This window comes from Leclercia sp. Marseille-Q4284, from assembly GCF_916618945.1.
Classification (GTDB): domain Bacteria; phylum Pseudomonadota; class Gammaproteobacteria; order Enterobacterales; family Enterobacteriaceae; genus Enterobacter; species Enterobacter tamurae.
On record NZ_CAKAKG010000001.1, the window covers coordinates 1208093 to 1264133 of the forward strand.

The following is a 56041-nucleotide window of genomic DNA, read 5'->3' on the forward strand; positions in this document are numbered from 1 at the left end:
GCTCGAGCTGGATGATTTTGGTCGCTACCTCGGCATGCTGGAAGCGAACCCGAACAGCGCGGAGTGGCAGGCTTTTATCAACTCGCTGACCACTAACCTGACCGCCTTTTTCCGGGAAGCACACCACTTCCCGGTGCTGGCGGACCATGCGCGTCGTCGCAGCGGCGGCGAGTATCGCGTCTGGAGTGCGGCGGCCTCGACCGGCGAGGAGCCTTATTCGCTCGCCATCACCCTGGCCGATACCCTGGGAACCGCGCCGGGCCGCTGGAAGGTCTTTGCCAGCGACATCGATACCGAAGTGCTGCAAAAAGCGCAGAGCGGTATCTATCGTCAGGACGAGCTGAAAACCCTGTCGCCGCAGCAGCTTCAGCGCTACTTCATGCGCGGCACCGGTCCGCACGACGGGCTGGTGCGGGTGCGTAGCGAACTGGCGAATGCGGTGGAGTTCTCCATGCTCAATTTGCTGGAGAAGCAGTACAACGTGGCGGGCCCTTTTGACGCCATTTTCTGCCGTAATGTGATGATCTATTTCGACAAAACGACGCAGCAGGAGATCCTGCGCCGCTTTGTACCGTTGCTCAAGCCGGACGGTTTACTGTTTGCCGGGCACTCGGAGAATTTCAGCAATCTCGTGCGCGAATTCAGCCTGCGTGGGCAGACGGTATATGCGCTGAGTAAGGATAAAGCATGAGTAAAATCAGGGTCTTGTCAGTTGATGATTCGGCGTTAATGCGCCAGATCATGACCGAAATTATCAACAGCCACAGCGACATGGAGATGGTGGCGACGGCCCCCGATCCGCTGGTAGCCCGGGATTTAATCAAAAAATATAACCCCGACGTGCTGACCCTCGATGTCGAAATGCCGCGCATGGATGGCATCGACTTCCTCGAGAAGTTAATGCGTCTGCGTCCGATGCCGGTGGTGATGGTCTCTTCCCTGACCGGCAAAGGCTCCGAGATCACCCTGCGGGCGCTGGAGCTGGGGGCGGTGGATTTTGTCACCAAACCGCAGCTCGGCATTCGTGAGGGGATGCTGGCGTACAGCGAGATGATCGCGGAAAAAATTCGTACCGCCGCCAGGGCGCGGGTGGCCATGCACAAGCCGATGGCCGCACCCGTCACCCTGAAAGCGGGCCCGCTGTTGAGCTCGGAAAAACTGCTGGTGATCGGCGCGTCGACCGGGGGAACAGAGGCAATTCGCCATGTACTCCAGCCATTGCCGCTCTCAAGCCCCGGTATTCTGATTACCCAGCACATGCCGCCTGGCTTTACCCGCTCCTTCGCCGAGCGTCTGAACAAGCTGTGTCAGATCAGCGTGAAAGAGGCGGAAGATGGCGAGCGCGTTCTGCCGGGGCATGCCTATATCGCCCCGGGAGACAAGCATATGGAGCTGGCGCGCAGCGGGGCGAACTATCAAATCAAGATTCATGACGGGCCGCCGGTTAACCGGCACCGTCCGTCGGTGGATGTGCTGTTTCATTCGGTGGCGAAACATGCGGGGCGCAACGCCGTTGGGGTGATCCTGACGGGGATGGGCAACGACGGCGCCGCCGGAATGCTTGCGATGCACCAGGCTGGCGCCTGGACCATCGCGCAGAATGAAGCAAGTTGTGTAGTGTTCGGCATGCCGCGCGAGGCCATCAATATGGGTGGCGTCAGCGAAGTGGTCGATCTCAGTCAGGTTAGTCAGCAGATGCTGGCAAAAATCAGTGCCGGACAGGCAATACGTATTTAACGAGGAGTGTAGTTTTATGGCGGACAAAGAGCTCAAGTTTTTGGTTGTGGATGACTTTTCCACCATGCGTCGCATCGTGCGCAACCTGCTGAAAGAGCTGGGTTTTAATAATGTTGAAGAAGCGGAAGACGGTGTCGATGCATTGAACAAACTGAATGCCGGCGGCTTTGGTTTTGTCATTTCCGACTGGAACATGCCAAACATGGATGGTCTGGAACTGCTGAAAACCATTCGTGCGAATGCTGCGATGGCCTCTATGCCTGTGCTGATGGTGACGGCCGAAGCAAAGAAAGAGAACATTATTGCTGCGGCACAGGCTGGCGCAAGCGGGTATGTGGTGAAGCCATTCACCGCTGCAACTTTGGAAGAAAAACTCGGTAAGATCTTCGAGAAACTCGGCATGTGAGGTACGGGAGATGATGCAGCCTTTGATTAAACCCACGGATGAGCATTCACCCGGCGATATAATTGCCCGGATCGGCAGTCTGACGCGCATGCTGCGCGACAGCCTGCGTGAGCTGGGACTGGATCAGGCGATTGCGGAAGCGGCGGAAGCCATTCCCGATGCCCGCGACCGTCTTGACTATGTTGTGCAAATGACTGCCCAGGCGGCAGAGCGTGCGCTGAACAGTGTTGAAGCGTCGCAGCCACATCAGGATGAGATGGAAAAGGGCGCGAAAGCGCTGACCAAACGCTGGGACGAGTGGTTCGAGAACCCTATCGAACTGTCCGATGCCCGCGAACTGGTTACCGATACCCGCCAGTACCTCGGCGACGTACCGGGCCATACCAGCTTCACCAACGCGCAGCTGCTGGATATCATGATGGCGCAGGATTTCCAGGACCTTACCGGTCAGGTGATCAAGCGCATGATGGACGTGATCCAGGAGATCGAGCGTCAGCTGTTGATGGTGCTGCTGGAGAACATGCCGGAACCTTCCGCGCGTCCGCAGCGCGAAAACGAAAGCCTGCTGAATGGCCCGCAACTCGACACCACCAAAGCCGGTGTCGTGGCAAGCCAGGATCAGGTCGACGACCTGCTGGACAGCTTAGGCTTCTGATAGCCTGGCGGCGCTTCGCTTGCACAGGCCTACGGTGTTCCAGGCCGGGTAAGCGCAGCGCCACCCGGCAGAAATGCCACCTGCAAAGGTGGCATTTTTCTTTATGCATCTGTTTCATCCCTTTTACGATAATCCTTCCAGAATCAGCAATCTGTCACGACTTCCGTTATTTCACATTCAGCCATTCTGATAGTCTCAGCAGGGTCTGCTGCTGGCCGTAGACAGCATGCGACGGGAGGGTAGCGACATGTACGCGTGATAAAAATCACCGTTGACACATGTCAACACTCGTAATAGGATCCTGGCAACGGAGGCGAATGAAGAAACATCCGAACAAGCATATTCAGGAGGCAATTGAATATGCCCTGAGGAAAGGTTGGGTTTGGGTTCCTCCCGGTCATTCAGCGCACTGTTTCTGCAGGTTACGCTGTGGTAATCCAGAAGGTGAACATCGGGATCACCAAATGAGCGTATGGTCGACGCCGAAAAACGCTGAAAACCATGCCATGCAAATTATTCGCAACGTAAAACACTGCCTTTGATTTTGCCCGGTAAAGGGTGGCTGCTGCTGCTCTTTACCGAATACGAGAAAATCTCTGACGAAAAACAAAGAGGTATTATGGCGCTTTATAACTTCACTTTGACCCTCTCAGGCGTAACTTACGAGACTGAAGGGCTGGAGGATGCGCTGTACGAAAGCGGCTGCGAAGATGCGCTGATCTGCGCTTATGGCAACTCCGTCTATATCGAGTTTGACCGTGAAGCTGGCTCCCTGGATGAAGCCATCTCCTCAGCGGTAAACAATATCGAATCAGCCGCCATCGGCGCTATCGTAGAGTCTGTCGACTCCGCCCTGGTCGGTTTGAGCGACATAGCCGAAATGACCCACATGTCGCGCCAGGCGATCGCCATGTTGAAAGACGGCACCCGCGGTAGCGGCGATTTTCCTTGCCCCATCCAGCGCATCAAAGGCCAGTCTCCGTTGTGGGACTGGGGCGACGTGGCTCATTGGCTATCAACGAATGGCCGCTTAAACCAGGACAGCGAGCTGGTGGTTAACGCGCGTCTCCTTAGTAAGTGGAACCTGGTTCTCAGAAACAGCGCCTCAAAAGACTTTGAAGAAATTGAGGCTCTCGCCGCATCACTGGTGGCACGCCGCCGCAAACAGGCGGCATGTGCCTGAATAACCGCCTCCGATAACCCTGACTGCGCCGAAAGGCCTAAATCAGCCCTTTTATCGCCGCTAATTAGCCCATTGTTCATCCGCGGCTTTGGCATCATAGCGTCCAGACCTCTACCTGCGAGATGCTTGCCGTGGCAGAAGACAGCGACGACAAAACAGAAGCCCCCACACCCCACCGACTTGATAAAGCGCGTGAGGAAGGGCAGATACCCCGATCCAGAGAACTCACCTCCCTGCTGATTTTATTGGTGGGCGTGTGCATTATCTGGATCGGCGGGGAGTCCCTTGCCCGCAGACTGGCGGGCATGCTCTCGGCCGGGTTGCGCTTTGATCACAGCATGGTTAACGACCCGAACCTGATCCTCAGCCAGATTATCCTGCTGATCAAAAGTGCGATGGTCGCACTGCTGCCGCTGATCGTCGGGGTGGTGCTGGTGGCGCTGATATCTCCGGTGATGCTGGGCGGGCTGGTGTTTAGCGGTAAATCGCTGCAGTTTAAATTCTCCAAACTCAACCCGCTGCCCGGGATCGCCCGGATGTTCTCGGCGCAGACCGCCGCCGAACTGTTGAAAGCGCTGATGAAAGCCACGCTGATGGGCAGCATGGCCGGATTTTTTATCTGGCACAACTGGCCGGAGATGATGCGCCTGATTAGCGAATCGCCCCTTACCGCGATGAGCAACGCGCTCAACCTGGTGGGGCTCTGCTCGCTGCTGGTGGTGCTGGCGATTATCCCGATGGTGGGGTTTGACGTCTTCTTCCAGATCTACAGCCACATTAAAAAGCTGCGCATGTCCCGCCAGGACATTCGTGATGAATACAAACAGATGGAAGGCGACCCGCACGTCAAAGGGCGTATTCGCCAGATGCAGCGTGCTGCCGCCCGTCGCCGGATGATGGAAGATGTGCCGAAGGCGGATGTCATCGTCACCAACCCGACCCACTACTCCGTTGCGCTGCAGTATGACGAAAACAAAATGAGCGCGCCGAAGGTGGTGGCGAAAGGGGCAGGGCTGATTGCCCTGCGGATCCGTGAAATTGGTAATGAAAACCGTATTCCGATGCTGGAGGCCCCGCCGCTGGCGCGTGCACTCTACCGCCATGCGGAAATTGGACAACAGATCCCAGGCCAGCTGTATGCCGCTGTGGCGGAAGTGCTGGCATGGGTGTGGCAGTTGAAACGCTGGCGTCTGGCTGGTGGACAACGGCCTGTCAAACCTGAGAATCTCCCGGTGCCTGCAGCGCTGGATTTTATGAACGAGAAGGACACTGATGGCTAATCTGGTGGCAATGTTGCGCTTGCCGAGCAACCTGAAATCGACCCAATGGCAGATTATGGCCGGGCCGATCCTCATCCTGCTAATTTTGTCGATGATGGTATTGCCGCTTCCGGCATTCATCCTCGACCTGCTTTTTACCTTCAACATCGCGCTCTCGATCATGGTGCTGCTGGTGGCGATGTTCACCCAGCGTACCCTCGAGTTTGCCGCGTTCCCGACCATTCTGCTGTTCACCACGCTGTTGCGCCTGGCGCTGAACGTGGCCTCCACCCGTATCATCCTGATGGATGGTCATACCGGCGGTGCGGCGGCAGGTAAGGTGGTTGAGGCCTTCGGTCACTTCCTGGTGGGCGGCAACTTCGCCATCGGTATCGTGGTGTTCATCATCCTCGTGATCATCAACTTTATGGTTATCACCAAGGGTGCGGGACGTATCGCCGAAGTGGGTGCACGTTTCGTGCTGGACGGGATGCCGGGCAAACAGATGGCGATTGACGCCGATCTGAACGCCGGCATTATCGCGGAAGATGAAGCCAAAAAACGCCGTTCAGAAGTGACCCAGGAGGCGGACTTCTACGGCTCAATGGACGGTGCGAGTAAGTTCGTTCGCGGGGATGCCATCGCCGGTATTCTGATCATGGTCATCAACGTGATCGGCGGCCTGCTGGTGGGGGTACTGCAGCACGGGATGGACATGGGTCATGCGGCAGAGACCTATACACTGCTGACCATCGGTGATGGCCTGGTCGCCCAGATCCCGGCGCTGGTGATCTCCACCGCGGCCGGTGTGATCGTGACCCGCGTCGCCACCGATCAGGACGTCGGTGAGCAGATGGTGAGCCAGCTGTTTACCAACCCGAACGTGCTGATGCTGTCGGCGGCGGTACTGGGGCTGCTGGGCCTGGTACCAGGTATGCCAAACTTCGTCTTCCTGCTGTTTACCGGTGCGCTGCTGGGGCTGGCCTGGTGGTTGCGCGGGCGCGAAACCAAACCGAAGGCCGAGCCTGCGCCGATTAAAATGCCAGAAAACACCCAGGCGGTGGAAGCCACCTGGAATGACGTTCAGCTGGAAGATTCCCTTGGGATGGAGGTGGGCTATCGCCTGATCCCGATGGTCGACTCCCAACAGGACGGCGAACTGCTGGGGCGTATCCGCAGTATCCGTAAGAAATTCGCCCAGGACATGGGCTTCCTGCCGCCGGTGGTGCATATCCGTGACAATATGGATCTGCCCCCGGCACGCTACCGCATCCTGATGAAAGGGGTGGAAATTGGCAGCGGAGATGCCTATCCAGGGCGCTGGCTGGCGATTAACCCGGGCACCGCGGCAGGCACGCTGCCGGGGGAACAAACTATCGACCCGGCCTTTGGCCTGGCGGCCATCTGGATCGAAAGCGCCCTGAAAGAGCAGGCGCAGATCCAGGGCTATACCGTGGTGGAAGCCAGTACCGTGGTGGCGACCCACCTCAACCATATTATTGGCCAGTTCTCGGCGGAGCTGTTTGGTCGTCAGGAGGCGCAGCAGCTGCTGGACCGCGTGACCCAGGAGATGCCGAAGCTTACCGAAGATCTGGTTCCGGGCGTGCTGACCCTGACCACGCTGCACAAAGTGCTGCAGAACCTGCTCGACGAGAAGGTGCCGATCCGCGATATGCGTACCATCCTGGAAACGCTGGCGGAGCATGCCCCGCTGCAAAGCGATCCGCACGAGCTGACGGCGGTGGTGCGCGTGGCGCTGGGCCGCGCCATCACCCAGCAGTGGTTCCCGGGTACCGGCGAAGTGCAGGTGATTGGTCTCGATACGCCGCTTGAACGTCTGCTGCTGCAGGCCCTGCAGGGCGGCGGCGGGCTGGAGCCGGGGCTGGCGGATCGTCTGCTGGCGCAAACCCAGGAGGCGTTACAGCGTCAGGAGATGCTCGGTGCGCCGCCGGTGCTGCTGGTGAACCACGCCCTGCGTCCGCTGCTGTCGCGCTTCCTGCGCCGCAGCCTGACGCAGCTGGTGGTCCTGTCGAATATGGAGCTGTCGGACAATCGTCACATTCGCATGACCGCCAGCATTGGAGGCCAGTGATGCGTAAATTACTCTGGTTACTGGCGCTGCCGGTGATGGCGCAGGCCGCAGGCGAGGGGGCCTGGCAGGACAGCAGTATCGGCCTGACCCTCAACAATCGCGGCGTGGCGGCCTCGTCACGCCCGCTGTCGGCAAAGCAGCCGGTCTCGGGTTTGATGACCCTGGTGGCCTGGCGCTATGAGCTGAACGGCCCGATCCCCGCCGGTCTGCGGGTGCGGTTGTGCTCTCAGACACGCTGCACCGAACTTGACGGCGCCAGCGGCACCACGCAGGCCTTTAACAGCGTTCCGGCGGCTGAGCCGCTGCGCTTTATCTGGGAAGTGCCCGGCGGCGGTCGTCTGATCCCCGCCCTGAAGGTGCAACGCAACGAAGTGATCGTTAATTACCGCTAACCGCCCAACGCCGTTAGGTTCGCCTGAACTGAACGGCGTTGTTATATATCAAGCTTTGTTATTTTCCTTCCTGCTATTCCTGCCCCTCGCGGTTCTTATTTAGAGAATATCCCTGGATGTCACCCTCCGGAGAATATAGGCTACACGATGAGATACTGTGATATATACATATCAATGATGAATAGCAATAATGGAAAGGAAGCAGGTATGAAATTAAGCTTTCGGCAAGTGTGTATGTTCTGGGGCGTTATGGATATTATATATCTGGCAGCCTATGTCTGGAAAAGTATTGCCGAGGCTCGTATTCCTTTAATTGATGATATTTTCAGTTTTAATCAGCTTTACACAGAGCAGGGCGGCGGTTACTGGCTTATTTTAATATTTATCCTGTCAATGATAACAACCATTTCCCTTGCTTTTTCCGCTGTGTTGCTCCTTATCGCATGGGATAAGGTCGGCTACCTGGTGGCCGCGCAAACCCCCTTGCGCTTGCTGTTGGTTGTGCCCTCACTCTCCTTTTTGCCGTGGATCCTGAAAGGCATTAACCCAGGAGGTATAGGGCTGACACTCGTTTTATTGCTAACGTCAGAGACGCTGAAGGTCTGGTCATTGATACTCTCAAAAAAACGCAATAAGTGATTCTTTAATAACGTCAGGGACAGGGATTGTAAAAGGATGAACATATGAACAAAGGCATCAAGGATTGTTATTTTGAGGGCTGGAAAAAGACTTTTGTCTATAAGGGTCGAACTACACGGAAAGAGTTTTGGTCATTCATAGTGATGAATATAGTGATTGTTCTGTTCATTGCGATGCTGAGTTATTTCCTTTTGGTCATTTCAGTTGCTGATAGTACCAGTCGGGGCGGGATGATGCTGGTCTGGGCCTGGTATGTCTGGCTTCCCCTCAGTGCGCTGGCTCCGGTAATATTTCTCGTGCCAGTCGTCTCGCTGGGCATCCGCAGGATGCACGATGCCGGAAAATCAGGCTGGTGGTTTGGCGGGGTGCTGCTGATGAACTTGCTGATCCTGCCGCTCATTCTGACCGGTATTCATCAGGTTATGCTTATCCTGGTAGATGAAAACCACGCAGAGCAGGTGATGAAGATCATCAGCATCATACTCAGTTTAATAGCGGCGCTTTATCTCCTCTGGCTATGCTGTTTGCCGACAAAAGCGGCGGCAGAGAACGTCGACTGATCGCTTTTTCGCCAGTTATCAGTCCATTCTGATGACTGGCTCGCATAATTGACCCCGTCTTTTGAAGCAAAAGAAACGCTGTTTTATAAAAGAGTGACGCGCGTAGTAAATCTCTTTGCATTTTTGCCAGTTGCCGTCCGGCGGTGGCAGAAACAGAAAGGTATCCGCGTAGGGATACTCTTACTGTAACCCTGTAGTCACTCCCGTTCCCTCCGGGCTAACCGGGAGTCATCTGAAACTTACAGGGTCGACGGTAATGAAAACACGTAAAATTGGACTCGCAAACTATCTGGCCTACGGATCGGGCGATTTTCTCGGGGCGGGAACCACAGCGCTGACGGCTGCCTGGTTGCTCTATTTCTATACCACCTTCTGTGGCCTTACGCCGATTGAAGCGACATTTATTTTTGCCGCGGCGAGGGTGCTGGATGCCGTCGTCAGTCCGCTGATGGGCTTCCTGACCGATAACTTTGGTACCACCTGGCTGGGCAAACGCTTTGGCCGTCGTAAGTTCTTTATCCTGCTGGGTATCCCCTGCGTCTTCAGCTACTCGCTGATGTGGGTCGGGGATATGGGCTTCTGGTACTACCTTCTGACCTACCTGATCTTCGATATCGTCTACACCATGATCCTGGTACCGTACGAAACGCTGGTGCCGGAAATGACCGACGATTTCAAACAGAAAACCAAATTCTCCGGCGCGCGTATCTCCATGGCGCAGATGTCAGCCATTCTGGCCTCGTTCCTGCCGGGCATTCTGTTAACCCACTTCGGGAAAGACAACGCCGTCTCCTTCTTCTATGCCAGCCTGGTGTTCTCGGTGCTGTGCGCCCTGATGCTGACCTTCGTCTGGTTCTTCACCTGGGAGCGCCCGCGTGAAGAGTGGACCGAAGCCGCGCTGCGTGCCGAAGAAGAGAAGAAAAAACTGACCCTCGGCCAGAGCCTGAACCGTCTGTTCGTTGAGTTAAGCTCCACCCTGCGGATCAAAATTTTCCGTCAGCATCTGGGGATGTACCTCGGGGGCTATATCGCCCAGGACGTCTTCAACGCCGTCTTCACCTACTACGTGGTCTTTGTGCTGATGCAGGAGGCGTCGATGGCGTCGAACCTGCTGGGCACCATGGCTATCTTCCAGTTCCTTGCCGTCATCGCCATGATCCCGCTGTGCATCCGCTTTGGACCGGCGCCGTCCTACCGCATGGTAGTCGTGCTGTTCGGTCTGGCCTCAATGTCCTACGCCGGGCTTTATTATGCTGGCATGAGCGATATCTACGCGTTGCTGCTGCTGGTTTCTGCTCTGGCGGGCCTGGGCCGCGGGGGGATCAACTATGTGCCGTGGAACACCTACACCTACATCGCTGACGTCGATGAAGTCATCACCGGTCAGCGTCGCGAGGGCATCTTCGCCGGCATCATGACCCTGACCCGTAAAGCGTCGCAGGCGGGGGCCATCATGCTGGTGGGTATCGTCATGCAAATGTCCGGCTTTGTCAGCGGGCAGAAAGTGCAGCCAGAAGAAGTGAGCCACACCATTCTGATGATCCTGAGCGTCGGCACCATCCTGGTCCTGTGCTGCGGCTTCCTGGTCTCCCTGCGCTTTAAGCTGAACTTACAAACGCACAGCACGCTGCGGGAAGAGACGGCCAAAATGCGTGAGTCCGGTCGTGCGATGCCGGAGGCCGCCACACCGCAGGCCCGCGCCACGGTCGAAATGCTGGCCGGGATGCCATACGACTGCCTGTGGGGTAATAACAACATCGGCTATCTGAATCGCAATAAACCTGCTGCACCGTCCCTGAAAGAACGTGCTCCACTGAATTCGACATACAACAGAGGTTAAGATTATGAAGGTTTGGCCTGTCAAACATAGCCCGTTACTGCGTCAGCCCGAGCGTTTTATCGCCAGAGATGAACTGAAAGCGCTGATCCAGAAAGTGACGCATAACCTGGTGAACATTCACGATAAAACCGGCGAGTTTTTACTGCGGCTGGACGACGGGCGGGTGATCGACACCAAAGGCTGGGCGGGCTGGGAGTGGACCCACGGAGTCGGTCTCTACGGTATCTGGCAGTATTACTGCCAGACCGGGGATGAAGGGATGCGCGATATTATCGACAGCTGGTTTGCCGAGCGCTTTGCCGAAGGGGCCACCACCAAAAACGTCAACACCATGTCGCCGTTTTTGACCCTCGCGTATCGTTATGAAGAGACGCGTAACCCGGCCTGGCTGCCGTGGCTGGAGAGCTGGGCCGAGTGGGCGATGGTTGAGATGCCGCGCACCGATCATGGCGGCATGCAGCACATCACCCTTGCGGAAGAGAACCATCAGCAGATGTGGGACGACACCCTCATGATGACCGTCCTGCCGCTGGCGAAGATTGGCAAACTGCTTAATAAGCCTGAGTACGTGGAAGAGGCGGTGTATCAGTTCCTGCTGCACGTGCAAAACCTGATGGATCGGGAGACCGGGTTGTGGTTCCACGGCTGGAACTACGACGGTCAGCACAACTTCGCCAACGCCCGCTGGGCGCGCGGCAACAGCTGGCTGACGATCGTTATCCCCGACTTCCTCGAGCTGGTGGATCTGCCGGAAAACAACGCCGTGCGCCGTTATCTGGTGCAGGTGCTGAATGCGCAGATTGCCGCCCTGGCGAAGTGCCAGGACGAAAGCGGCCTGTGGCACACGTTACTCGATGACCCGAACTCCTATCTGGAGGCCTCCGCTACCGCAGGATTCAGCTACGGGATCCTGAAAGCAGTGCGTAAGCGCTATGTGGGAGCGGAGTATGCAGAGGTGGCCGAGAAAGCCATTCGCGGGATTGTGAAGAATATCTCTCCTGAAGGTGAACTGCTGCAAACCTCGTTCGGAACCGGGATGGGCAGCGATCTGGAGTTCTATCGCCAGATCCCGTTAACCTCGATGCCGTATGGTCAGGCGATGGCGATCCTCTGTCTGACAGAATATTTACGCAAATATTTCTGATTAGCGTATTAGAAACCGCTCCTTCAAACGTGGGGGCGGTTTTTTTATTTATATTATTTCTGAATAATTAATTTAAATATACACATGCAGTAAATGAGTAAATAAACTACACCATTCGTTATAATTTGTGAGTCAGCCCGCAATATATTTTTCCGGTCAGGCGTATTTTTATTTTGCGGCAGAAATTGTTCTTTCGCAAAAATACAAGGATGCATATTTATGAACATGGTACCCGGTGGCTGGGAAATAGATGTTAAAGTAAATAAAAACCTGTCAGGCATGTCGGCCGAACAAATGTCACTATTCGAGACCGCATTTCGCAACTTTACTGGCGCCACGTATACCCCGCTGCTCTACATCGGCAGTCAGGTTGTGGCAGGCATCCAGCATGCGTACATCGCGGAGTGTCGGTTGGTAGTCCCTCATCCGGTAGCGCCGACGCTGGTCAAGGTGGTCATTTACCTCACGCCGGATAATCACATTTCCATTTCCCAAATCTCTGCCATTTAAACGCCGGTGCGTTATTTTACCTCTGTGGCTTTATCAATAAGGATAGAATCATGTGGCAGAAGTCCACTGATGTTTTTATTGCTCTGGATGCACCTGTTGCAGGTTATGAAAATAACGCGCCGGGTGTCCATATCCCCATCCCTTTATTTATTGTTCGTGCTAATTATAAGGGCGGAATACATCCCGGGAAATTAGCTTACGGGTTTGGGGCCTATATTCCCTTTGGGGGTAAGGAGTATATCTGCCGCGAATTTGAGGTGTACGTCGGACCGGTGAAATGGGTCCGGGTTCATGGCAAGGCGATCCCGGCAGGGGCAATTCAGGCGGGCGAAGAAGCCGATGGCAAAAAACTTTATGTGGCACGAGCAAAGTTCCCGAACGGGTTGTTCGTGGGTAAAGCCGGTACGCACCTGTTGAAAGGATGCTGTATTAGCTACCAGAATAAAGAGTGGGATGTTGAAGATTACGAAGTGTTAGTGGGTGATTACGACACCCTGTAATAAAACGTCCGCCTCGTCAGAGGCGGACGTTCTCGTCATTACATGCGTTCGACGGTTTCGATACCCAGGGTATCCAGACCCAGCTTCAGGGTCTTCGCCGTCAGCTGCGCCAGCTTCAGGCGGCTGTTGCGTACTGCTTCGCTCTCGGCGGAGAGGATAGGGCAGTGCTCGTAGAAGCCGGAGAATAGGCCAGCCAGATCGTACAGATAGGCACACATCACGTGCGGCGTACCGTCGCGGGCCACTACGGACAGCGTCTCTTCGAACTGCAGCAGACGGGCCGCCAGCTGTGCTTCGCGATCTTCGCTGATGATTACCTGCGCCTGGGCCAGCACGCTTTCGTCGATGTCAGCTTTACGGAATACAGACAGCACGCGGGTGTAGGCATACTGCATGTATGGCGCGGTGTTGCCTTCGAAGGCCAGCATGTTATCCCAGTCAAATACGTAGTCGGTGGTACGGTTCTTGGAGAGATCCGCGTATTTCACCGCACCGATGCCCACGGCGTTGGCCAGTTTTTCCAGCTCGTCAGCAGGCATGTCCGGGTTTTTCTCGGCCACCAGACGGCGGGCACGCTCCAGCGCCTCGTCCAGCAGATCCGCCAGCTTCACGGTACCGCCGGCACGGGTTTTGAACGGCTTGCCGTCTTTGCCCAGCATCATGCCGAACATGTGGTGTTCCAGCGGCACGGAATCCGGTACATAGCCCGCTTTGCGCACGATGGTCCACGCCTGCATCAGGTGCTGGTGCTGGCGCGAGTCGATGTAATAGAGCACGCGATCCGCATGCAGGGTTTCGTAGCGATACTTCGCGCAGGCGATATCGGTGGTGGTGTAGAGGTAGCCGCCATCCTTTTTCTGGATGATGACGCCCATCGGTTCGCCTTCCTTGTTTTTATACTCATCAAGGAATACGACCGTTGCGCCTTCGCTTTCCACCGCCAGCCCTTTAGCCTTCAGATCGGCCACGATACCGGCCAGCATCGGGTTGTACAGGCTCTCGCCCATCACATCTTTACGGGTCAGGGTCACGTTCAGGCGATCGTAGGTGAGCTGGTTCTGGGACATGGTGATGTCCACCAGCTGGCGCCACATCTTACGGAAATACTCGTCGCCGCCCTGCAGTTTCACTACGTAGCTACGCGCGCGCTCGGCAAAGGCTTCGTCTTCGTCGTAGTGCTTTTTCGCGTCGCGGTAGAAGCCTTCGAGGTCCGCCAGGGCCATCTCACCGGCGTTATCCTGCTGCTGTTTTTCCAGCCAGGCGATCAGCATCCCGAACTGGGTACCCCAGTCGCCGACGTGGTTCGCGCGGATCACGTTGTGACCGAGGAACTCAAGGGTGCGCACCGAGGCGTCGCCGATGATGGTGGAGCGCAGGTGACCGACGTGCATCTCTTTCGCCACGTTCGGGGCGGAGTAGTCGACAACGATGGTTTGGGCTTCTGGCTGTGCCACGCCCAGACGGTCAGATTTCAGGGCCGCATCAACATGTTGTGCCAGGAAAGCGGGGTCGAGGAAGATATTGATAAAGCCCGGCCCGGCAATTTCGGTTTTGCTGGCGATACCCTGGAGATCCAGATGCGTCAGGACCTGCTCTGCGAGTTGTCGCGGCGCCATGCCCAGTTTTTTAGCCACTGCCATCACGCCATTGGCCTGATAGTCGCCAAACTGTACTTTCGCTGACTGACGAACCTGCGGTTCACAGTCTGCAGGTGCGCCTGCAGCAATCAGTGCCTGACTGACTTTTTCTGAGAGAAGAGCCTGAATATTCACCGGGATACCTTACATTTTTGACGCGGGCCATCATGCCGCCGCGCCCGTTAAAGAATTTAGGCCGGGAGTATACTGCAATTGCCCGTTGCCGTCAGCACTGGCTCAAATCAGCGGTTGGTCGCTGGCCGGCAACAGAGTAAATTAACGCTTTTGCATGACGATAAGAGTATCAATGATGGCGAACTGGCAATCTGTTGACGAGCTGCAGGATATTGCAGCTGATTTACCGCGTTTCATCGGGGCCTTTACGGCGCTTGCCGAACGTCTGGGTCTGGATATCGCTCCGCTGGCGGCGGATCATATCTCCCTGCGTTGCCACCAGAATGCCACCGCCGATCGCTGGCGGCGCGGGTTTGAGCAGTGCGGCGAGCTGCTCTCGGAAACCCTCATCAATGGTCGTCCGATCTGCCTGTTTAAGCTGCACGAGCCGGTTTGCGTCGACCACTGGCGTTTCGACGTGGTTGAACTGCCGTGGCCGGGTGAGAAACGCTATCCCCATGAAGGCTGGGAGCACATCGAAATCGTGCTGCCTGGCGACCCCGAGTCCCTGAATGCCCGCGCCCTGGCGCTGCTGTCTGACGACGGACTGAGCCAGTCGGGGATCTTTGTCAAAACCAGCTCGCCGAAAGGGGAGCGCGAACGCCTGCCGAATCCAACCCTTGCGGTCACCGACGGCAGCGTGACGGTGAAGTTTCACCCCTGGACCATCGAAGAGATTGTCGCCAGCGAACAATAAGGAGGTTTTATGGCATTGCTTGAGATCTGTTGTTACAGCATGGAGTGTGCCGTGACCGCGCAGGCGCGTGGTGCCGATCGCATTGAACTCTGTGCGGCCCCGAAAGAGGGCGGGCTGACCCCCTCTTATGGCGTGCTGAAATCGGTGCGTCAGGCGGTGACCATCCCGGTGCACCCGATTATCCGTCCGCGCGGCGGGGATTTTTGCTACAGCACCGGCGAATTTAACGCCATGCTGGAGGATATCGCCCTTCTGAAGCAGCTGGGTTTCCCGGGGCTGGTAACCGGCCTGCTGGATGAGGATGGCCATATCGATATGCCGCGCATGCGCCAGATTATGGCCGCCGCGCAGGGGATGGCGGTAACTTTTCATCGCGCCTTCGATATGTGCGTAAACCCACAGCAAGCCTTTGAAAATCTGGCGGAACTGGGGGTGGCGAGGGTGCTTACTTCGGGCCAACAAGCCTCTGCCGAAAAAGGTATTTCATTAATTAAGGAACTAAAAGCGCAATCAGGTGTTCCAATAATAATGGCAGGTGCTGGCGTTCGCGCCGCTAACCTGGAAACGTTTTTACAGGCAGGGGTATTCGAGCTTCACAGCTCGGCAGGCAGATGGTTGCCGTCACCCATGCGCTATCGCAACACAGGCTTGTCGATGTCGACGGATGCCGAAGCGGATGAATATTCCCGCTATGGCGTGGACGGAGAGTCGGTTGCAGAGATGAAGGCGATAATCGAAAGGTATTGTCGTTAAAACAGTTTTTACCGCGCATCATGTCGCCCAACATGATGCTTGTTTGTACCAGGCCCCTGCAATTTCAACAGGGGTCTTTTTTTGTCCACAGTTTTTGTAGGCCGGGTAAGGCGAAGCCGCCACCCGGCTAAACGCTACGGTTTGGTGGCAATCAACACCGCACGTACTGGCGCCGGATAACCTTCAATCGTTTTGCTGCTGTCATTCGGGTCGAGGAACTCGGCCAGCGACTCGGTGGTCATCCACTCGGTGCGGCGCTGCTCTTCGGTGGTGGTGACGCAAACGTCTGCGATACGGATATCTACAAAGCCACACTTCGCCAGCCAGTTTTTCAGCGCCAGCGCCGACGGGATAAAGTAAACGTTACGCATCTGCGCATAACGATCGCCCGGCACCAGCACCGCATTTTCATCGCCTTCAATGACCAGCGTCTCCAGCACCAGCTCACCGCCGCTGACCAGCTGATCTTTCAACTGCCAGAGGTGTTCCAGCGGGGAACGACGGTGATAGAGCACGCCCATCGAGAAGACGGTATCAAACGCCGCCAGCGCCGGAAGCTGCTCAATGCCCAGCGGTAACAGGTGCGCGCGCTGGTCGTTGCCCAGCAGTTTGCGCACCGCTTCGAACTGACACAGGAACAGCTGCATCGGATCAATCCCGACCGCCAGATGGGCGCCCGCGCCGATCATGCGCCACAGGTGATACCCGCTACCGCAGCCCACATCCAGAATGGTGCGCCCGGTTAAGTCGGACAGGTGCGGCAACACGCGATCCCATTTCCAGTCCGAATGCCATTCAGTATCGATATTCATGCCGTACAGGGAGAACGGCCCTTTACGCCACGGCATCAGATTGCGCATCAGCTTGTCGAGACGCACCATCTGACCTTCGCTCAGCGGCGCTTCGCTTTCGGCGGTGACGCTGTGCAGCAGATCCAGTTTGTACGGGGTCATCTCCGGCAGAAATTCAACCGCGTTGCTCCACTGCTTAAACTGACCGTGCAGGGACTCGCGCTGCCAGGAAGCGATCTGCGCCGGCAGGGTTTCCAGCCAGTGCGACAGGTGATTTTTAGCAATCAGCTGATAAAAGTTACCGAAATCGATCATGCGTTACCGCCTTTTAGCGCCACCAGAGAGCCAAAGTTAAAGCACTGGAACCACAGCTCGCTGTGCTCGAATCCGGCCTTGTGCAGGCGGGCTTTGTGGGCTTCGACCGAGTCGGTCAGCATCACGTTCTCCAGCATGCTGCGCTTCTGGCTGATCTCCAGCTCGCTGTAGCCGTTGGCCCGCTTGAAATCGTGGTGCATGTTGAACAGCAGCTCACCAACGGTGGCATCTTCGAAGCTGAATTTCTCCGACAGCACCAGCGCGCCGCCAGGGTTCAGCCCCTGATAAATTTTGTCCAGCAACAGCTGACGATCGTCGGGCTCCAGGAATTGCAGGGTAAAATTCAGCACCACCATTGAGGCGTTTTTAATCTCGATATGGCGGATATCGCCTTCGATCACGTCAACCGGGGTGGGGGCTTTCCAGGCGTCGATATGACGGCGGCAGCGTTCAACCATCGCCGGTGAATTGTCGACGGCGATGATGTTACACCCGTCGTGCTTGATGTTACGACGAACCGACAGCGTGGCCGCGCCCAGCGAACATCCCAGATCGTAGACCTGCGTGTCGGGCTGAACAAAGCGTTCCGCCAGCATGCCGATCATGGAGATGATATTGGAGTAGCCGGGAACCGAGCGCTGGATCATATCCGGGAAGACTTCAGCTACCCGTTCATCGAAGGTCCAGTCGCCCAGACTGGCGATAGGCGCAGAAAAAAGCGTGTCGCGATCTGACATAACGTAAAAATCCGGGAAAAATAAAGGGGCGTATTGTGCGCTAATGCAATGAGAAAACCAACTCCCACGGCATGTACCACAGGTTAGCCAGCACCATTAGCACAAGCGAACACCAGGTGGCGCTCATGCCGGAGCGGCGCCAGCGGAACAGGCGTTGATGAAAGCCGTAGTAGTGCATCAGGCGCCCAAGGATCAGCAGCAGGCCGCAGACATGCAACATCCAGGTCTCAGCGCCGTTCATTTCCATAAACAACAGCAAAATCAGGGCAGCCGGAATGTATTCCACCGCATTGCCATGAATGCGGATCGCGGTTTGCAGCTCCGAAAACCCGCCATCTCCATAAGAGACGCGGTACAACATCCGCAGGCGCGCAACATCGAACGAAAACTTAATTAACAGCAACGCACCCAGCACCGCATACAGCGCGCAAACCATACAAACTCCCTGTTTTTTGGCAGATGGCACTTCTATGATAGGGGCTGGGATCAGAAAAGAGAAGATTGTTGCGGAATGTTAGGGGCGTCGCCCATCGACGGCGCCACGTCCCGCAAGGCTTGCCAGAGAGCATCGACCAGTTCAGGCGCCTGAGCAATATCGGGAGTATGTAAAAAAAGATAAGGCGTACCGGCCTGTTCCCACTTCGCCAGGGTTTGCAGCCAGACGGCAAACAGCGCCTGGTTTTGCACCATATTGTCGCTGCCGATAAAGCGCACCATCGGATTGCTGGCAGTCATCACCGCATGTACCGGCACCTTCGGTTTTTTGCGCTGGGCGTCGATGATCGCCTCGTTGTGCGGGATGGCGGCATGCACCGGACGGCTGTCGAGTATCGTTCTATTGACGCCGCGCTCATGCAGACCGCGGTTGAGCGCTTGCTCCGCCTCGCCTTTCATAAAGAACTCAGGATGACGAACTTCCACGCCGTAGGTAAATTCCCGGGGCAGGGCGTCGAGAAACTGCCATAGCGCGGGCAGATCGCGGGGGCCAAAGGTGGCAGGAAGCTGAACCCAGTACTGGCCGATGCGGTTCGCCAGCGGCGACAGCCGGGTGAAAAACTCTTCGGTAAGATCGTCGCAGTTGCGCAGCGCGGCCTGATGGGAAATGGTGGCCGGGAATTTAAAGCAGAAGCGAAAGTCGTCGCTGGTCTGCTCCCGCCAGCGCGCCACCACGTCGGCCTTCGGCAGGGCGTACAGCGTCGTGTTGCCCTCCACACAGTTAAAGTGGCGAGCGTACTCCTCAAGACCGGTAATGCCCAGCCGCACCCATTTCGGGTGCGACCATTGGGGTAACCCCAGATAGATCATAGCGCGTTGATAATCTCTTCAGTGCTGCGCACCCGGGAAATGCGCGGGAAAATATGGGTCATACTGGCCTGGTGCTGCTCGGTGGTGGCCGTGCTGCAGGCATCTTCGGCGATCACCAGATTAAAACCCAGCTCCCAGGCGTTGCGCGCGGTGGACTCTACGCCAATGTTGGTGGCGATCCCGCACAGAATTATAGTGTCGATCCCGCGACGGCGCAGCTGTAACTCCAGATCGGTGCCGTAGAAGGCGCCCCACTGGCGTTTGGTCACTTCAATATCGCTGTCCTGCTTGCCGAGTGACAGCGGATAGTCCCACCAGTTGTCCGGCAGGGCGTGAGCCGCGCCCTGGGCATCGACAGGCTGCTTCAGCGCCTCGGCAAAGTCAGCGGACCAGCCTACGCGGACCATCACCACCGGCGAACCGTTGGCGCGGCATTTTTCTGCCAGACGGGCGCTGCGGCTGACCACCTCCTGTGCCGTATGCGGGCCACCGGCAAAGGGCAGGATCCCTTCCTGTAAATCAATGACTACCAGGGCGGTTTTAGCGGCGTCGAATGTCAACATGGTTTTTCCTGTTAAATAGTTAGCGTGGTGAATACCTTACGCTGCCATGGCGTGTTCCGGGCCTGATATTTTTGTTAATTTTTGTGAGAATATGCAAGATGCGAGCAGCAATCGCGCGTCTGGCGCGCTTCTCTCTTATCGTCTGGCGGAATTTCCAGTATAATAGCCGCCTTTTTTCATCCAGTTTGAAATACAAAAAGCTGCGACCTTGTAGCCTGCGGCTAAGTTAAGGGATATCTCATGCGTACAGAATATTGCGGGCAGCTGCGTCAGTCCCACGTCGGACAGCAGGTGACCCTGTGTGGTTGGGTTAACCGTCGTCGTGATCTTGGCAGCCTTATCTTTATCGATATGCGCGACCGCGAAGGCATCGTGCAGGTATTTTTCGATCCAGATCGTGCCGACGCGTTAAAGCTGGCCTCTGAGCTGCGTAATGAGTTCTGCATCCAGGTGACCGGCACCGTGCGTGCGCGTGACGAAAAGAACATCAACAGCGACATGGCGACCGGCGAAATTGAAGTGCTGGCGACCGATCTGACCATTATCAACCGTTCAGAATCACTGCCGCTGGATTTCAACCACGTCAATACCGAAGAAGCGCGTCTGAAATTCCGCTACCTCGACCTGCGTCGCCCTGAAATGGCCGATCGCCTGAAAACCCGTGCCAAAATCACCAGCCTGGTACGCCGCTTTATGGACGATCACGGTTTCCTCGATATCGAAACCCCGATGCTGACCAAAGCGACCCCGGAAGGCGCGCGTGACTACCTCGTGCCATCCCGTGTGCATAAAGGCAAATTCTACGCGCTGCCACAGTCTCCTCAGCTGTTCAAACAGCTGCTGATGATGTCCGGCTTCGACCGTTACTATCAGATCGTTAAATGCTTCCGCGACGAAGATCTGCGTGCTGACCGTCAGCCTGAATTTACCCAGATCGACGTCGAGACCTCCTTCATGACCGCCGAGCAGGTGCGTGAAGTGATGGAAGCGCTGGTACGCAGCCTGTGGCTGGACGTGAAGGGTGTGGATCTGGGCGACTTCCCGATCATGACCTTCGCCGAAGCCGAGCGTCGCTACGGTTCCGACAAACCAGACCTGCGTAACCCGATGGAGCTGGTAGACGTTGCCGACCTGGTGAAAGAGGTTGAGTTCGCGGTCTTCTCCGGCCCGGCTAACGATGCGAAAGGCCGCGTGGCTGCCCTGCGTGTACCGGGTGGCGCGAGCTTAAGCCGTAAGCAGATCGATGACTACGGCAACTTCATCAAGATTTATGGCGCGAAAGGCCTGGCTTACATCAAAGTCACCGAGCGCGCGAAAGGCATCGAAGGCATCACCAGCCCGGTGGCCAAATTCCTCAATGCTGAGATCGTTGAATCCATTCTGGCGCGTACTGAAGCCCAGGACGGGGACATGATCTTCTTCGGCGCGGACAACAAGAAAGTGGTGGCCGACTCCATGGGCGCGCTGCGTCTGAAACTGGGTAAAGATCTGAACCTGACCGACGAAGCCAAATGGGCGCCGCTGTGGGTTATCGACTTCCCAATGTTTGAAGACGACGGCGAAGGCGGCCTGACCGCAATGCACCACCCGTTCACCTCGGCAAAAGAGATGAGCGCGGCAGAGCTGAAAGCGGCACCGGAAGATGCGGTGGCGAACGCCTACGACATGGTCATCAACGGCTACGAAGTGGGCGGCGGTTCCGTGCGTATTCACAGCATGGAAATGCAGCAGACGGTGTTCGGTATTCTGGGTATCAATGAACAGGAACAGCGCGAGAAGTTCGGCTTCCTACTGGATGCCCTGAAGTACGGTACTCCACCGCACGCAGGTCTGGCCTTTGGTCTGGATCGCCTGACCATGCTGCTGACCGGCACCGACAACATCCGTGACGTTATCGCCTTCCCGAAAACCACCGCCGCTGCCTGTCTGATGACCGAAGCGCCAAGCTTTGCTAACCCAACCTCCCTGAGCGAGCTGGGTATCGAAGTGGTGAAAAAGGAAGAGAAAAACTGATATGACATATAAGCTTCCCGTTTCTGTCTTAGTTGTCATTTATGCCCAGGACACGAAGCGGGTGCTGATGTTGCAGCGGCGCGACGATCCCGCGTTCTGGCAGTCGGTTACCGGCAGCCTGGAAGAGGGTGAAACCGCGCTGCAGGCCGCCGCGCGCGAAGTAAAGGAAGAGGTCACCATTGATGTTGCTCGCGAGCAACTGACCCTGAAGGACTGTCAGCGCACGGTGGATTTTGAAATTTTTAGCCATTTACGTCATCGCTATGCGCCGGGGACTGAACGCAATACGGAATCCTGGTTCTGCCTTGCGCTTCCTCACGAGCGGGAGATCGTGTTCACCGAACACCTGACCTACCGCTGGGTTAACGCGGCCGAGGCCGCAACCTTAACCAAGTCGTGGAGCAACCGGCAGGCGATTGAAGAATTTGTAATTAACGCCGCCTGAGAGGGCGCGCTTTTTGGAGAACTTTTTATGGCAGGTCATAGTAAGTGGGCCAACACCAAACACCGCAAAGCGGCACAGGATGCCAAACGCGGTAAGATCTTTACCAAAATCATTCGTGAGCTGGTGACGGCTGCCCGTCTGGGCGGCGGCGATGCGGCCTCCAATCCACGTCTGCGTGCGGCGATCGATAAAGCGCTGAGCAACAACATGACGCGTGACACCCTGAACCGTGCTATCGCCCGTGGCGTAGGCGGCGACGATGACGCGAACATGGAAACCATCATTTATGAAGGTTACGGCCCAGGCGGCACCGCGGTGATGATTGAGTGCCTGTCCGACAACCGTAACCGTACCGTTGCCGAAGTGCGTCACGCCTTCACCAAAACCGGTGGCAACCTGGGTACCGACGGTTCCGTAGCCTACCTGTTCAGCAAAAAAGGCGTGATCTCCTTCGAGAAAGGCGACGAAGACGTGATCATGGAAGCGGCGCTGGAAGCGGGTGCTGAAGACGTTGTGACCTATGACGACGGCGCGATTGATGTCTATACCGCATGGGAAGAGATGGGCGCAGTGCGTGATGCTCTGGAAGCAGCAGGCCTGAAAGCCGACGCGGCTGAAGTCACCATGATCCCGTCCACCAAAGCGGACATGGATGCGGAAACCGCACCGAAGCTGCTGCGTCTGATCGACATGCTCGAAGATTGTGACGATGTGCAGGAAGTTTACCACAACGGTGAAATCTCCGACGAGGTTGCGGCAACGCTGTAATGGCTGAGCTTAAACCGACAACCGGAGAGGCGTGATGGCAATTATCCTCGGCATTGACCCGGGCTCACGCATCACCGGTTATGGCGTTATTCGCCAGGTCGGGCGTCAGTTGACCTACCTGGGCAGCGGCTGTATCCGTACCAAAGTAGAGGATCTGCCGTCACGCCTGAAGCTTATCTACGCAGGCGTGACGGAGATCATCACCCAGTTCCAGCCGGACTTTTTCGCCATCGAACAGGTGTTTATGGCGAAGAATGCCGACTCGGCGCTGAAGCTCGGTCAGGCCCGCGGCGTGGCGATTGTCGCGGCGATGAATCAGGATCTGCCGGTATTCGAATACGCCGCGCGACAGGTTAAGCAAACCGTGGTAGGAAATGGCGGGGCAGATAAAAGCCAGGTGCAGCACATGGTGCGTACCTTGCTGAAGCTGCCGGCCAATCCGCAGGCGGATGCCGCCGATGCGCTGGCCATCGCGATAACCCATTGCCACGTTACCCAGAACGCGATGCAAATAAGCGAATCGCGGCTCAATCTGGCGCGAGGTCGATTACGCTAAATGAAAAATCAGGCTGGATGTTTATCCAGCCTTTTTTTATGATGGCAGCGGTAAATTTCAGTTCTTAACGCAGGAGCGTCACGTGATAGGCAGACTCAGAGGCATCATCCTCGAAAAACAACCCCCGATAGTGCTGCTTGAGACCGGAGGCGTGGGCTACGAAGTGCATATGCCGATGACCTGTTTCTACGAACTGCCGGAAGTGGGACAAGAAGCGATCATTTTTACCCACTTTATCGTTCGTGAAGATGCTCAGCTGCTGTTTGGCTTTAATAACAAACAGGAACGTACGCTGTTTAAAGAGCTGATTAAGACCAACGGCGTCGGTCCAAAACTGGCGCTGGCGATCCTCTCCGGGATGTCGGCGCAGCAGTTCGTGAATGCCGTTGAGCGTGAAGAGCTGGCAGCGTTGGTGAAACTCCCTGGCATCGGCAAGAAAACGGCGGAGCGCCTGATTGTCGAGATGAAAGACCGCTTTAAAGGCCTGCACGGCGATCTGTTTACGCCAGCAGCCGATCTGGTCCTGACTTCCCCTGCCGGTCCGACTGACGATGATGCGGAGCAGGAAGCGGTTGCCGCGCTGGTGGCGCTGGGCTATAAACCTCAGGAAGCGAGCCGGATGGTCAGCAAAATTGCGAAACCGGACGCCACCAGTGAAACCCTGATTCGTGAAGCGCTGCGCGCCGCATTGTGAGGTAAAGGATGATTGAAGCAGACCGTCTGGTCTCGGCAGGCAACGTTCAGGCAGAAGATCTGGTGGACCGTGCGATCCGCCCGAAGCTGCTGGATGAGTATATTGGCCAGCCGCAGGTGCGCTCGCAGATGGAGATCTTTATCCAGGCAGCAAAACTTCGCGGCGACGCCCTCGATCACCTGCTGATTTTTGGCCCACCGGGGCTGGGGAAAACCACCCTCGCCAATATTGTCGCCAATGAGATGGGCGTCAATCTGCGCACCACTTCCGGCCCGGTGCTGGAAAAGGCCGGCGATCTGGCGGCGATGCTGACCAACCTCGAACCCCACGATGTGCTGTTTATCGATGAGATCCACCGTCTTTCACCGGTGGTGGAAGAGGTGCTCTATCCGGCCATGGAAGACTACCAGCTGGATATCATGATTGGTGAAGGCCCGGCCGCGCGCTCGATTAAGATCGATTTGCCGCCGTTCACCCTGATTGGCGCTACCACCCGTGCGGGCTCGTTAACCTCGCCGCTGCGCGATCGTTTTGGCATCGTCCAGCGTCTGGAGTTTTATCAGGTGCCCGATCTCCAGCACATCGTCAGCCGTAGCGCGCGCTATATGGGGCTGGAGATGAGCGAGGAGGGGGCCTTTGAAGTGGCGAAGCGTTCCCGCGGTACGCCGCGTATCGCCAACCGTCTCCTGCGCAGGGTGCGTGATTTTGCCGAAGTGAAGCACGACGGCACTATTTCGCTGGATATCGCCGCCCAGGCGCTGGATATGTTAAATGTGGATGCCGAAGGCTTTGACTATATGGACCGCAAGCTGCTGCTGGCGGTGCTGGACAAGTTCTTTGGCGGGCCGGTGGGGCTGGATAACCTGGCGGCAGCCATTGGTGAAGAGCGGGAAACTATTGAAGATGTGCTGGAGCCGTACCTGATTCAGCAGGGCTTTTTGCAGCGTACGCCACGCGGGCGCATGGCGACGGTGCGGGCCTGGGATCACTTCGGCATTAAGCCGCCGGAGATGCCGTAATGTTGTAGGCCCGGTAAGCGTAGCGCCACCGGGCAACGCCATCAGCTGGCAGGTTTCTTCATCATGCTGAAGATAAACAGCGCTGCCGCGCACAGCACCACCGAGGGTCCGGCAGGGGTGTCGTAAAATGCCGAGAAGGTTAACCCGCCGGTCACGGCAATCATTCCCACGCCTACGGCCACGCCGGCCATCTGCTCCGGCGTGCGGGCAAAACGGCGCGCGGTGGCGGCAGGAATAATCAGCAGCGACGTAATAATTAACGCCCCGACAAACTTCATCGCCACGCCAATGGTCAGCGCGGTCACCAGCATCAGCAGTAGCTTGACGCGCTGCAGCTTCACACCATCCACAAAGGCTAAATCCGGGCTGATGGTCATCGCCAGCAGGTTTCGCCACTGCCACAGCAGGATAGCCAGCACAATCACCACCCCGATAGCGATGGCGATCAGATCGTCCGGCGTCACCGCCAGCAGATCGCCAAACAGATAGGCCATCAGATCTACGCGGATGTTGGACATCAGGCTGACCACTACCAGACCCAGCGACAGGGCGCTGTGCGCCATGATCCCGAGCAGCGTATCCACCGCCAGGTGCGGGCGCTTTTCCAGCCACACCAGACCGGCGGCCAGCAGCAGCGTCACCACAATCACCGCATAGAATGGATTGACATCCAGCAGTAAGCCAAATGCTACCCCCAGCAGGGAGGCGTGGGCGAGGGTATCGCCAAAGTAGGACATCCGGCGCCAGACGACAAACGAGCCCAGTGGACCCGCCGCGCAGGCGAGCATCATCCCGGCCAGCCAGCCGGGCAATAAGAGTTCAATCATGAGTTACCGTTTCCCCGGCGCAGGACAATGCGGCCCTGCAAATCATGGCGGTGGTTGTGATGGTGGCGATAAATGCCCAGCTGTTCGGCGCCGCGAGGGCCAAACATCGAGATAAACTCAGGGTGCATGGAGACCACTTCCGGTGTGCCAGAGCAGCAGATGTGATGGTTGAGACAGAGCACTTCGTCCGTTTTCGCCATCACCAGATGCAGGTCGTGCGACACCATCAGCACGGCGCAGTCCAGCTCTTTACGCAGCTGATCGATCAGGTCATACAGCGCCACCTGACCGTTGACGTCCACACCCTGGGTCGGCTCATCGAGCACCAGCAGCTGCGGCCTGTTCAGCAGGGCGCGGGCCAGCAGCACGCGCTGGGTCTCGCCGCCGGAGAGCTTTTGCAGAGGCGCTTCGATCAGATGTCCGGCCTGCACGCGCTTGAGCGCCGGAAGAATGTCCTCTTTACGTGTGTCGGGACGCAGACGCAGGAAACGGCTGACCGTTAACGGGAGAGTGGCGTCCAGATGCAGCTTCTGCGGCACATAGCCGATGCGCAGCTGCCGGTCACGCTTGATAAGGCCGCTGTCGGGTGCTACCAGGCCCAGCACCACGCGCACCAGCGTTGATTTACCCGCGCCGTTTGGACCGAGTAGCGTCAGAATTTTGCCGGGCTTCAAATCCAGCGAAACGTCAGAGAGGACGCGGCGCTGACCGAATGAAACCGAAATGTTTTCGAGAGATACCAGATTCGTCATATCAATTTTATGCTTGCAGAAGTCATCGAATGTTATAATATCACATTCCACCAACTCATTACGATGAATAGTCGCATTATGTTACAGAAAAATACGCTTCTTTTCGCAGCATTATCCGCTGCCCTTTGGGGTTCAACAGCACAAGATGTTAACGCCGCCGTTGTCGCTTCGCTAAAGCCGCTCGGTTTTATCGCATCCGCTATCGCCGACGGAGTGACAGAAACCCAGGTATTACTGCCTGATGGCGCCTCAGAACACGACTATTCCCTGCGTCCTTCAGATGTAAAACGCTTACAAAACGCAGACTTAGTGGTCTGGATTGGTCCGGAGATGGAAGCCTTCATGCAGAAATCCGCCAATCAGTTGCCGGCAGCCAAACAGGTTAGCATCGCTAATCTTCCAGGTGTGAAACCGCTTCTCATGAAAGGGTCTGATGATGACGATCATGACCACGATCACGGGACGGCCGAAGGCGAAAAAGGTGACGAGCATCACCATCACGGTGACTACAATATGCACCTCTGGCTTTCCCCTGAGATAGCGCGCCTTTCGGCGGTTGCAATCCACGAAAAATTAGTGGAACTTATGCCGCAAAGTCGAGCCAAACTTGACGCCAACCTGAAGGATTTTGAGGCACAACTTGCCGCAACCGACAAGCAGGTGGGTACCGAGCTCGCACCACTGAAAGGTAAAGGATATTTCGTTTTTCATGATGCCTATGGCTACTACGAAAAACACTACGGTCTCACGCCGCTTGGCCATTTCACCGTCAATCCAGAGATTCAACCCGGTGCGCAGCGTTTACATGAAATCAGAACACAGTTGGTTGAGCAGAAAGCGTCCTGCGTTTTTGCTGAGCCACAGTTCAGGCCAGCGGTCGTTGAAGCCGTGGCAAGGGGTACGTCCGTGCGTATGGGCACCCTTGACCCACTGGGAACCTCTATCCAGTTGAGCAAAGCGAGTTATTCGCAGTTTCTCAGCCAACTGGCGAACCAGTATGCGAGCTGCCTGAAAGGAGATTAACGAGGAAGTGAATACGTGCAACAGATAGCCCGCTCTGTCGCCCTGGCATTTAATAATCTGCCCCGGCCCCACCGCGTCATGCTGGGGTCGCTTACTGTTCTCACCTTAGCGGTCGCCGTCTGGCGGCCCTATGTTTATCACCCGAATTCCACGCCAGTTATCAAGACCATCGAACTGGAAAGAAACGAAATCCGCTCACTGTTACCCGAAGCCAGTGAACCTATCGACCAGGCCCCGCAGGAAGAAGAAGCTATTCCGCAGGATGAACTGGATGACAAAATCGCCCCTGAAAGTGGCGTCCATGAATATGTGGTTTCAACTGGCGATACCTTAAGCAGCGTGCTTAACCAGTACGGTATCGATATGGGTGAAATCAGCCGGCTTGCTGCCGCGGATAAAGATCTGCGTAACCTGAAAATTGGTCAGCAGCTCTCATGGACCCTGACCGACAGCGGCGATTTACAGCGCCTGACCTGGGAAGTCTCCCGTCGTGAAACCCGCACCTACGATCGTGCTGATAACGGTTTCAAGATGAGCAGTGAAATGCAGCAGGGCGACTGGGTTAACAACGCCCTTAAAGGCACCTTAAGCGGCGGTAGCTTCGTTGCCAGCGCGCGTGATGCAGGGCTGACCAGCGGTGAAATCAGTTCGGTGATCAAAGCCATGCAGTGGCAGATGGACTTCCGTAAGCTGAAAAAAGGCGACGCCTGGTCGGTGCTGATGTCCCGCGAAATGCTGGACGGCAAGCGTGAGCAGAGTCAGCTGCTTGGGGTTCGTCTACGCTCTGACGGTAAAGATTACTATGCGATCCGTGCCGAAGACGGCAAATTCTACGATCGTAACGGTACCGGGCTGGCGAAAGGTTTCTTACGCTTCCCGACCTCGAAACAGTTCCGTGTCTCGTCGAACTTCAACCCGCGCCGTCTGAACCCGGTCACCGGTCGCGTGGCCCCGCACCGTGGTGTGGATTTCGCCATGCCGCAGGGGACACCGGTTCTGGCGGTGGGTGATGGCGAAGTGGTCATGGCAAAACGCAGCGGTGCTGCAGGCTATTACGTTGCCGTGCGTCACGGGCGGACCTACACCACCCGCTATATGCACCTGCGTAAGATGCTGGTGAAGCCGGGCCAGAAGGTAAAACGTGGCGATCGCATTGCGCTGTCGGGCAACACCGGTCGTTCTACCGGCCCGCATCTGCACTATGAAGTATGGATCAACCAGCAGGCGGTCAACCCGTTAACGGCGAAGCTGCCGCGTACCGAGGGGCTGACCGGTAAAGACCGCAGCGACTATCTGGCGCAGGTCAAAGAGGTTATTCCGCAGCTCAGTATTGATTAATACTGCAGCGATAAAAGCCGGGGCGTTACTGCACCGGCTTTTTCTTTTGTGCCTTACGCATGGCCTCGCTAAACTAACGCATTACTCTTTTACGTGTCACCCGCCCTGGAAAAAGCATGGAAACCCAAAAAAACAACAGCGAGTACATTCCTGAATTTGAGAAATCCTTCCGTCATCCGCGCTTCTGGGGCGCCTGGCTGGGTGTGTATGCCTTTGCGGGTATTGCGATGCTTCCCGCCTCCGTGCGCGACCCGCTGCTCGGTAAAGTGGGCCGTCTGGCGGGCAAGCTGGGTAAAAGTGCCCGCCGTCGCGCACAGATAAATCTCTTCTACTGCTTCCCGGAGAAGAGCGAGGAGGAGCGTGAAGCCATCATCGATGAGATGTTTACCACCGCGCCGCAGGCGATGGCGATGATGGGCGAGCTGGCGATACGCGGGCCGGAAAAGGTTGCCAGTCGCGTTGACTGGAAAGGGCTGGAGATCATCGAGGAGATGCGTCGCAATGACGAAAAGGTGATCTTCCTGGTGCCACACGGCTGGGGCGTGGATATTCCGGCGATGCTGATGGCGTCGCAGGGGCAGAAAATGGCGGCCATGTTCCACAACCAGGGGAACAAGGTCTTCGATTATGTCTGGAACACGGTTCGCCGCCGCTTTGGCGGCCGCCTGCATGCGCGTAACGACGGCATCAAACCCTTTATCAAGTCCGTACGCCAGGGCTACTGGGGCTACTATCTCCCGGATCAGGATCACGGGCCGGAACACAGCGAGTTTGTCGATTTCTTCGCCACCTATAAGGCGACGCTGCCCGCCATTGGCCGGTTGATGAAGGTATGCCAGGCGCGGGTGATCCCGTTATTCCCGATTTACGATGGCAAAACGCATCGTCTGACGATTGAAGTGCGCCCGCCGATGGACGATCTGCTTACCGCCGACGACAACACCATTGCGCGCCGGATGAACCAGGAGGTGGAGATTCTGGTGGGGCCGCATGCGGAGCAATACACCTGGATCCTGAAACTGCTGAAGACGCGCAAGCCGGGCGAGAAAGAGCCGTACAAGCGCAAAGAGCTCTATCCGAAGAAATAAAAAATCCCCCGGTTTCGGGGGATTTTTTTTGCCCGGCGGCGCTTCGCTTGCACGGGCCTACGAATCTGTAGGCCGGGTGGCAAAACAGCCGACTTATTCGACGGTCATCACGCGGGTGGTATTGGTTGAGCCGATGGTGCTCATTACATCGCCCTGGGTCACGATAACGATATCCCCGGAGACCAGATAGCCTTTGTCGCGCAGCAGGTTCACGGCGTCGTTCGCCGCGGCCACGCCGTCGCTGTTGCTGTCGAAGAACACCGGCGTCACGCCGCGATACAGCGCGGTCAGGTTCAGGGTGCGCTCATGACGAGACATAGCGAAGATCGGCAGGCCGGAGCTGATACGCGAGGTCATCAGCGCGGTGCGGCCGGATTCGGTCATGGTGATGATCGCGGTCACGCCCTTCAGGTGGTTAGCGGCATACATCGCCGACATCGCAATGGCTTCTTCCACGTTGTCGAACTGAATGTCCAGACGGTGCTTGGAGACGTTGATGCTTGGGATCTTCTCTGCACCCAGGCAGACGCGCGCCATCGCGGCCACGGTTTCCGCCGGATACTGGCCGGCAGCGGTTTCGGCTGACAGCATTACCGCATCGGTACCGTCGAGCACGGCGTTGGCCACGTCCATCACTTCCGCACGGGTCGGCATTGGGTTAGTGATCATCGACTCCATCATCTGGGTTGCAGTGATCACGGAGCGGTTAAGCTGACGGGCACGGCGGATCAGCGCCTTCTGGATCCCCACCAGTTCCGGGTCGCCAATCTCAACGCCCAGGTCACCACGGGCCACCATCACCACGTCAGAGGCGAGGATGATGTCATCCATTGCATCCTGGCTGCAGACCGCTTCAGCACGTTCCACTTTGGCGACGATTTTGGCATCGCAACCTGCATCACGCGCCAGACGACGAGCGTAGTTCAGATCTTCGCCGCAGCGCGGGAAGGAGACGGCCAGGTAGTCCACGCCAATCTCGGCCGCGGTGAGAATATCGGCTTTGTCTTTTTCGGTCAGGGCTTCGGCAGAGAGACCGCCGCCCAGTTTGTTAATGCCCTTATTGTTGGAGAGCGGGCCGCCAACGGTCACTTCGGTGAACACCTTCATGCCCTGAACTTCCAGCACTTTCAGCTGAACGCGACCGTCGTCGAGCAGCAGGATATCGCCTGGCACCACGTCAGCAGGCAGGCCTTTATAGTCGATCCCCACTTTCTCTTTATCGCCTTCGCCTTTGCTCAGGTTGGCGTCGAGCAGGAACTTGTCACCGATATTGAGGAAAACTTTGCCTTCTTTGAAGGTTGATACGCGGATTTTGGGACCCTGCAGGTCACCGAGAATAGCTACATGACGTCCCAGTTTTGCCGCGATCTCACGGACCTTATCTGCACGTAATTTATGATCTTCCGGTGTGCCGTGAGAAAAGTTCATACGTACCACGTTGGCGCCTGCTGCGATGATTTTCTCGAGATTATTATCGCGGTCAGTGGCCGGGCCTAAGGTGGTAACGATCTTGGTTCTGCGAAGCCTTCTGGACATGTAATACTCCGTTGTCTGAAACAACCTGGTGTTGCGTGAACGATGATTCGGCACGTTGTCCGCCGTAATACACACTGGCAACTTACCGAATGCCGAAAAAAGTAACAACTTTATCAGTGACGATCAGGGAACTTCACCCTTGATGAACAACTCTTTATCAAAACGCGATTCCTTAAGCGCTTCTTTGACACGCTTCAAGTTATCTCTGAATTTCGCCCCGCGGCGCAGGGTAAAGCCGGTGGCCAGCACGTCGATGACGGTCAGCTGCGCCAGACGCGACACCATCGGCATATAGATATCGGTGTCTTCCGGCACGTCGAGGGTGATCGCCAGCGTCGCTTCACGTGCCAGCGGCGTACCGGTGGTGGTGAGGGCAATCACCATGGCATCGTTTTCACGCGCCAGCTGGGCCAGTTCGACCAGACTCTTGGTGCGACCAGTATGCGATATCAGCACCACCACGTCATCTTCGTTACAATTCATACAACTCATGCGTTGCAGCACGATGTCGTCGGAATAGATAACCGGGACATTAAAGCGAAAAAATTTATTCATTGCATCGTGAGCGACGGCGGCTGACGACCCGAGACCAAAGAAGGCGATCTTCTTGGCCTGAGTCAGCAGGTCGACGGCCCGATTAACCGATCCCATATCCAGCGACTGGCGGACCTGGTCCAGGGTAGCCATCGCCGATTCAAAGATTTTGCCGGTGTAGGCCTCCACGCTGTCGTCTTCATCGACATTGCGGTTTACATAGGGCGTGCCGTTAGCCAGACTTTGCGCCAGATGCAGTTTAAAATCGGGATAGCCACGCGTCTCCATGCTGCGGCAGAAGCGGTTAACGGTCGGTTCGCTGACCCCCGACTCCTGGGCCAGAGTGGCGATGCTGGAATGAATGGCCTGAGCCGGGGCGGCGAGAATTACTTCAGCCACTTTTCGCTCGGATTTGCTAAGGTGTTCCAGTTGAAACTGGATTTTTTCCAGCATGTTCATTATTAACACGGCGCTCATCGGTGGAAACGATTTCATTAAGGGGTGAAATCGCGATTCGAATTAGCAAGAATATACCCCTGTGATGTGCCGAAAAGGGCAAACCCCGACAAAAATGTTGTTGTTTTTTTTCATTACTTGATCGCTGTCGGATTTTAGCAACGGCCTGGCAGAACAAAGTTTCACCCATTTGACCTTTATAACCCTGCGCGGGGCTATTGCCTGGCGAAATATCGCCGTATCGCACGCGAGGATAAGTGCAAATGGTTTCGGGAATGACATAAAAGCAGTAGAGTGCATGTAATAAAATTACAACGATATTCTGGCAAAAGCACCAGGGTATCCAACTGAGGAGAATGACATGGCGGTAACGCAAACAGCCCAGGCATGTGACCTGGTCATTTTCGGCGCGAAAGGCGATCTTGCACGCCGTAAATTGCTGCCTTCCCTGTATCAACTGGAAAAAGCGGGTCAAATCCACCCGGAGACGCGCATCCTGGGCGTGGGCCGTGCCGACTGGGATAAAGACGCGTATACCAAAGTGGTGCGCGAAGCGCTGGAAACTTTCATGAAGGAGAAGATCGATGAAAGTTTGTGGGATACGCTGAGTGGACGTCTCGATTTCTGCAACCTCGACGTGAACGACACCTCGGCCTTTTCTGAACTGGGCGCGATGCTCGATCAGAAAAATCGCGTCACCATCAACTATTTCGCTATGCCGCCAAGCACCTTTGGCGCCATCTGCAAAGGGCTCGGCGAAGCCAAACTGAACGCCAAGCCTGCACGTGTGGTAATGGAAAAACCGCTGGGTACCTCGCTGGCGACCTCCCGTGAAATCAACGACCAGGTCGGGGAATACTTCGAAGAGTGCCAGGTTTACCGTATCGACCACTACCTCGGTAAAGAGACGGTGCTGAACCTGCTGGCGCTGCGTTTCGCCAACTCCCTGTTTGTGAACAACTGGGATAACCGCACCATCGATCACGTGGAGATCACCGTGGCGGAAGAGGTGGGGATTGAAGGTCGCTGGGGTTACTTTGACCAGGCCGGTCAGATGCGCGACATGATCCAGAACCACCTGCTGCAAATTCTCTGCATGATCGCCATGGCACCGCCGTCAGATCTCTCCGCAGACAGCATTCGCGATGAGAAGGTAAAAGTGCTGAAGTCCCTGCGCCGCATCGATCGCTCCAACGTGCGTGAAAAAACGGTTCGCGGCCAGTACACCGCCGGTTTTGCCCAGGGTAAAAAAGTGCCTGGCTATCTGGAAGAAGAGGGTGCGAATAAAACCAGCAGTACCGAAACCTTCGTCGCCATCCGCGTGGATATCGATAACTGGCGCTGGGCGGGCGTACCGTTCTACCTGCGTACCGGTAAGCGTCTGCCGGCCAAATGCTCTGAAGTGGTGGTCTACTTTAAGAACCCGGAACTGAACCTGTTCAAAGAGTCCTGGCAGGAGCTGCCGCAGAATAAACTGACCATTCGTCTGCAGCCGGACGAGGGCGTGGATATTCAGGTGCTGAACAAGGTGCCTGGCCTGGATCACAAGCACAACCTGCAGACCACCAAGCTGGATCTGAGCTACTCCGAAACCTTCAACCAGAACCATCTGGCTGATGCTTACGAACGTCTGCTGCTGGAAACCATGCGTGGCATTCAGGCGCTGTTTGTGCGCCGTGACGAAGTGGAGGAGGCGTGGAAGTGGGTTGACTCCATCACCGAAGCCTGGGCTGCGGATCAGGATGCACCGAAACCGTATCAGGCGGGTACCTGGGGACCGGTTGCCTCTGTGGCAATGATCACTCGTGATGGCCGTTCCTGGAACGAGTTTGAGTAACCTGGCCGTTAATCCTTAGGGGTTATTTTACCGGTAACATGATCTGGCTCAGGCCAGTGCGCAATATTTAATCATTTAAGCTCCGGGTGGATTTCCACCCGGAGCTTTTTTTATTACACTGGCTGAAGCGATTTTGCCCCAGAGCTCCGGCAATCAAGCGTTTCAGCGATGTTATAGCCTGCTAAACACTTTGTTAATTCCAGAGCGCGGACAGATAAATGACAGGAGCTTCTATGAATTCGATTTTGTTACGGGTAACACAGCGCATTGTTGAGCGCTCGCAGAAGACCCGCTCAGCCTACCTCGCTCGCATTCAGCAGGCGAAGAGCGATACGGTCCATCGTTCGCAGCTGGCCTGCGGTAACCTGGCGCACGGCTTTGCCGCCTGCCAGCCAGAGGATAAAGCCTCGCTGAAAAGCATGCTGCGTAACAATATCGGTATCATCACCTCCTATAACGACATGCTCTCGGCGCACCAGCCGTACGAGACCTACCCGGACATCATTCGTAAAGCGCTGCACCAGGCCAACGCCGTAGGGCAGGTGGCCGGTGGTGTGCCTGCGATGTGCGACGGCGTGACCCAGGGCCAGGACGGAATGGAGCTCTCGCTGCTGAGCCGGGAAGTGATCGCCATGTCTGCCGCGGTGGGCCTGTCACATAACATGTTTGACGGCGCACTGTACCTCGGCGTGTGCGATAAGATCGTCCCGGGCCTGGCGATGGCAGCCCTGTCGTTTGGTCACCTGCCTGCGCTGTTCGTGCCGTCAGGCCCGATGGCCAGCGGCCTGGCCAATAAAGAGAAAGTGCGTATTCGCCAGCTGTATGCTGAAGGCAAAGTGGATCGCATGGCGCTGCTGGAGTCAGAAGCCGCGTCCTACCACGCGCCGGGCACCTGTACCTTCTACGGCACCGCCAACACCAACCAGATGGTAGTGGAATTTATGGGGATGCAGCTGCCGGGCTCGTCGTTTGTCCACCCGGATGCGCCCCTGCGCGAAGCGTTGACCGCCGCTGCGGCACGTCAGGTGACCCGTCTGACCGGGAACGGCAACGAGTGGATGCCGCTCGGTAAAATGGTCGACGAGAAAGTGGTGGTCAACGGTATCGTGGCCCTGCTGGCGACCGGCGGCTCCACCAACCACACCATGCACATGGTGGCGATGGCCCGCGCGGCCGGCATTCTGATCAACTGGGACGATTTCTCTGACCTCTCCGAAGTGGTGCCGCTGATGACCCGTCTCTACCCGAACGGCCCGGCGGACATTAACCACTTCCAGGCGGCGGGCGGCGTACCGGTGCTGATGCGTGAGCTGATGAAAGGCGGCCTGCTGCACGAAGACGTCAATACGGTGGCCGGTTTCGGCCTGCAGCGTTACACCCTCGAGCCGTGGCTGAACGACGGCGAGCTGGACTGGCGTGAAGGGGCTCAGGCCTCGCTGGATGACAGCGTGATCGCCACCTTCGACAAACCCTTCTCCCACCACGGCGGCACTAAAGTGCTGAACGGCAACCTGGGGCGGGCAGTCATGAAGACCTCTGCGGTGCCGGTGGAGAACCAGGTTATTGAAGCGCCGGCGGTGGTATTCGAGAGTCAGCATGACGTGCTGCCCGCGTTTGAAGCCGGACTGCTGGATAAAGATTGCGTGGTTGTGGTCCGTCATCAGGGGCCAAAAGCGAACGGCATGCCAGAATTACATAAACTTATGCCGCCGCTTGGTGTATTATTGGACCGCTGTTTCAAAATTGCGTTAGTAACCGATGGACGCCTCTCCGGCGCATCAGGTAAAGTGCCTTCTGCCATCCATGTCACCCCGGAAGCTTACGACGGTGGATTGCTGGCAAAAGTGTACGATGGCGATATCATCCGCGTTAACGGTCAGACCGGCGAGTTGACCTTACTGGTGGATGAGGCGGTCCTTGCCGCACGTAAGCCACATATTCCTGACCTGAGCGCATCGCGCGTGGGCACGGGGCGCGAAATGTTCAGTGCGCTGCGCGAGAACCTCTCGGGCGCAGAGCAGGGCGCGACCTGTATTACGTTTTAAGACGACAAGAATTATCGATCTGGCGAGAGAAAAACTCTGATGAAAAACTGGAAGACAAGTGCAGAAGCAATCCTGAAAACTGGCCCGGTAGTGCCGGTGATCGTGGTTAACAAGCTGGAACACGCTGTGCCGATGGCGAAAGCGCTGGTTGCTGGTGGCGTTCGCGTCCTGGAAGTGACCCTGCGTACCGCCTGTGCAATGGATGCGATTCGCGCCATCGCCAAAGAAGTGCCGGAAGCCATCATTGGTGCAGGCACCGTGCTGAACCCACAGCAGCTGGCGGAAGTTACCGAAGCCGGTGCGCAGTTCGCCATCAGCCCGGGTCTGACCGAGCCGCTGCTGAAAGCGGCAACCGAAGGCTCCATTCCTCTGATCCCGGGCATCAGCACCGTATCTGAACTGATGCTGGGTCTGGACTACGGTCTGAAAGAGTTCAAATTCTTCCCGGCGGAAGCCAACGGCGGCACCAAAGCGCTGCAGGCTATCGCAGGTCCGTTCGCCAACGTGCGTTTCTGCCCGACTGGCGGCATCTCTCCGGCGAACTACCGTGACTACCTGGCGCTGAAAAGCGTGCTGTGCATCGGTGGCTCCTGGCTGGTTCCGGCGGATGCGCTGGAAGCGGGCGACTGGGATCGCATCACTAAGCTGGCGCGCGAAGCGGTTGAAGGCGCGCAGCAGTAAGATTTAGGTATTGTGCGCGTTTTTTGCCGGGTGGCGCTGCGCTTACCCGGCCTACGAAAAACGTCAATTGCCATAATAAAACGGGCCATCAGGCCCGTTTTTTTTATCCTGCGACCTGCACGCTGGCGGCGGCCTGTTTCGCCCGCTCTACCGCCTCTTCCACGCTGTCACCCGTCGCCAGAGCTACGCCTAAGCGACGCGAACCTTCGATTTCTGGCTTACCGAACAGACGCAGCTGCAGGCCCGCGCCCACTGCCGCATCGACGTTATCAAAGGTGACGTTCTGGCTGGTCAGCTGGGGCAGGATCACCGCCGATGCCGCGGGACCATACTGACGCACGCCGCCGACCGGCAGGCCGAGGAAGGCGCGGACGTGCAGGGCAAACTCGGAGAGATCCTGCGAGATCAGGGTTACCATGCCGGTATCGTGCGGACGCGGGGAGACTTCGCTGAAGACTACCTCGTCGCCACAGACGAACAGCTCGACGCCAAACAGCCCATGGCCGCCCAGGGCCAGCACCACTTTGCGGGAGATCTCCTCGGCGCGTGCGCGGGCCAGCGGGCTCATCTGCTGCGGCTGCCAGGATTCACGGTAGTCGCCATCTTCCTGACGATGGCCAATAGGATCGCAGAAGTGCACCCCATCAACGGCGCTGACGGTCAGTAGAGTGATCTCAAAATCAAACTGCACCACGCCCTCAACAATCACCCGTCCGGCACCGGCGCGGCCCCCCTGTTGGGCGTAATCCCAGGCCTGATCCAGCTGGTCGGCGCTGCGCACAAAGCTCTGTCCTTTGCCGGAGGAGCTCATCACCGGCTTAATGATGCACGGGTAGCCGATGTCGTTCACCGCCTGCAAAAAATCGCTCTTGCTGTCGGCAAAACGGTAGCGGGAAGTAGGCAGGGCCAGCTCTTCCGCCGCCAGGCGGCGAATGCCTTCCCGGTTCATGGTCAGCTTCGCGGCGCGGGCACAGGGCACCACGCGCTGGCCTTCGGCTTCCAGCGCCAGCAGGGTATCGGTGGCGATGGCTTCGATTTCCGGCACCACGAAGTGCGGTTTCTCTGTGGCAATCACGGCGCGCAGGGCTTCGCCATCCAGCATATTAATCACATGCGAGCGATGGGCGACGTGCATGGCCGGGGCATCGGCATAGCGGTCGACGGCGATTACTTCAATGCCTAAACGCTGGCACTCAATGGCCACCTCTTTGCCCAGTTCACCGGAGCCGAGCAACATTACGCGCGTCGCTGCCGGACGCAGCGCAGTTCCTAAACGAGTCATAATCATCCCCCTGAAAAAGTTGCGCGCAGTATAAACGAAAACGTTTGCGTCTGTCTTGCTTCGCGGAAATCCATCGGGATGACAGGCGGTTATTTGCATCGCGGCCGTTTTGGACCATGCTTTTGGGGAACCAATACAGGAGAACATGATGAACAAAACAGGGGTAGTGATGGCGCTGGCGATGCTGGGTGCCAGCCTGACGGCGCAGGCCGCCGATGAGAAAACCGTGAAGTTTCCGACCTGCGAAGGTCAGAATGCCGAGGGCATGGCCGCCAGCGTGAAGCGGGATTATCTGCAAAACCGCATCGTGCGCTGGGCTGACGATCAAAAGACGCTGGGGATGGCCGACCCGGTGGCGTGGATCAACCCGAAGGAGGTGAAGGGTGAAAAAGATCGCTGGACCGTGCCGCTGACGGTACGCGGGAAAAACACCGATATTCATTATCAGGTGAAGGTCGACTGCAAAGCGGGCAGTGCGCAGTATCTCGCGTCGAAGAGGTGAATTTTCGCTTCTTTTGTCAGCGTAGACATTTCCTGACATCCCCTCGCTTAGGCTGTGAAATTCATCCACCGTTAAGTGAGGGACATCATGTCAAGCTGGTTGAATCAATTACAGTCTATGCTGGGGCAGAAAACGGGGTCCTCCTCGGGCGAAGGGCTGAGCAAAATGCTGTCGCCAGGGGCGCTTGGCGGCCTTGCCGGGCTGCTGGTGGCGAATAAATCCTCGCGTAAATTGCTGGCGAAATACGGCACCGGTGCCCTGTTGGCAGGCGGTGGCGCGATTGCGGGCTCCGTGCTGTGGAACAAGTACAAGGACAGAGTGCGTAGCGCCCATCAGGGCGAACCGCAGTTTGGTCAGCAGGCCTCGGCGCTGGATGTGCGCAGCGAAAGGCTGATCCTGGCCCTGGTCTTTGCGGCGAAGAGTGACGGCCACATTGACGATCGGGAGCGTGCCGCCATTGAGCAGCAGCTGCGGGAAGCGGGCGTGGAGGAGCAGGGCAGGGCGCTGGTGGCACAGGCCATTGAGCAGCCCCTTGATCCACAGCGTCTGGCGCAGGGGATCAAAAACGAAGAGGAAGCGCTGGAGCTCTATTTCCTGAGCTGCGCGGCGATCGATATCGATCACTTTATGGAGCGCAGTTATCTCAATGCGCTGGGGGATGCGCTGAAAATTCCGGCTGACGTCCGCGAGGGGATCGAGCAGGATATTCGCCAGCAAAAACAGGCGCTCCCCGGCTAACTTTTTACCCCCGGGTATCCCGTTTCGCTTGCATCGTGCGCATGTTTTGCCAACCTTATAGGGTGTAAATCGTAAAAGAATCATACTGACATGCCACCTAAAGCCCAACGCATACCGCACGCTCTCACCGCGCACGGTGACACGCGTATCGACAACTATTACTGGTTGCGCGACGATACCCGCTCACAGCCGGAGGTACTGGACTACCTCCATGATGAAAATGACTATGGTCGCAGGGTCATGTCGACGCAGCAGGCGCTGCAGGACCGTCTGCTCAACGAAATGGTCGAGCGCGTCCCGCAACGTGATGTCTCAGCGCCCTGGAGTCGCAATGGCTATCGATACCGGCACATCTATGAGCCCGGGAACGAATACGCCATCTATCAGCGCCAGTCGGTGCTCTGCGCCGAGTGGGAAGAGTGGGAAACGCTGCTGGATGCTAACCAGCGGGCCTCGCATAGCGAGTTTTATACCCTGGGCGGCATGGCGGTTTCGCCGGATAACGCCATTATGGCGCTGGCCGAAGACTACCTCTCCCGACGGCAGTACGGACTCCGGTTCCGCAACCTGGAGTCCGGGAACTGGTATCCCGAGATGCTCGATAACGTCTCCCCCGATTTTATCTGGGCCAACGACTCGGAGACGGTCTACTACATTAAAAAGCATGCCACCACGCTGCACCCCTTTCAGGTCTGGCGACATACGGTAGGCACTGCGTCCACCAGCGACGAGCTGGTCTATGAGGAGAAAGACGAAACCTTTTACGTCAGCCTGCATAAGACCACCTCGAAACACTACGTGATTATCTTCCTCGCCAGCGCCACGACGACCGAGGTGTTGCTGCTGGATGCCGAGCTGCCGGACGCTCAGCCCCTGTGCTTTATGCCGCGGCGCAAGGATCACGAATACAGCCTCGACCACTTCCAGCACACCTTCTATTTGCGCTCCAACCGGGAGGGAAAAAACTTTGGCCTCTACAAAACCAAAGTGCGCGATGAACGCAAATGGGAAGTGCTGATCCCACCCCGGGATCAGGTGATGCTCGAAGGCTTTACCCTGTTTACCGACTGGCTGGTGGTGGAAGAGCGCCAGCGCGGGCTGACCAGCCTGCGGCAGATCAATCGCAAAACCCGGGAGGTGATCGGGATCGCCTTCGACGATCCCGCCTACGTCACCTGGATCGGCTATAACCCCGAGCCGGAAACATCGCGTCTGCGCTACGGCTACTCCTCCATGACCACGCCGGACACCCTGTTCGAGCTGGATATGGATACCGGGCAACGCAAGGTGCTGAAGCAGGCCGAGGTCAAAGGCTTTAACGCTGAACTCTACCGCAGCGAGCACGTCTGGATTGTGGCCCGGGACGGCACCGAAGTCCCGGTCTCGCTGGTCTACCATAAGCACCATTTCCGCAAAGGCAAAAACCCGATCCTCATCTACGGCTACGGCTCGTATGGCTCCAGCATCGATGCCGATTTCAGCAGTAGCCGCTTAAGCCTGCTCGACCGGGGCTTTATCTTCGCTATCGCCCATATCCGCGGCGGCGGCGAGCTGGGGCAGAAGTGGTATGAAGACGGCAAGTTCCTGAAAAAGAAAAACACCTTCAACGACTATCTCGATGTCTGCGATGGGCTGCTCGAGCTGGGCTATGGCGACAGGAAACAGTGCTTCGCGATGGGGGGCAGCGCAGGCGGCATGCTGATGGGCACCGTGATTAACGAACGTCCGGGGCTGTTTAAAGGCGTGGTGGCGCAGGTGCCCTTTGTCGATGTGCTGACCACCATGCTGGATGAATCCATCCCGCTGACCATCGGGGAGTACGAGGAGTGGGGCAACCCGCAGGATGCAACCTACTACCGCTACATGAAAGGCTACAGCCCCTACGATAACGTCGAGGCGAAAGCCTATCCGCATATGCTGGTTACCACCGGCTTGCATGACTCCCAGGTACAATACTGGGAGCCCGCAAAGTGGGTGGCGAAACTGCGTGAAATGAAAACCGACGATAATTTACTGCTGCTCTGCACTGATATGGATGCCGGACACGGCGGGAAATCCGGGCGCTTTAAATCCTATGAAGGGGTGGCGCTGGAATATGCGTTTATTGTCGGCCTGGCGCAGGAGACATTGACCAGCCGGTCCGGCGAGGCGGATCAGGATCCGCCCAGATAGTGCTTTAACGTCAGACGCAGCTCGGGGCTCATTCTGTCGAGGTTGTTATACAGCCAGCGCAGATAGCCCGGATCTTTGTCTGCCACTTCTGCCACCGGTTTCCCGCGGTATTTACCGAAGGTGAAGGTGGTCAGCAGCGCCGGTCGTCCGGTGATGTCGGCCATCTCATCCGGGGTCCAGCCGGTGGTATTCATGATATCAATCAGCAACGCGGCGGTAATATAGCAGTCGTACAGGGCGCGGTGATGATGCAGCCCTTCCGGCGTTCTGACGCTGAGTTTGCGCGACTTATAGAGCGCCATGTTGCTGTATTTGATGCCCGGCCATACGCGCCGGGCCAGCTTCATGGTACAGATCCATTCTCCCGGCATCTCGGGCAGAACGCGGCGATCGAAGCTGGCGTTATGGGCCACATACCACTGGCTGCCGTGGTAATGCGGGATCACCTCTTCAATCCAGGGTTTGTCAGCCACCATCGCCTCGGTGATGCGGTGAATAGCCATCGCCTGCGGGCTAATAGGGCGATCCGGACGCACCAGATGGCTGCATGGATTGACGATCTGCCCGTTCACAACATCGACAGACGCCACTTCCACAATCCCTCCCTGCAGATCGCAGGTTTCGGTGTCGATGACACGTAGCATGGCTCTCTCCTGGCCGTAAAAGGTTTAGCGTAATGGAATGATCTCGCCTTGCCAACTCTGCTCCACATACCGACCCGTTAATAACACCTCTCCGGAATCGGCGCGAAGGATTAACTGCCCCCGGGCATCCCACAGGGCGCTACCGCCGTCGTGATTCGCCACCAGCACCGCAATCCCATAGCGGTGGGCAAAACGCTGCCACTGCGCAAATGAGGCGGGCCTCTCCGCTTCACTCACCGCCATACCGCGGGTAAACAGCGTGGCGTTGGGGGTGATATTGGGCGGCTCGGCGTGGGCATCGACAAGGGAGAGGCCGCTGTGTCGGCTCTCCAGACAGGCACCTGCACCATGCGGGTAGAAAATGGCCTGCGGCTGATCCGGGCTCAGCCACGCCAGCCCACGCTGACGCTTGCCGTTATCTTCCACCGTGATCCCGGCAATCACCGAGACGTTACACGCCTGGGCAGCCTCGTGCAGCGGCGCGATCTGCTGGTGAGCGGGTGGGGCAGGGAGTTGGCTGTCTGGTAAGACCGGGCCGGTTAACGAGAGTTCCGGAAAGAGCAGCAAATTGCACTGCTGGTGTGCGGCGGCGGTGATAAAACGTAGATGGTGTGATACGTGGTCGTCCACGCAATGATGGGTCGGCTGGTACTGAGCAGCCGCAATAGTCCAGTGAGACATCGTGATTTCCTTATGCACGGAGTCGCAGAGATTCATAAAGCCCCTGAATGAATCAGGGCTTTGTATCCTGGCATAATCTGTGTAAGGAACTGTAACCCGGCGTAAGGTTATTTAACTTTCGGCTCCCACGGCAGGCGCGAAAGGGTCACAGAGGTCAATCGATGTGCAATCAGACGCTGGCGAAACCAGTCGCGCAGATGCGCCGGTTGTTCCCGCTCTACCACCTCAGCGATAACCGGCATATTGTAGCGCTCTTTAAATGCCACGCCCGCTGCGGCTAAATCCACATTCACTTTGTCCATCTCCTCCTGGGGGAGGGTGGCGAGATTAATCTTCATAACCGTCTCCTTCATTTGCGGGCCAACGTTACCCAAACGGCGGCCTATTGACAAGTCCGGGCAGGATGATCCTCGACTGGAACATTATACAGAGTTATCCTCTGACAATCAGGCATAACAAAAAGGAATGTATGTGATGGCGATGCGCCTTTCCCGTGCTGTCTGCACGCTGACTCTGTTGTTGACGACGCTGACAACCCCGGTTGTCTTTGCCCATGCCCATTTAAAGCATCAGTACCCCGCGGCCGATGCTGCCCTGGACGCGGCGCCGCAGGCACTGACGCTTAACTTCTCCGAGGGGATCGAACCGCGGTTTAGCGGCGTTTCCGTCAAGGATGATAAACAGCAGCCCGTTGAAACCGGAGCGGTAAAACGCAACGAAAAAGATCCGACCCAGTTGATCGTGCCGATGGCGTCATCCCTGACGGCAGGCACTTACCAGGTGGACTGGCACGTGGTCTCCGTGGATGGTCATAAAACCCGGGGTAGCTACCGTTTTAGCGTGAAGTAAATGCTGGCGTTCTGCTACGTTACGCTGCGCTTTGTCCATTTTTCCGCCCTGATGCTGCTGTTCGGCAACGCCCTGTACAGCGCCTGGCTGGCGCCTCTCTCCCTGCGGCGTTTACTGACGCGGCGCTTTCGCCGTCGGCAAAAAGCGATTGCGCTTATCGGTCTGCTCTCAGCCCTGATCATGCTGGCGCTGCAGGGTGGAATGATGGGCAATGGCTGGCAGGATGTTATCAGCCCGGGCACCTGGCAAGCGGTGCTGACCACGCAGTTTGGTCGGGTCTGGCTATGGCAGATGATGCTGGCCTTCGTAACCGTCTGGATTGCCTGGCTGGAACCCCGCAAAGCCGCGCCCCTGCTGCTGCTGTTTACCGCCGCGCAGTTTATCCTGCTGGCGGGAACCGGGCATGCGGCGATGCATGAGGGCATTCTGGGCAGGGTGCAGCGCAGTAATCATGCCCTGCATCTGCTGTGTGCCGCTGTCTGGCTGGGGGGCTTAATGCCGCTGCTGTTTTGCCTGCGCCTGTCGCGCGGGCGCTGGCGGGAGGCCGCTATCCTCACCATGATGCGCTTCTCACGCTACGGTCATCTGGCCGTCGCCGGGGTCTTACTCACCGGGGCGATCAATACCCTGCTGATCCAGGGCTGGGCACTGCCGTGGCACTCAGAATGGGGACGACTGCTGTTGTTGAAATGTGCGCTGGTGGCAATGATGGTGGTAATTGCCCTGGTGAATCGGTATGTTCTGGTGCCGCGATTTCGTTCCGGCGACGGACGTGAGCAACGTTATTTTATCAGGATGACGCAGACTGAGGTTGTGCTGGGGGCGCTGGTTCTGGCGGCAGTCAGCCTGTTCGCGACCTGGGAACCCTTCTGACGAGGTGGAACACAATGAAAAAAACCGTACTTTCTCTTTTATTGCTGGCCTGTTCCGGCACGGCGCTGGCGGCACCGCAGGTGATCACCGTTAGCCGGTTTGAAGTGGGTAAAGACAAATGGGCGTTTAACCGGGAAGAGGTGATGTTGACCTGCCGTCCGGGTCATGCCCTGTATGCCATCAACCCGAGTACCCTGGTACAGTATCCGCTGAATGATGTAGCGCAGCAGCAGGTCGACAGCGGTACAAGCAAAGGCCAGCCGATCGCGATTATCCAGGTTGATGACCCGGCCAACCCAGGACAGAAAAAGAGTCTGGCGCCGTTCATTGAGCGCGCCAATACGCTCTGCTAGCTTTCCGTTTCCAATAAAAAAACCGCAGGCTTCTCTTCGGAAGCATTGCGGTTTTTGTGTTTAAGGACAGGCTAACGCTTTTTTTCAGGCCACTTTTGCTGCGGACTGGAAAACCTGGCGTCGTCATCTATTCTTAAAGTGCAAGGCGACTTAGCCTGCATTAATGCCAACTTTTAGCGCACGGCTCTCTCCCAAGAGCCATTTCCCTGGACCGAATACAGGAATCGTATTCGGTCTCTTTTTATCTGTTGAAAGTAAACGCATTTTCCTGTTGCGGACTTTAACAGTTGGGCAACATCCTCTGTTATTCCTTAAACCATACCACACTACGCCCGGCGGAAGTCCAGCGCTTTTTAGCGCTTGTGTTAAATTTTTGCCTGTTACCGATGAAAGCAGGTATTAGCAGCTAAACCGGGTGTGGATAGCCTGTTCAATCTCATCCAGCAGCTGAAAACGACGGCGATATTCAGCGCGTTTCTTACTGGCAATGCTCTCCAGCGATTTGCGCTCCATACCGGATGGCAGCGCCCAGCGGAAGGCATTGTCCTGCTTAGCGCCCAGTGAGGCCCAGAACTCATCGTAACTGGCGTGCAGGTGGCGGCCTTTACTCAGCCGGTATCGCAGGGCGCGAAAGACATGGCCCTCGTCGCTGACGCCATAAAGGGCGCTGATACCTGACTGCTTCGCCAGATTGAAAACGGCTTCCAGCAGGATACGTTTAGGAAACAGACCATAACAGGCGCGGGTAGCGTTTTTGATCGTCTCCCGGCCGACATCCCGGCGCGGCCCCTGCAGGCCACCAATCACCAGCGCGCTGCGCCCGTTTTCCGCGATCACGCTGAAGGTCAGGCTCGCCAGCAGGGTATTATCCCCGGCGCGTAACCAGAGTGTGGTTTCACCCTCGCGCTCGGCCTTCACCGCGGAGGTGGCATAGATCGTATAGCTGGCCTCCTCTTTGGTGGCGAACTGCAGCAGCGGAAGCGGCGTCGGGCTGGTAAAGAGGTGAGCCAGGCCGCTATCCGGCAGGGCATCAATCCAGGCATAGTGGTGCAGGATCGCACCGGCGCGCTCACCGGCCGACAGTCCGCGAGTGAGATACTGGCGCTGGGTTTTCACCGGCAGCGTCGGCTGCGCCTTCAGCAGGGTTGAAAAGTCATCCCGACGGGCGATCGTCTCCAGCATACGGGTGGTCGAAGACCAGAACAGCAGGGTGCGCAGGAAGAATTTCAGCCGGTAATCGCGTTTCTGCCATAGCGGCCCGGGCGTAAGATCGCCTTTCGCCAGCGCGAGAATAACGGATGAACGGTGCGCGTATGGCACCTCAGCAGGCAGGATAGTATTTGACACGATGAAGGCCTCTTTATAATTCTGCGATTATCTTAAAGGTCATCGGATAATGATTTAACCGTTGCTAAGCCTTTATTTCCGCTTCGTTTAATATCGATTGAGGTTATTAAACCGCACACCTTCTTGCCTCCTCAGTGGTCCATTCCGCAGCGACTATACTGATCCTGAGGAGGCGCTATGTATCTAAAACTTGATGGTCACAACTGGCGACACGTCTGGGTGGTAAGCGATCTTCACGGCTGTTATCAACTGCTTATGGATGAAATAAAGCAGCGACATCTTAATCCGTATGAGGATTTACTTATTTGCGTCGGCGATCTGATCGATCGCGGGCCGGACAGCGTGAAATGCCTGCAGTTATTAAATGAAAACTGGTTTTATGCGGTGCGTGGCAATCATGAGCAGATGGCGCTGGATGCCCTGCATAATAAGAGCTTTGGACTCTGGTTAATGAATGGTGGCGTCTGGTTTGCCGAATTAAAGGGCGAACAGCGGCAGCAGGCTGTGGATCTGTTCAGGCGTTGCGAAACGCTGCCGTGGATTATCGAAATCACCTGCGCTAACGGCGTGAACGTGATTGCCCATGCCGATTACCCGTCATCGCAGTATCACTGGGATAAACCGGTCGCGAAGCAACCCATTTTGTGGAACCGGGACCGCCTGCGGGACTTAATGAACGGCCATAAGGAGGGAATTGCCGGAGCCGATCACTTCTGGTTTGGCCATACGCCGCTAAGTAAGCGGTTTGATTGCCAGAACCTGCACTATATCGACACCGGAGCGGTGTTTGGCGGGTCGTTGACCCTGGCGCAGCTGCAGTGATCAGAGGTCGGAATACTCCTGCGCCGGACGCCAGAAGCCATCGATAAAATCCTCTACCGGATAGCACCCGCCGTGGCGGATCCGCTGATCGTCCATCGAAGCCTCACACTGGATTTCGGTACGGTAAACGTCCACGACCAGGTCTTCGCAACCCGCGTCCAGATAACAGATAAACAGCACCAGTGCGTACATCATGCCCCTCAGCATTCACTATCGTATTAATATTGTAGGGGATGATTCAGGGAAGGGGGAAAAAGACAGACAAATAACCCGCCTGCGGGCGGGTTCTCTCTGAATCATGCAAGGCGCATGATCCAGGCATCGGACTGGTGATCGTAATGCTCGCGGTATAGCACGGAGTGTTCGCCATCGAGGAGAGCCGGGACGCTGGTGTCTGCATCCCAGGCGTCGAGCTGCATGCACAGATCGGGATCGGACTTGCAGGGGATGGTTAACGTTCGCTCGCCCTGCGTATCGCCGTTTAACTCGGCATCATCGATTTCGAATGCGCCAATGCGCACATTGGTTTTCGTCATAATGCTCTCCATAAACTCACTGTGGTCTGGTACGACCAGTATAGTCGCCCACTTTTCAGCCTGGTCAATGAAGAGCAAAAGCGCCAGTAAAAAAGTGCCTTTTTTTAGCTCGCGTCGCCGTTACCGGTAAACAGACGACCGTCGCGAACCAGTTCGCGTGGGTAACTATTTTTCAGACGCGAGCCCACTCTTTTCGCCAGCCCGATGGGAAAACCCTGATACGTCACTACCGCATCATCCCCGGCAGGGCTCTCCTGCGGCCAGACATCACGGCCGCGATACCACTCTTCGGCTTCCTGCTGGGTTAAGGCAAAGGTATTGTCCTTGCCAGCCAGGGCGATCACTGCTTCATGCTGCCAGCGGTAACCTTTGTTGTGGGTTTCGGCCAGCCGAATGCCGAGGCGGGAGAAGCGCACTTTACCGATCAGCGGCTCAATCCCGGTCGGGAATAACCACACCTCTTTGTCGCGTTGCCACAGGCGCAGATTATCGCCCCACTGCAGACCTGCCAGATTTGCCGCAGCGGCGATCTGCCCGGCTTCACGGGTTTTGAGCGGCGTGAACGGGAAGTTGCCGACCTTAAATTTCGGGGCAGGCAGCGGCGCGATAGCGGCAGTTTTACGCAACCTTGCCACGAAGAAGCCTTCACAGTCGTAGATATGCGGGAAGACGTGCAGGAAGCCTTCCGGGGTAACGCATTCACCGGCGCTGGCGAACAGGTCATTTAGCGGCAGGAACTCTACGGCGTCGGGATACTGTTCCTGTAACCACAGGCAGACCGCTTCGTTCTCGTCGCGGTTAAGGGTACAGGTAGAGTAGACCAGGGTGCCGCCGGGGCGCAGGGCATGGAAAGCGCTGTCGATCAGCTCGCGCTGGGTGGCGGCGATCTCCAGATTGCTGGCGACGGACCAGTTCTTCAGCGCGTCGGGATCTTTGCGTACCACCCCTTCGCCGGAGCAGGGGGCGTCCAGCAGGATCGCATCGAAGGCTTCCGGCAGGGCGGCACCGAACACGCGGCCATCAAAATGGGTTAACGCCACGTTGCTGATCCCGCAGCGGCTGATGTTGGCATGCAGCACCTTAACGCGGCTGGCGGAGAACTCATTGGCGAGGATCGCCCCCTGATTATTCATCCGCGCAGCGATTTGGGTCGTTTTGGAGCCAGGGGCTGCCGCCACGTCCATCACCCGGGCGGGTGCGTTGTCGTCGGCAAACAGCGCGGCAACCGGCAGCATGGAGCTGGCTTCCTGAATGTAAAACAGCCCGCTCAGGTGCTCGGCGGTGCTGCCCAGCGGCAGGGCTTCTTCGTCGTCACGGTCGATCCAGAATCCCTCTTCGCACCACGGAACCGGGGTGAGTTGCCAGCCGTACGGGGCAACAAGCGTGAGGAAATCCGCCACGCTGATTTTCAGGGTATTGACGCGCAGGCTGCGGCGCAGCGGCCGCTGACAGGCAGCGATAAACGCATCGAGAGCGAGAGGGTCAGGCAGAGCCTGGCGCATTTGCGCCAGAAATTCATCTGGCAGATAGACGGGACGTTGAGACACGAGCGCACCACAGGGAGTAAAAGAGGCGCGCAGTGTACCATAAAGGCTCCGGTGGGTTGCACCGGAGCGCAGGCATTAACGTGGCAGGGCGGTTCCCCAGCTGCGCCACTCTTTCGGCTCGCTCTCCTGCAGCAGGAAGTGCTTGCCGGGTTGAGATTTCGGCGCCAGCGGCGTACCCGGCGGCGTCGCGAAGGCGATCCCCCCACGGATAAACTGATTAAAGGTCCCGGTTTTCACCACGCCGCCGGTCAAACCGAAATCGAGCGAGTAGCCGGAGGCCAGCCAGAAGACCGAGTTGTTACGTACCAGATGCTGATAACGATCGCTGATGCGCAGGGCTACCATCACTCGATCGGAGAGCGTCCCCAGCGTCAGGCCGGTCACCGTACCCACTTCCATTCCGCGGAACAGCACCGGCGTACCGATATCGAGCGATGCCGCATCCGGGACCTCCACCACGATGCTCAGGCCATCGAGATAGCGTGAATCGGTGATGGTCGCTTCCTGCAGCTCAAAGTCACGACGCGACTTGCCCTGTCCCGGCTCGACGTTGATGTAGGGCTGGAGGATGGTATCCAGATGCTCAACACCCGCGGCAGAAATCTGCGGGGTGACCACTGAGAAACGCGTCCCGGCGCGGGCAAAGTTATCGACATATTCCGGGTACAGTACCGCCGTGGCCTGCACTTCATTGCGGGCGGTAATCAGTTTCAGGCTCTGGACCTGACCGATATCAATCCCCAGGTAGCGCACCGGCATCCCTTCTGCGAGCTTGCCCGCATCAAAGGCGTGCAGGGTGATCTGGCTGCCCACCGCGCGCGCAGCGGTTTCAGACGGATAGAGGATCCGCTTGTCACCCTTACGCTGACTGGCGCTGGCGCCGCTCAGGTTATCAAAGCTGATGGCACCACGCAGGGCGCGGGAGAGCGGGGAGGCCTGCACCGTCAGCCCGCTGCCGTTAAGCTGCACTTTGGCCCCGCCTTCGGCCCAGAACACGCTGTTGCTGGTGAGCAGCTTGCGGTATTCCGGTTTGATATGCAGTTCGATATCAAAGGCATTGGCGCGCGGGCGGACCAGGATTACTTCACCTACTTCGAATTTGCGATACAGCACTACCGAGCCCGCCTGCACGTCCGGCAGGGTATCGGCCACCAGCGTAAGGGTGGTGGTCGGCAGATCGCTCAGGCTGTTTTCCAGGGCTTTGTCCAGGTTGGCATACAGCGGATAGCTGTCGCGCATGGCGCCTTTCTCACCGGGCAGGATACGGATCCCGCCGCTGATCCACTCGCTGGCGCTGGCCGCCAGGAACTCGACGCCGTCGAGCCCGACTTTGACATCCACCCGACTGTTGACCACAAATTTACTGTCGCCATGCACCAGCTCGCGGTACTCCGGGTCAATTGCCACCTCAAAGGTGACCCCTTTGCTGGTTAACGATCGCTCAAGCACCTGTCCAATCTGCACGCCATGCAGGATCAGCGGCTGACCAGCATCGATACCGTAGCTTTCCGGGGCGCTGAGGGTCACGGTCAGGACGCCGGGTTTTTGTAACAGCGCCTTATCGGCTGGGGCGATGACAAACTGGTTAACCGGTTCGCCGCCGCCGGGGATCAGCTCAAAGGTACTGCCGGTGAGCAGGCTGCTGACGCTGGGGTTGCTGAGGGACAGTTTAGGACTACGCATTTCGATGCGCGTTTTTTCCCGCAGCAGATCCACCACGCTCGGGTCAACGGTCATTTCACCGGTCACCAGACCGCCCGGATTCAGCGTCATTTTGGTGAGTTGCCCCACCTGGAGCCCCTGATACATCAGCGGGGTGGAGTCAGCTTTCAGACCATCCGCAGAGGGCAGGGTCAGCTTGACGATCACGCCGCGCTGGCTGTGGGCCAGATCTTTGTATAAACCGAAATCATCTTCCTGGGTGGCAGGCTCTGATCCCTCCGGGGAATCGAAGGCGATGGCACCATTCACCAGCGCCGCGAGGCTTTCCAGCTTCACTTTGGCTCCGCTCAGGCTGAGGTCGGCATCAACCCCGGAGACATTCCAGAAACGGCTGCCTTTTTTTACCAGCGAGGTGAAGCGGCGTTCGATCAGCACGTCGATGGTCACCCCCTGCTTATTAGGGGTGATGGCGTAGTCATAGACGCGACCGACGGGGATCTTGCGGAAATAGACCAGCGACCCGCTGTTCAGGGAGCCCAGATCCGGCGCGTGCAGATGAATCATCAGATCGCCGTTGTTGAGTCGGTATTTCGGCTGCGTATCCAGGGCGGTAAAGTGATCCTGTGGCTCACCTTTGCCCGGCATCATGCCGATATAGTTACCGCCGACCAGCGCATCCAGCCCGGAGACCCCTGCCAGAGAAGCTTTCGGCGTCACCAGCCAGAACTGCGTCTCTTCCCGCAGGGCATCCTTCATATCGGACTTGATGCTGGCACGAACCTCAATTTTATTCAGGTTCTTGTCCAGGGAGATATCCTGAACGGTGCCCACCTCAACCCCCTGGAAACGCACGGGCGTACGGCCCGCAACGATGCCATCGGCGCTCTGGAAATCAATGGTAATGGTATTGCCGCGATCTTCATAACTGGTCCAGATTAACCAGCCGGCGATCATCAGAGCGATAACCGGCAGTAACCAGAAAGGCGAAATACGACGTTTTGTTTTAACTCGCGCTTCAGTCGGCGAAGCTGGCGTTTCCTGACTCATGTGCATCCCAAAGTAAGCGGCTATCCAGCCATTCCACTGCAAGAATAGTCAATATCACCGCAGTGCCAAAATAGAGCGCTGCGGGTCCCATAGTAAAAGCAAGGAGCTGATCGCGATTGATCAGCGACATCATCAACGAAATAACAAACAGATCCAGCATTGACCACCGGCCAATCCAGGTAACGAAACGCAACAGCAGTATGCGGGTTCTCAGCCCCTGTTCACATTTGAAATGAATACTGATGAGCAAAGTCAGCATCACGATGACTTTGGTAAAGGGCACCAGAATACTGGCGATGAACACCACGGCCGCGACGGCGATGTTGCTCTGCGCCAGCGAGACGATGCCCGACATAATGGTATCTTCCTGGCGCGCCCCGTTAACGTAAATCACCGAGATGGGCAGCAGGTTAGCCGGTAACAGCAGCACCAGCGAGGCGATCAGCGCCGCCCAGCATTTTTGCAGGCTGTTGTGGCGGCGCAGGCGCAGCGGAATATGGCAGCGCGGGCAGCGGCCGCGCCCGTCGGGCAGCCCGGTATAGTGACAGCCCAGACAGACCCGTAAATCGGTATTGTAGCGGGTGGCGGGGCGCTGGGGATAAAACCGCTCCCAGAGCTGCTCCACGTTCAGGTGAATCATGGTCAGAATGCTCAGGATCACCAGCGCGATAAAGGCAAACAGGCCGCTTCCCGGCTGCAACCAGGCATAATCCTGCACTTTGATCGAGGCGACGACGATCCCCACCAGGTAGATATCGAGCATCACCCACTCTTTGAGCCTCTCGAGCATCAGCAGCACCGGGCGCAGGTTCATCCCCAGAATATTGCCCAACCACAGGTAGGCGATAGCGGCCACCAGCACCACCGGCGCGCCAACGGTACAAAACAGCACCATCGAGGCGGTCAGCGGATCGCCCTGTTGGGTCATCTGCCAGATCCCCTGCAGCAGGTTGGCGTCGATGCGCACCCCTAACAGGTGCAAACTAAGCAGCGGTTCGCTCCAGGCAAAGGGCATCAGCAGCATCATGGTGACGGCCATCGCGGCCAGCCGCGTCAGGGACCAGTCACGGCCATCGCGGATTTTTGCGTCGCAGCGCGGGCAGAAAGCACTTTGGTGTGATTTCATCTTTGGCAACGTAAAAAGCGTATCGCATTGGGGACAACGCTGATAATGTGCACGAGGCAGCGCATCGCCGACCGCATGCACAGTTATCTTCTTCGCCGGTGTTATTTTCGGTGTTTTAAGAGCCATCGGTCGCGCTAAAAAAGGATAGTTAATAGTTATCTTAACTCATGAATGGATTCATCTTGAGCATGAACGTAAATAAAGCTTATTTTAATAGGCTATGCTGTAATTTTGTAAGACAACCAAGTGATTGAATAATGAGCAAAACAGAATTCTACGCGGATTTGAACCGTGACTTTCAGGCATTGATGGCCGGAGAAACCAGTTTTTTAGCCACCCTGGCGAATACCAGCGCGTTACTCTTTGAACGTCTGTCTGATGTGAACTGGGCCGGTTTTTATCTGCTGGAAGGCGAGACGCTGGTGCTGGGTCCTTTCCAGGGCAAACTGGCCTGCGTACGCATTCCGGTTGGGCGCGGCGTGTGTGGTACCGCGGTCGCGCAGGACCAGGTGCAGCGTGTTGATGACGTCCACGCGTTCGACGGGCATATTGCCTGCGACAGCGCCAGCAATGCTGAAATCGTACTTCCTCTGAAAGTGAATAATCAGATTATTGGTGTACTGGATATCGATAGCACGGTCTTTAATCGCTTTACCCACGAGGATGAGCAGGGGCTGCGCGAGCTGGTGGCGAACCTTGAGAACGTCCTCGCCGCGACCGATTATCATAAATTCTTTGCGAGCGTCGCAGGATAATCAACGGATAACGTAGCATTTAGCGATGGCGTCATTATAATGACGCCTGTTCATGCCTGCGGCTTGTCGGCAACGTCCGTTGTAATCAGGAAATTTCATGGAAAATCAACCTAAGTTGAATAGCAGTAAAGAAGTTATCGCGTTTTTGGCCGAACGTTTTCCACAATGTTTTAGTGCCGAAGGCGAAGCTCGTCCCCTGAAAATTGGTATTTTTCAGGATCTGGTAGAGCGTGTTGAAGGTGAGATGAACCTCAGCAAAACCCAACTCCGCTCCGCCTTACGTCTTTATACTTCGAGCTGGCGTTACCTGTACGGTATCAAAGCAGGCGCGACACGTGTCGATCTCGACGGCAACCCTTGCGGTGTGCTGGATGAGCAGCACGTAGAGCACGCCCGTAAGCAGCTCGAAGAAGCCAAAGCGCGCGTTCAGGCCCAGCGTGCTGAACAGCAGGCGAAAAAGCGCGAAGCTGCCGCGGCCAATGGCGAAGAAGAAGCGCCTCGCCGCGATCGCAAGCCACGTCCTGCACCGCGTCGCAAAGAGAACACCGAGCGTAAGCCACGTGCTGAGCAACCAGCGGCAAAAGCCCCGCGTGCGCCTCGTGAAGAGCCACGCCATACCCCAGTTTCTGACATTAACGCCCTGAGCGTGGGTCAGTCTCTGAAGGTGAAAGCGGGTAACAATGCTATGGATGCCACCGTACTGGAAATCACCAAAGATGGCGTTCGTGTACAGCTGACTTCTGGTCTGTCAATGATTGTACGCGCAGAACACTTGTTGTTCTAAAACGGAGGCCAGGCCCGGCATGAACACATTTTTTAAGCTCACCGCGCTGGCTGGCCTGTTTGCAATAACAGGCCACGCCTTCGCTGTGGACGAGATTACGCGTGTCGATCAAATTCCGGTATTAAAGGAAGAGACCCAGCACGCAACGGTCAGTGAGCGCGTCACATCGCGCTTCACCCGTTCGCACTATCGTCAGTTCGACCTCGACCAGGCTTTTTCGACAAAAATTTTCGACCGCTATCTGAACCTGCTGGACTACAGTCATAACGTCCTGCTGGCCAGCGATGTCGAACAGTTTGCCAAAAAGCAGTCTGAGGTGGGCGACGAGTTACGCAGCGGCAAGTTGGACCTGTTCTACGACCTGTATAACCTGTCGCAGAAACGCCGTTTCGAGCGCTATCAGTACGCGCTTAAGGTGCTTGAACGTCCGATGGACTTCACGGGTAACGACACCTTTAATCTTGACCGCAGTAAGTCGCCGTGGCCGAAAGATGAAGCCGAGCTGAATGCGCTGTGGGACAGCAAAGTCAAATACGACGAGCTGAGCCTCAAACTCACCGGTAAAGATGAGAAAGAGATCCGCGAAACGCTGACCCGTCGCTACAAATTTGCCATTCGTCGCCTGGCGCAGACCAACAGTGAAGATGTGTTCTCGCTGGCGATGACGGCCTTCGCACACGAAATCGATCCGCACACCAACTATCTCTCTCCGCGCAATACCGAGCAGTTCAACACCGAAATGAGCCTCTCCCTTGAAGGGATCGGCGCGGTGCTGCAGATGGATGACGATTACACCGTGATCAACTCCATGGTTGCCGGG

59 protein-coding genes (2 of these 59 cut by a window edge) are annotated in these 56041 nt (G+C 56.9%); 39 read left to right on the forward strand and 20 right to left on the reverse strand.

The window, feature by feature from the left end:
- The 15 genes from cheR to LG383_RS05630 form a co-directional block, all read left to right on the forward strand.
- Positions 1 to 691, forward strand: the 3' portion of a protein-coding gene (gene cheR / locus LG383_RS05560) for a protein-glutamate O-methyltransferase CheR (RefSeq protein WP_106993350.1). Its footprint begins 179 nt before the window's first position; the window shows 691 of its 870 coding nt (coding positions 180–870); its start codon lies off the left edge, out of view; its stop codon occupies positions 689 to 691.
- Positions 688 to 1737 (forward strand): chemotaxis response regulator protein-glutamate methylesterase, encoded by a 1050-nt coding sequence (locus LG383_RS05565; RefSeq protein ID WP_106993349.1) that lies wholly within the window; start codon positions 688 to 690, stop codon positions 1735 to 1737. Before cheR ends, LG383_RS05565 begins: the two co-directional genes overlap by 4 nt.
- A 16-nt stretch (positions 1738 to 1753) precedes the next feature.
- Positions 1754 to 2143, forward strand: coding sequence for a chemotaxis response regulator CheY (gene cheY, locus LG383_RS05570; RefSeq protein WP_032611971.1), 390 nt, complete (start codon positions 1754 to 1756; stop codon positions 2141 to 2143).
- 10 nt (positions 2144 to 2153) lie between these two features.
- Positions 2154 to 2798, forward strand: a complete 645-nt coding sequence (gene cheZ / locus LG383_RS05575; protein WP_106993348.1) for a protein phosphatase CheZ — start codon at positions 2154 to 2156, stop codon at positions 2796 to 2798.
- 317 nt (positions 2799 to 3115) lie between these two features.
- A complete protein-coding gene (locus LG383_RS05580; RefSeq protein ID WP_106993347.1) occupies positions 3116 to 3340 on the forward strand; it encodes a hypothetical protein in 225 nt (74 codons plus the stop codon).
- 77 nt (positions 3341 to 3417) lie between these two features.
- Entirely contained in the window at positions 3418 to 3981 is a 564-nt protein-coding gene (locus tag LG383_RS05585) for an AlpA family transcriptional regulator (protein WP_225758524.1), read from the forward strand.
- A gap of 131 nt (positions 3982 to 4112) precedes the next feature.
- Positions 4113 to 5261: a flagellar biosynthesis protein FlhB gene (flhB, locus tag LG383_RS05590; RefSeq protein ID WP_106993563.1), complete on the forward strand. Its 1149-nt coding sequence runs from the start codon at positions 4113 to 4115 to the stop codon at positions 5259 to 5261.
- Complete coding sequence (gene flhA, locus LG383_RS05595; RefSeq protein WP_106993346.1) at positions 5254 to 7332, forward strand: flagellar biosynthesis protein FlhA; 2079 nt, start codon at positions 5254 to 5256, stop codon at positions 7330 to 7332. Before flhB ends, flhA begins: the two co-directional genes overlap by 8 nt.
- The gene (locus tag LG383_RS05600; protein ID WP_225758525.1) at positions 7332 to 7724 is read left to right on the forward strand and encodes a flagellar protein FlhE; all 393 of its coding nucleotides are present in this window, start codon (positions 7332 to 7334) and stop codon (positions 7722 to 7724) included. Before flhA ends, LG383_RS05600 begins: the two co-directional genes overlap by 1 nt.
- 207 nt (positions 7725 to 7931) lie before the next feature.
- A complete protein-coding gene (locus tag LG383_RS05605; protein WP_225758526.1) occupies positions 7932 to 8363 on the forward strand; it encodes a hypothetical protein in 432 nt (143 codons plus the stop codon).
- Positions 8364 to 8407: 44 nt separating this feature from the next.
- On the forward strand, positions 8408 to 8923 hold the full coding sequence (locus LG383_RS05610; protein WP_225758527.1) for a DUF805 domain-containing protein: 516 nt from the start codon (positions 8408 to 8410) through the stop codon (positions 8921 to 8923).
- Between the two features lie 256 nt (positions 8924 to 9179).
- Entirely contained in the window at positions 9180 to 10763 is a 1584-nt protein-coding gene (locus LG383_RS05615) for an MFS transporter (RefSeq protein ID WP_225758528.1), read from the forward strand.
- 4 nt (positions 10764 to 10767) lie between these two features.
- Positions 10768 to 11907: a glycoside hydrolase family 105 protein gene (locus LG383_RS05620; RefSeq protein ID WP_106993343.1), complete on the forward strand. Its 1140-nt coding sequence runs from the start codon at positions 10768 to 10770 to the stop codon at positions 11905 to 11907.
- 219 nt (positions 11908 to 12126) lie between these two features.
- A complete protein-coding gene (locus LG383_RS05625) occupies positions 12127 to 12417 on the forward strand; it encodes a hypothetical protein (protein ID WP_106993342.1) in 291 nt (96 codons plus the stop codon).
- A 50-nt stretch (positions 12418 to 12467) separates the two neighbouring features.
- Positions 12468 to 12917 (forward strand): DUF3421 domain-containing protein, encoded by a 450-nt coding sequence (locus LG383_RS05630; RefSeq protein ID WP_225758529.1) that lies wholly within the window; start codon positions 12468 to 12470, stop codon positions 12915 to 12917.
- A 38-nt stretch (positions 12918 to 12955) separates the two neighbouring features.
- On the opposite strand, the gene argS is transcribed toward LG383_RS05630, so the two are convergent.
- Positions 12956 to 14689 (reverse strand): arginine--tRNA ligase, encoded by a 1734-nt coding sequence (gene argS / locus LG383_RS05635; RefSeq protein WP_106993340.1) that lies wholly within the window; start codon positions 14687 to 14689, stop codon positions 12956 to 12958.
- A gap of 175 nt (positions 14690 to 14864) precedes the next feature.
- Between argS and LG383_RS05640 the strand changes: the two genes are divergently transcribed.
- Positions 14865 to 15425: a VOC family protein gene (locus tag LG383_RS05640; protein ID WP_225759508.1), complete on the forward strand. Its 561-nt coding sequence runs from the start codon at positions 14865 to 14867 to the stop codon at positions 15423 to 15425.
- A 9-nt stretch (positions 15426 to 15434) separates the two neighbouring features.
- Positions 15435 to 16178, forward strand: a complete 744-nt coding sequence (gene cutC, locus LG383_RS05645) for a copper homeostasis protein CutC (protein ID WP_225758530.1) — start codon at positions 15435 to 15437, stop codon at positions 16176 to 16178.
- Between the two features lie 134 nt (positions 16179 to 16312).
- On the opposite strand, the gene cmoB is transcribed toward cutC, so the two are convergent.
- From cmoB to LG383_RS05670, 5 genes are read right to left on the reverse strand one after another with little or no spacing between them, the layout of a single operon-like run.
- Positions 16313 to 17284, reverse strand: a complete 972-nt coding sequence (gene cmoB / locus LG383_RS05650; RefSeq protein ID WP_106993337.1) for a tRNA 5-methoxyuridine(34)/uridine 5-oxyacetic acid(34) synthase CmoB — start codon at positions 17282 to 17284, stop codon at positions 16313 to 16315.
- Positions 17281 to 18021, reverse strand: coding sequence for a carboxy-S-adenosyl-L-methionine synthase CmoA (gene cmoA, locus LG383_RS05655; protein WP_225758531.1), 741 nt, complete (start codon positions 18019 to 18021; stop codon positions 17281 to 17283). The genes cmoB and cmoA overlap by 4 nt, the downstream gene beginning before the upstream one ends.
- Positions 18022 to 18061: 40 nt before the next feature.
- Positions 18062 to 18457, reverse strand: a complete 396-nt coding sequence (locus tag LG383_RS05660) for an MAPEG family protein (protein WP_225758532.1) — start codon at positions 18455 to 18457, stop codon at positions 18062 to 18064.
- 50 nt (positions 18458 to 18507) lie between these two features.
- The gene (locus LG383_RS05665) at positions 18508 to 19326 is read right to left on the reverse strand and encodes a DUF72 domain-containing protein (RefSeq protein WP_225758533.1); all 819 of its coding nucleotides are present in this window, start codon (positions 19324 to 19326) and stop codon (positions 18508 to 18510) included.
- Complete coding sequence (locus LG383_RS05670) at positions 19323 to 19889, reverse strand: hydrolase (protein WP_166182791.1); 567 nt, start codon at positions 19887 to 19889, stop codon at positions 19323 to 19325. The genes LG383_RS05665 and LG383_RS05670 overlap by 4 nt, the downstream gene beginning before the upstream one ends.
- Before the next feature lie 240 nt (positions 19890 to 20129).
- On the opposite strand from LG383_RS05670, the gene aspS reads away from it, so the two are divergent.
- The 6 genes from aspS (at position 20130) to ruvB (ending at position 25384) form a co-directional block, all read left to right on the forward strand.
- Complete coding sequence (aspS, locus tag LG383_RS05675; RefSeq protein WP_106993332.1) at positions 20130 to 21902, forward strand: aspartate--tRNA ligase; 1773 nt, start codon at positions 20130 to 20132, stop codon at positions 21900 to 21902.
- Position 21903: 1 nt separating this feature from the next.
- Positions 21904 to 22347, forward strand: a complete 444-nt coding sequence (gene nudB, locus LG383_RS05680; protein ID WP_106993331.1) for a dihydroneopterin triphosphate diphosphatase — start codon at positions 21904 to 21906, stop codon at positions 22345 to 22347.
- 27 nt (positions 22348 to 22374) lie between these two features.
- Positions 22375 to 23115, forward strand: coding sequence for a YebC/PmpR family DNA-binding transcriptional regulator (locus tag LG383_RS05685; RefSeq protein ID WP_225758534.1), 741 nt, complete (start codon positions 22375 to 22377; stop codon positions 23113 to 23115).
- Between the two features lie 34 nt (positions 23116 to 23149).
- Positions 23150 to 23671 carry a crossover junction endodeoxyribonuclease RuvC gene (gene ruvC, locus LG383_RS05690; protein ID WP_106993329.1) on the forward strand — a complete coding sequence of 174 codons (522 nt, stop codon included), beginning with the start codon at positions 23150 to 23152 and terminating at the stop codon, positions 23669 to 23671.
- An 82-nt stretch (positions 23672 to 23753) separates the two neighbouring features.
- Positions 23754 to 24365: a Holliday junction branch migration protein RuvA gene (ruvA, locus tag LG383_RS05695; protein ID WP_106993328.1), complete on the forward strand. Its 612-nt coding sequence runs from the start codon at positions 23754 to 23756 to the stop codon at positions 24363 to 24365.
- A gap of 8 nt (positions 24366 to 24373) precedes the next feature.
- Positions 24374 to 25384, forward strand: a complete 1011-nt coding sequence (gene ruvB / locus LG383_RS05700) for a Holliday junction branch migration DNA helicase RuvB (protein ID WP_225758535.1) — start codon at positions 24374 to 24376, stop codon at positions 25382 to 25384.
- A gap of 41 nt (positions 25385 to 25425) precedes the next feature.
- On the opposite strand, the gene znuB is transcribed toward ruvB, so the two are convergent.
- Complete coding sequence (gene znuB / locus LG383_RS05705; protein ID WP_225758536.1) at positions 25426 to 26211, reverse strand: zinc ABC transporter permease subunit ZnuB; 786 nt, start codon at positions 26209 to 26211, stop codon at positions 25426 to 25428.
- On the reverse strand, positions 26208 to 26963 hold the full coding sequence (znuC, locus tag LG383_RS05710; protein WP_106993325.1) for a zinc ABC transporter ATP-binding protein ZnuC: 756 nt from the start codon (positions 26961 to 26963) through the stop codon (positions 26208 to 26210). The genes znuB and znuC overlap by 4 nt, the downstream gene beginning before the upstream one ends.
- A 78-nt stretch (positions 26964 to 27041) precedes the next feature.
- Here znuC and znuA point away from each other — a divergent pair, with 78 nt between their 5' ends.
- The 3 genes from znuA (at position 27042) to lpxM (ending at position 30412) form a co-directional block, all read left to right on the forward strand.
- Positions 27042 to 27986, forward strand: a complete 945-nt coding sequence (gene znuA / locus LG383_RS05715) for a zinc ABC transporter substrate-binding protein ZnuA (RefSeq protein WP_225758537.1) — start codon at positions 27042 to 27044, stop codon at positions 27984 to 27986.
- 15 nt (positions 27987 to 28001) lie between these two features.
- The gene (gene mepM, locus LG383_RS05720; protein WP_106993324.1) at positions 28002 to 29324 is read left to right on the forward strand and encodes a murein DD-endopeptidase MepM; all 1323 of its coding nucleotides are present in this window, start codon (positions 28002 to 28004) and stop codon (positions 29322 to 29324) included.
- A 116-nt stretch (positions 29325 to 29440) separates the two neighbouring features.
- Complete coding sequence (gene lpxM, locus LG383_RS05725; RefSeq protein ID WP_106993323.1) at positions 29441 to 30412, forward strand: lauroyl-Kdo(2)-lipid IV(A) myristoyltransferase; 972 nt, start codon at positions 29441 to 29443, stop codon at positions 30410 to 30412.
- Positions 30413 to 30505: 93 nt separating this feature from the next.
- Here lpxM and pyk read toward each other — a convergent pair whose 3' ends face one another.
- Together pyk and LG383_RS05735 are read right to left on the reverse strand one after the other, a co-directional pair.
- A complete protein-coding gene (gene pyk / locus LG383_RS05730) occupies positions 30506 to 31948 on the reverse strand; it encodes a pyruvate kinase (RefSeq protein ID WP_106993322.1) in 1443 nt (480 codons plus the stop codon).
- 123 nt (positions 31949 to 32071) lie between these two features.
- Positions 32072 to 32977, reverse strand: coding sequence for a MurR/RpiR family transcriptional regulator (locus tag LG383_RS05735; protein WP_106993321.1), 906 nt, complete (start codon positions 32975 to 32977; stop codon positions 32072 to 32074).
- 322 nt (positions 32978 to 33299) lie between these two features.
- Here LG383_RS05735 and zwf point away from each other — a divergent pair, with 322 nt between their 5' ends.
- The 3 genes from zwf to LG383_RS05750 all read left to right on the forward strand — a co-directional run bounded on the left by zwf (position 33300) and on the right by LG383_RS05750 (position 37501).
- Positions 33300 to 34775 carry a glucose-6-phosphate dehydrogenase gene (gene zwf, locus LG383_RS05740; RefSeq protein ID WP_106993320.1) on the forward strand — a complete coding sequence of 492 codons (1476 nt, stop codon included), beginning with the start codon at positions 33300 to 33302 and terminating at the stop codon, positions 34773 to 34775.
- A gap of 233 nt (positions 34776 to 35008) precedes the next feature.
- Positions 35009 to 36820 carry a phosphogluconate dehydratase gene (edd, locus tag LG383_RS05745; protein ID WP_106993319.1) on the forward strand — a complete coding sequence of 604 codons (1812 nt, stop codon included), beginning with the start codon at positions 35009 to 35011 and terminating at the stop codon, positions 36818 to 36820.
- Between the two features lie 39 nt (positions 36821 to 36859).
- The gene (locus LG383_RS05750; RefSeq protein ID WP_106993318.1) at positions 36860 to 37501 is read left to right on the forward strand and encodes a bifunctional 4-hydroxy-2-oxoglutarate aldolase/2-dehydro-3-deoxy-phosphogluconate aldolase; all 642 of its coding nucleotides are present in this window, start codon (positions 36860 to 36862) and stop codon (positions 37499 to 37501) included.
- 103 nt (positions 37502 to 37604) lie between these two features.
- Here LG383_RS05750 and purT read toward each other — a convergent pair whose 3' ends face one another.
- Positions 37605 to 38783 carry a formate-dependent phosphoribosylglycinamide formyltransferase gene (gene purT / locus LG383_RS05755; protein WP_225758538.1) on the reverse strand — a complete coding sequence of 393 codons (1179 nt, stop codon included), beginning with the start codon at positions 38781 to 38783 and terminating at the stop codon, positions 37605 to 37607.
- 148 nt (positions 38784 to 38931) lie between these two features.
- Between purT and yebF the strand changes: the two genes are divergently transcribed.
- The 3 genes from yebF to ptrB all read left to right on the forward strand — a co-directional run bounded on the left by yebF (position 38932) and on the right by ptrB (position 42195).
- Entirely contained in the window at positions 38932 to 39285 is a 354-nt protein-coding gene (yebF, locus tag LG383_RS05760; protein ID WP_106993316.1) for a protein YebF, read from the forward strand.
- 87 nt (positions 39286 to 39372) lie between these two features.
- Positions 39373 to 40023, forward strand: coding sequence for a tellurite resistance TerB family protein (locus LG383_RS05765; protein ID WP_225758539.1), 651 nt, complete (start codon positions 39373 to 39375; stop codon positions 40021 to 40023).
- 90 nt (positions 40024 to 40113) lie between these two features.
- Entirely contained in the window at positions 40114 to 42195 is a 2082-nt protein-coding gene (gene ptrB / locus LG383_RS05770) for an oligopeptidase B (protein WP_225758540.1), read from the forward strand.
- Here the strand turns inward: ptrB and exoX are convergent.
- The 3 genes from exoX to LG383_RS05785 form a co-directional block, all read right to left on the reverse strand.
- On the reverse strand, positions 42177 to 42839 hold the full coding sequence (exoX, locus tag LG383_RS05775; protein ID WP_106993313.1) for an exodeoxyribonuclease X: 663 nt from the start codon (positions 42837 to 42839) through the stop codon (positions 42177 to 42179). The two genes, ptrB and exoX, sit on opposite strands and share 19 nt — an antisense overlap.
- Before the next feature lie 24 nt (positions 42840 to 42863).
- Positions 42864 to 43520, reverse strand: a complete 657-nt coding sequence (locus LG383_RS05780) for a carbon-nitrogen hydrolase family protein (protein WP_225758541.1) — start codon at positions 43518 to 43520, stop codon at positions 42864 to 42866.
- Between the two features lie 107 nt (positions 43521 to 43627).
- The gene (locus LG383_RS05785) at positions 43628 to 43858 is read right to left on the reverse strand and encodes a DNA polymerase III subunit theta (RefSeq protein WP_032611906.1); all 231 of its coding nucleotides are present in this window, start codon (positions 43856 to 43858) and stop codon (positions 43628 to 43630) included.
- A gap of 136 nt (positions 43859 to 43994) precedes the next feature.
- On the opposite strand from LG383_RS05785, the gene yobA reads away from it, so the two are divergent.
- Genes yobA through LG383_RS05800 form a run of 3 tightly spaced genes read left to right on the forward strand, consistent with a single transcriptional unit; the run spans position 43995 to position 45595 of the window.
- Complete coding sequence (gene yobA, locus LG383_RS05790; protein WP_225758542.1) at positions 43995 to 44369, forward strand: CopC domain-containing protein YobA; 375 nt, start codon at positions 43995 to 43997, stop codon at positions 44367 to 44369.
- Positions 44370 to 45242 carry a copper homeostasis membrane protein CopD gene (copD, locus tag LG383_RS05795; RefSeq protein WP_225758543.1) on the forward strand — a complete coding sequence of 291 codons (873 nt, stop codon included), beginning with the start codon at positions 44370 to 44372 and terminating at the stop codon, positions 45240 to 45242.
- A 14-nt stretch (positions 45243 to 45256) separates the two neighbouring features.
- Positions 45257 to 45595, forward strand: coding sequence for a YebY family protein (locus tag LG383_RS05800; RefSeq protein ID WP_225758544.1), 339 nt, complete (start codon positions 45257 to 45259; stop codon positions 45593 to 45595).
- Between the two features lie 399 nt (positions 45596 to 45994).
- Here LG383_RS05800 and LG383_RS05805 read toward each other — a convergent pair whose 3' ends face one another.
- On the reverse strand, positions 45995 to 46942 hold the full coding sequence (locus LG383_RS05805; RefSeq protein ID WP_106993308.1) for a VirK/YbjX family protein: 948 nt from the start codon (positions 46940 to 46942) through the stop codon (positions 45995 to 45997).
- Between the two features lie 177 nt (positions 46943 to 47119).
- Here LG383_RS05805 and pphA point away from each other — a divergent pair, with 177 nt between their 5' ends.
- Positions 47120 to 47764: a protein-serine/threonine phosphatase gene (pphA, locus tag LG383_RS05810; RefSeq protein WP_106993307.1), complete on the forward strand. Its 645-nt coding sequence runs from the start codon at positions 47120 to 47122 to the stop codon at positions 47762 to 47764.
- On the opposite strand, the gene LG383_RS05815 is transcribed toward pphA, so the two are convergent.
- The 5 genes from LG383_RS05815 to yebS all read right to left on the reverse strand — a co-directional run bounded on the left by LG383_RS05815 (position 47765) and on the right by yebS (position 53808).
- A complete protein-coding gene (locus LG383_RS05815; protein ID WP_106993306.1) occupies positions 47765 to 47956 on the reverse strand; it encodes a YebW family protein in 192 nt (63 codons plus the stop codon).
- 104 nt (positions 47957 to 48060) lie between these two features.
- A complete protein-coding gene (locus tag LG383_RS05820; RefSeq protein WP_106993305.1) occupies positions 48061 to 48300 on the reverse strand; it encodes a YebV family protein in 240 nt (79 codons plus the stop codon).
- Between the two features lie 104 nt (positions 48301 to 48404).
- Positions 48405 to 49847, reverse strand: coding sequence for a 16S rRNA (cytosine(1407)-C(5))-methyltransferase RsmF (gene rsmF, locus LG383_RS05825; protein ID WP_225758545.1), 1443 nt, complete (start codon positions 49845 to 49847; stop codon positions 48405 to 48407).
- 75 nt (positions 49848 to 49922) lie between these two features.
- The gene (locus LG383_RS05830) at positions 49923 to 52556 is read right to left on the reverse strand and encodes a PqiB family protein (RefSeq protein ID WP_106993303.1); all 2634 of its coding nucleotides are present in this window, start codon (positions 52554 to 52556) and stop codon (positions 49923 to 49925) included.
- Positions 52525 to 53808 (reverse strand): membrane integrity lipid transport subunit YebS, encoded by a 1284-nt coding sequence (gene yebS / locus LG383_RS05835; protein WP_166182775.1) that lies wholly within the window; start codon positions 53806 to 53808, stop codon positions 52525 to 52527. The genes LG383_RS05830 and yebS overlap by 32 nt, the downstream gene beginning before the upstream one ends.
- Before the next feature lie 131 nt (positions 53809 to 53939).
- On the opposite strand from yebS, the gene LG383_RS05840 reads away from it, so the two are divergent.
- From LG383_RS05840 to prc, 3 genes are all read left to right on the forward strand, one after another.
- Positions 53940 to 54437 carry a GAF domain-containing protein gene (locus LG383_RS05840; RefSeq protein ID WP_225758546.1) on the forward strand — a complete coding sequence of 166 codons (498 nt, stop codon included), beginning with the start codon at positions 53940 to 53942 and terminating at the stop codon, positions 54435 to 54437.
- Positions 54438 to 54534: 97 nt separating this feature from the next.
- Positions 54535 to 55221: an RNA chaperone ProQ gene (gene proQ / locus LG383_RS05845; protein WP_106993300.1), complete on the forward strand. Its 687-nt coding sequence runs from the start codon at positions 54535 to 54537 to the stop codon at positions 55219 to 55221.
- A 19-nt stretch (positions 55222 to 55240) separates the two neighbouring features.
- Positions 55241 to 56041, forward strand: the 5' end (the start) of a protein-coding gene (gene prc / locus LG383_RS05850) for a carboxy terminal-processing peptidase (protein ID WP_106993299.1). The gene runs 1248 nt beyond the window's last position; 801 of the gene's 2049 nt are visible here — the first part of the coding sequence; its start codon is at positions 55241 to 55243; the stop codon falls past the right edge of the window.

Excerpts from the sequence above, each read along its gene's own strand:
- LG383_RS05565 (WP_106993349.1), top strand. The coding sequence starts at position 688 with ATGAGTAAAATCAGGGTCTTGTCAGTTGATGATTCGGCGTTAATGCGC.
- cheY (WP_032611971.1), top strand. The coding sequence starts at position 1,754 with ATGGCGGACAAAGAGCTCAAGTTTTTGGTTGTGGATGACTTTTCCACC.
- cheZ (WP_106993348.1), top strand. The coding sequence starts at position 2,154 with ATGATGCAGCCTTTGATTAAACCCACGGATGAGCATTCACCCGGCGAT.
- LG383_RS05580 (WP_106993347.1), top strand. The coding sequence starts at position 3,116 with ATGAAGAAACATCCGAACAAGCATATTCAGGAGGCAATTGAATATGCC.
- LG383_RS05585 (WP_225758524.1), top strand. The coding sequence starts at position 3,418 with ATGGCGCTTTATAACTTCACTTTGACCCTCTCAGGCGTAACTTACGAG.
- flhA (WP_106993346.1), top strand. The coding sequence starts at position 5,254 with ATGGCTAATCTGGTGGCAATGTTGCGCTTGCCGAGCAACCTGAAATCG.
- LG383_RS05600 (WP_225758525.1), top strand. The coding sequence starts at position 7,332 with ATGCGTAAATTACTCTGGTTACTGGCGCTGCCGGTGATGGCGCAGGCC.
- LG383_RS05605 (WP_225758526.1), top strand. The coding sequence starts at position 7,932 with ATGAAATTAAGCTTTCGGCAAGTGTGTATGTTCTGGGGCGTTATGGAT.
- LG383_RS05610 (WP_225758527.1), top strand. The coding sequence starts at position 8,408 with ATGAACAAAGGCATCAAGGATTGTTATTTTGAGGGCTGGAAAAAGACT.
- LG383_RS05615 (WP_225758528.1), top strand. The coding sequence starts at position 9,180 with ATGAAAACACGTAAAATTGGACTCGCAAACTATCTGGCCTACGGATCG.
- LG383_RS05620 (WP_106993343.1), top strand. The coding sequence starts at position 10,768 with ATGAAGGTTTGGCCTGTCAAACATAGCCCGTTACTGCGTCAGCCCGAG.
- LG383_RS05625 (WP_106993342.1), top strand. The coding sequence starts at position 12,127 with ATGAACATGGTACCCGGTGGCTGGGAAATAGATGTTAAAGTAAATAAA.
- LG383_RS05630 (WP_225758529.1), top strand. The coding sequence starts at position 12,468 with ATGTGGCAGAAGTCCACTGATGTTTTTATTGCTCTGGATGCACCTGTT.
- LG383_RS05640 (WP_225759508.1), top strand. The coding sequence starts at position 14,865 with ATGGCGAACTGGCAATCTGTTGACGAGCTGCAGGATATTGCAGCTGAT.
- cutC (WP_225758530.1), top strand. The coding sequence starts at position 15,435 with ATGGCATTGCTTGAGATCTGTTGTTACAGCATGGAGTGTGCCGTGACC.
- cmoB (WP_106993337.1), bottom strand. The coding sequence starts at position 17,284 with ATGATCGATTTCGGTAACTTTTATCAGCTGATTGCTAAAAATCACCTG.
- cmoA (WP_225758531.1), bottom strand. The coding sequence starts at position 18,021 with ATGTCAGATCGCGACACGCTTTTTTCTGCGCCTATCGCCAGTCTGGGC.
- LG383_RS05660 (WP_225758532.1), bottom strand. The coding sequence starts at position 18,457 with ATGGTTTGCGCGCTGTATGCGGTGCTGGGTGCGTTGCTGTTAATTAAG.
- LG383_RS05665 (WP_225758533.1), bottom strand. The coding sequence starts at position 19,326 with ATGATCTATCTGGGGTTACCCCAATGGTCGCACCCGAAATGGGTGCGG.
- LG383_RS05670 (WP_166182791.1), bottom strand. The coding sequence starts at position 19,889 with ATGTTGACATTCGACGCCGCTAAAACCGCCCTGGTAGTCATTGATTTA.
- aspS (WP_106993332.1), top strand. The coding sequence starts at position 20,130 with ATGCGTACAGAATATTGCGGGCAGCTGCGTCAGTCCCACGTCGGACAG.
- nudB (WP_106993331.1), top strand. The coding sequence starts at position 21,904 with ATGACATATAAGCTTCCCGTTTCTGTCTTAGTTGTCATTTATGCCCAG.
- LG383_RS05685 (WP_225758534.1), top strand. The coding sequence starts at position 22,375 with ATGGCAGGTCATAGTAAGTGGGCCAACACCAAACACCGCAAAGCGGCA.
- ruvC (WP_106993329.1), top strand. The coding sequence starts at position 23,150 with ATGGCAATTATCCTCGGCATTGACCCGGGCTCACGCATCACCGGTTAT.
- ruvB (WP_225758535.1), top strand. The coding sequence starts at position 24,374 with ATGATTGAAGCAGACCGTCTGGTCTCGGCAGGCAACGTTCAGGCAGAA.
- znuB (WP_225758536.1), bottom strand. The coding sequence starts at position 26,211 with ATGATTGAACTCTTATTGCCCGGCTGGCTGGCCGGGATGATGCTCGCC.
- znuC (WP_106993325.1), bottom strand. The coding sequence starts at position 26,963 with ATGACGAATCTGGTATCTCTCGAAAACATTTCGGTTTCATTCGGTCAG.
- znuA (WP_225758537.1), top strand. The coding sequence starts at position 27,042 with ATGTTACAGAAAAATACGCTTCTTTTCGCAGCATTATCCGCTGCCCTT.
- lpxM (WP_106993323.1), top strand. The coding sequence starts at position 29,441 with ATGGAAACCCAAAAAAACAACAGCGAGTACATTCCTGAATTTGAGAAA.
- pyk (WP_106993322.1), bottom strand. The coding sequence starts at position 31,948 with ATGTCCAGAAGGCTTCGCAGAACCAAGATCGTTACCACCTTAGGCCCG.
- LG383_RS05735 (WP_106993321.1), bottom strand. The coding sequence starts at position 32,977 with ATGAAATCGTTTCCACCGATGAGCGCCGTGTTAATAATGAACATGCTG.
- zwf (WP_106993320.1), top strand. The coding sequence starts at position 33,300 with ATGGCGGTAACGCAAACAGCCCAGGCATGTGACCTGGTCATTTTCGGC.
- edd (WP_106993319.1), top strand. The coding sequence starts at position 35,009 with ATGAATTCGATTTTGTTACGGGTAACACAGCGCATTGTTGAGCGCTCG.
- LG383_RS05750 (WP_106993318.1), top strand. The coding sequence starts at position 36,860 with ATGAAAAACTGGAAGACAAGTGCAGAAGCAATCCTGAAAACTGGCCCG.
- purT (WP_225758538.1), bottom strand. The coding sequence starts at position 38,783 with ATGACTCGTTTAGGAACTGCGCTGCGTCCGGCAGCGACGCGCGTAATG.
- yebF (WP_106993316.1), top strand. The coding sequence starts at position 38,932 with ATGAACAAAACAGGGGTAGTGATGGCGCTGGCGATGCTGGGTGCCAGC.
- LG383_RS05765 (WP_225758539.1), top strand. The coding sequence starts at position 39,373 with ATGTCAAGCTGGTTGAATCAATTACAGTCTATGCTGGGGCAGAAAACG.
- ptrB (WP_225758540.1), top strand. The coding sequence starts at position 40,114 with ATGCCACCTAAAGCCCAACGCATACCGCACGCTCTCACCGCGCACGGT.
- exoX (WP_106993313.1), bottom strand. The coding sequence starts at position 42,839 with ATGCTACGTGTCATCGACACCGAAACCTGCGATCTGCAGGGAGGGATT.
- LG383_RS05780 (WP_225758541.1), bottom strand. The coding sequence starts at position 43,520 with ATGTCTCACTGGACTATTGCGGCTGCTCAGTACCAGCCGACCCATCAT.
- LG383_RS05785 (WP_032611906.1), bottom strand. The coding sequence starts at position 43,858 with ATGAAGATTAATCTCGCCACCCTCCCCCAGGAGGAGATGGACAAAGTG.
- yobA (WP_225758542.1), top strand. The coding sequence starts at position 43,995 with ATGGCGATGCGCCTTTCCCGTGCTGTCTGCACGCTGACTCTGTTGTTG.
- copD (WP_225758543.1), top strand. The coding sequence starts at position 44,370 with ATGCTGGCGTTCTGCTACGTTACGCTGCGCTTTGTCCATTTTTCCGCC.
- LG383_RS05800 (WP_225758544.1), top strand. The coding sequence starts at position 45,257 with ATGAAAAAAACCGTACTTTCTCTTTTATTGCTGGCCTGTTCCGGCACG.
- pphA (WP_106993307.1), top strand. The coding sequence starts at position 47,120 with ATGTATCTAAAACTTGATGGTCACAACTGGCGACACGTCTGGGTGGTA.
- LG383_RS05815 (WP_106993306.1), bottom strand. The coding sequence starts at position 47,956 with ATGTACGCACTGGTGCTGTTTATCTGTTATCTGGACGCGGGTTGCGAA.
- LG383_RS05820 (WP_106993305.1), bottom strand. The coding sequence starts at position 48,300 with ATGACGAAAACCAATGTGCGCATTGGCGCATTCGAAATCGATGATGCC.
- LG383_RS05830 (WP_106993303.1), bottom strand. The coding sequence starts at position 52,556 with ATGAGTCAGGAAACGCCAGCTTCGCCGACTGAAGCGCGAGTTAAAACA.
- yebS (WP_166182775.1), bottom strand. The coding sequence starts at position 53,808 with ATGGCTCTTAAAACACCGAAAATAACACCGGCGAAGAAGATAACTGTG.
- LG383_RS05840 (WP_225758546.1), top strand. The coding sequence starts at position 53,940 with ATGAGCAAAACAGAATTCTACGCGGATTTGAACCGTGACTTTCAGGCA.
- proQ (WP_106993300.1), top strand. The coding sequence starts at position 54,535 with ATGGAAAATCAACCTAAGTTGAATAGCAGTAAAGAAGTTATCGCGTTT.